Origin of the sequence: Enterobacter sp. 5-4 (genome assembly GCF_000612205.1) — a bacterium.
Classification (GTDB): domain Bacteria; phylum Pseudomonadota; class Gammaproteobacteria; order Enterobacterales; family Enterobacteriaceae; genus Enterobacter; species Enterobacter roggenkampii.
Genome location: NZ_JFHW01000019.1, coordinates 287,178 through 344,848 on the forward strand (window position 1 = coordinate 287,178; position 57,671 = coordinate 344,848).

50 protein-coding genes and 1 other RNA gene (2 of these 51 cut by a window edge) are annotated in these 57,671 nt (G+C 54.9%); 29 read left to right on the plus strand and 22 right to left on the minus strand.

Annotation, left to right across the window (positions count from 1 at the left end; all coding sequences use genetic code 11):
• From gcvT to AA74_RS0111815, 5 genes are all read right to left on the minus strand, one after another.
• Nucleotides 1-914, minus strand: partial view of a glycine cleavage system aminomethyltransferase GcvT gene (gene gcvT / locus AA74_RS0111795; protein ID WP_025912453.1) — the 5' portion only. 181 nt of this gene lie to the left of the window's left edge; 914 of the gene's 1,095 nt are visible here — the first part of the coding sequence; it begins with the start codon at nucleotides 912-914; its stop codon lies off the left edge, out of view.
• A gap of 397 nt (nucleotides 915-1,311) precedes the next feature.
• The gene (gene ubiI, locus AA74_RS0111800) at nucleotides 1,312-2,514 is read right to left on the minus strand and encodes an FAD-dependent 2-octaprenylphenol hydroxylase (RefSeq protein ID WP_025912454.1); all 1,203 of its coding nucleotides are present in this window, start codon (nucleotides 2,512-2,514) and stop codon (nucleotides 1,312-1,314) included.
• Between the two features lie 12 nt (nucleotides 2,515-2,526).
• The gene (gene ubiH / locus AA74_RS0111805; protein WP_025912455.1) at nucleotides 2,527-3,705 is read right to left on the minus strand and encodes a 2-octaprenyl-6-methoxyphenyl hydroxylase; all 1,179 of its coding nucleotides are present in this window, start codon (nucleotides 3,703-3,705) and stop codon (nucleotides 2,527-2,529) included.
• Entirely contained in the window at nucleotides 3,702-5,015 is a 1,314-nt protein-coding gene (gene pepP, locus AA74_RS0111810) for a Xaa-Pro aminopeptidase (protein WP_025912456.1), read from the minus strand. The genes ubiH and pepP overlap by 4 nt, the downstream gene beginning before the upstream one ends.
• A 31-nt stretch (nucleotides 5,016-5,046) precedes the next feature.
• Nucleotides 5,047-5,625, minus strand: a complete 579-nt coding sequence (locus AA74_RS0111815) for a YecA family protein (protein WP_025912457.1) — start codon at nucleotides 5,623-5,625, stop codon at nucleotides 5,047-5,049.
• 168 nt (nucleotides 5,626-5,793) lie between these two features.
• On the opposite strand from AA74_RS0111815, the gene zapA reads away from it, so the two are divergent.
• The 3 genes from zapA to AA74_RS0111825 all read left to right on the plus strand — a co-directional run bounded on the left by zapA (nucleotide 5,794) and on the right by AA74_RS0111825 (nucleotide 6,969).
• On the plus strand, nucleotides 5,794-6,123 hold the full coding sequence (gene zapA / locus AA74_RS0111820) for a cell division protein ZapA (protein WP_006811891.1): 330 nt from the start codon (nucleotides 5,794-5,796) through the stop codon (nucleotides 6,121-6,123).
• Nucleotides 6,124-6,164: 41 nt separating this feature from the next.
• Nucleotides 6,165-6,348: non-coding RNA, 6S RNA (gene ssrS / locus AA74_RS1000000122885), on the plus strand.
• A gap of 24 nt (nucleotides 6,349-6,372) precedes the next feature.
• Nucleotides 6,373-6,969, plus strand: coding sequence for a 5-formyltetrahydrofolate cyclo-ligase (locus tag AA74_RS0111825; protein ID WP_025912458.1), 597 nt, complete (start codon nucleotides 6,373-6,375; stop codon nucleotides 6,967-6,969).
• A gap of 102 nt (nucleotides 6,970-7,071) precedes the next feature.
• Here AA74_RS0111825 and serA read toward each other — a convergent pair whose 3' ends face one another.
• Nucleotides 7,072-8,304 (minus strand): phosphoglycerate dehydrogenase, encoded by a 1,233-nt coding sequence (gene serA, locus AA74_RS0111830; RefSeq protein ID WP_021242062.1) that lies wholly within the window; start codon nucleotides 8,302-8,304, stop codon nucleotides 7,072-7,074.
• Nucleotides 8,305-8,570: 266 nt separating this feature from the next.
• Complete coding sequence (gene rpiA / locus AA74_RS0111835) at nucleotides 8,571-9,230, minus strand: ribose-5-phosphate isomerase RpiA (RefSeq protein ID WP_003860091.1); 660 nt, start codon at nucleotides 9,228-9,230, stop codon at nucleotides 8,571-8,573.
• Between the two features lie 127 nt (nucleotides 9,231-9,357).
• Here rpiA and argP point away from each other — a divergent pair, with 127 nt between their 5' ends.
• Entirely contained in the window at nucleotides 9,358-10,251 is an 894-nt protein-coding gene (argP, locus tag AA74_RS0111840; RefSeq protein WP_008499727.1) for a DNA-binding transcriptional regulator ArgP, read from the plus strand.
• Nucleotides 10,252-10,294: 43 nt separating this feature from the next.
• Here argP and AA74_RS0111845 read toward each other — a convergent pair whose 3' ends face one another.
• The 7 genes from AA74_RS0111845 to tkt all read right to left on the minus strand — a co-directional run bounded on the left by AA74_RS0111845 (nucleotide 10,295) and on the right by tkt (nucleotide 18,667).
• On the minus strand, nucleotides 10,295-11,026 hold the full coding sequence (locus tag AA74_RS0111845) for an oxidative stress defense protein (RefSeq protein ID WP_008499728.1): 732 nt from the start codon (nucleotides 11,024-11,026) through the stop codon (nucleotides 10,295-10,297).
• A gap of 92 nt (nucleotides 11,027-11,118) precedes the next feature.
• Nucleotides 11,119-11,754 carry an arginine exporter ArgO gene (argO, locus tag AA74_RS0111850; protein ID WP_021242063.1) on the minus strand — a complete coding sequence of 212 codons (636 nt, stop codon included), beginning with the start codon at nucleotides 11,752-11,754 and terminating at the stop codon, nucleotides 11,119-11,121.
• A 149-nt stretch (nucleotides 11,755-11,903) separates the two neighbouring features.
• Entirely contained in the window at nucleotides 11,904-12,758 is an 855-nt protein-coding gene (gene mscS, locus AA74_RS0111855) for a small-conductance mechanosensitive channel MscS (protein WP_008499730.1), read from the minus strand.
• Nucleotides 12,759-12,944: 186 nt separating this feature from the next.
• The gene (gene fbaA / locus AA74_RS0111860; protein ID WP_008499731.1) at nucleotides 12,945-14,024 is read right to left on the minus strand and encodes a class II fructose-bisphosphate aldolase; all 1,080 of its coding nucleotides are present in this window, start codon (nucleotides 14,022-14,024) and stop codon (nucleotides 12,945-12,947) included.
• 92 nt (nucleotides 14,025-14,116) lie between these two features.
• Nucleotides 14,117-15,280: a phosphoglycerate kinase gene (pgk, locus tag AA74_RS0111865; RefSeq protein ID WP_008499732.1), complete on the minus strand. Its 1,164-nt coding sequence runs from the start codon at nucleotides 15,278-15,280 to the stop codon at nucleotides 14,117-14,119.
• 49 nt (nucleotides 15,281-15,329) lie between these two features.
• A complete protein-coding gene (epd, locus tag AA74_RS0111870) occupies nucleotides 15,330-16,349 on the minus strand; it encodes an erythrose-4-phosphate dehydrogenase (RefSeq protein ID WP_023326032.1) in 1,020 nt (339 codons plus the stop codon).
• A gap of 326 nt (nucleotides 16,350-16,675) precedes the next feature.
• A complete protein-coding gene (gene tkt, locus AA74_RS0111875) occupies nucleotides 16,676-18,667 on the minus strand; it encodes a transketolase (RefSeq protein ID WP_025912460.1) in 1,992 nt (663 codons plus the stop codon).
• Nucleotides 18,668-18,939: 272 nt separating this feature from the next.
• Here tkt and AA74_RS0111880 point away from each other — a divergent pair, with 272 nt between their 5' ends.
• Together AA74_RS0111880 and AA74_RS0111885 are read left to right on the plus strand one after the other, a co-directional pair.
• Nucleotides 18,940-19,698 carry a M48 family metallopeptidase gene (locus AA74_RS0111880; RefSeq protein ID WP_021242066.1) on the plus strand — a complete coding sequence of 253 codons (759 nt, stop codon included), beginning with the start codon at nucleotides 18,940-18,942 and terminating at the stop codon, nucleotides 19,696-19,698.
• Between the two features lie 210 nt (nucleotides 19,699-19,908).
• Nucleotides 19,909-21,177: an OprD family outer membrane porin gene (locus AA74_RS0111885; protein WP_025912461.1), complete on the plus strand. Its 1,269-nt coding sequence runs from the start codon at nucleotides 19,909-19,911 to the stop codon at nucleotides 21,175-21,177.
• Between the two features lie 51 nt (nucleotides 21,178-21,228).
• Here AA74_RS0111885 and speB read toward each other — a convergent pair whose 3' ends face one another.
• Nucleotides 21,229-22,149, minus strand: coding sequence for an agmatinase (speB, locus tag AA74_RS0111890; RefSeq protein WP_008499737.1), 921 nt, complete (start codon nucleotides 22,147-22,149; stop codon nucleotides 21,229-21,231).
• Nucleotides 22,150-22,596: 447 nt separating this feature from the next.
• On the opposite strand from speB, the gene AA74_RS0111895 reads away from it, so the two are divergent.
• The 6 genes from AA74_RS0111895 (at nucleotide 22,597) to AA74_RS0111920 (ending at nucleotide 37,587) form a co-directional block, all read left to right on the plus strand.
• Nucleotides 22,597-23,157, plus strand: coding sequence for a fimbrial protein (locus tag AA74_RS0111895; protein ID WP_008499738.1), 561 nt, complete (start codon nucleotides 22,597-22,599; stop codon nucleotides 23,155-23,157).
• Nucleotides 23,158-23,220: 63 nt separating this feature from the next.
• Complete coding sequence (locus tag AA74_RS0111900) at nucleotides 23,221-23,964, plus strand: molecular chaperone (protein ID WP_084832422.1); 744 nt, start codon at nucleotides 23,221-23,223, stop codon at nucleotides 23,962-23,964.
• Nucleotides 23,965-23,996: 32 nt separating this feature from the next.
• The gene (locus tag AA74_RS0111905; RefSeq protein WP_032667489.1) at nucleotides 23,997-26,579 is read left to right on the plus strand and encodes a fimbria/pilus outer membrane usher protein; all 2,583 of its coding nucleotides are present in this window, start codon (nucleotides 23,997-23,999) and stop codon (nucleotides 26,577-26,579) included.
• Between the two features lie 6 nt (nucleotides 26,580-26,585).
• Nucleotides 26,586-27,596, plus strand: a complete 1,011-nt coding sequence (locus AA74_RS0111910) for a fimbrial protein (protein WP_023294518.1) — start codon at nucleotides 26,586-26,588, stop codon at nucleotides 27,594-27,596.
• 17 nt (nucleotides 27,597-27,613) lie between these two features.
• Complete coding sequence (locus AA74_RS0111915; protein WP_023294519.1) at nucleotides 27,614-29,347, plus strand: ShlB/FhaC/HecB family hemolysin secretion/activation protein; 1,734 nt, start codon at nucleotides 27,614-27,616, stop codon at nucleotides 29,345-29,347.
• A gap of 14 nt (nucleotides 29,348-29,361) precedes the next feature.
• Nucleotides 29,362-37,587 carry a hemagglutinin repeat-containing protein gene (locus AA74_RS0111920; protein WP_025912464.1) on the plus strand — a complete coding sequence of 2,742 codons (8,226 nt, stop codon included), beginning with the start codon at nucleotides 29,362-29,364 and terminating at the stop codon, nucleotides 37,585-37,587.
• Nucleotides 37,588-37,640: 53 nt separating this feature from the next.
• Here AA74_RS0111920 and speA read toward each other — a convergent pair whose 3' ends face one another.
• From speA to AA74_RS1000000122465, 3 genes are all read right to left on the minus strand, one after another.
• Nucleotides 37,641-39,617 (minus strand): biosynthetic arginine decarboxylase, encoded by a 1,977-nt coding sequence (gene speA, locus AA74_RS0111925; RefSeq protein WP_008499744.1) that lies wholly within the window; start codon nucleotides 39,615-39,617, stop codon nucleotides 37,641-37,643.
• Between the two features lie 8 nt (nucleotides 39,618-39,625).
• The gene (gene yqgB / locus AA74_RS1000000122895; RefSeq protein WP_127312443.1) at nucleotides 39,626-39,757 is read right to left on the minus strand and encodes an acid stress response protein YqgB; all 132 of its coding nucleotides are present in this window, start codon (nucleotides 39,755-39,757) and stop codon (nucleotides 39,626-39,628) included.
• A gap of 354 nt (nucleotides 39,758-40,111) precedes the next feature.
• Complete coding sequence (locus AA74_RS1000000122465; RefSeq protein WP_045335271.1) at nucleotides 40,112-40,282, minus strand: hypothetical protein; 171 nt, start codon at nucleotides 40,280-40,282, stop codon at nucleotides 40,112-40,114.
• 138 nt (nucleotides 40,283-40,420) lie between these two features.
• Here AA74_RS1000000122465 and metK point away from each other — a divergent pair, with 138 nt between their 5' ends.
• The 8 genes from metK (at nucleotide 40,421) to ruvX (ending at nucleotide 47,581) form a co-directional block, all read left to right on the plus strand.
• Complete coding sequence (metK, locus tag AA74_RS0111930; protein WP_025912466.1) at nucleotides 40,421-41,575, plus strand: methionine adenosyltransferase; 1,155 nt, start codon at nucleotides 40,421-40,423, stop codon at nucleotides 41,573-41,575.
• Between the two features lie 441 nt (nucleotides 41,576-42,016).
• Entirely contained in the window at nucleotides 42,017-43,414 is a 1,398-nt protein-coding gene (gene galP, locus AA74_RS0111935; protein WP_008499747.1) for a galactose/proton symporter, read from the plus strand.
• A 58-nt stretch (nucleotides 43,415-43,472) separates the two neighbouring features.
• Complete coding sequence (locus tag AA74_RS0111940) at nucleotides 43,473-43,970, plus strand: SprT family zinc-dependent metalloprotease (RefSeq protein WP_021242073.1); 498 nt, start codon at nucleotides 43,473-43,475, stop codon at nucleotides 43,968-43,970.
• 94 nt (nucleotides 43,971-44,064) lie between these two features.
• Nucleotides 44,065-44,772, plus strand: a complete 708-nt coding sequence (gene endA / locus AA74_RS0111945) for a deoxyribonuclease I (RefSeq protein WP_021242074.1) — start codon at nucleotides 44,065-44,067, stop codon at nucleotides 44,770-44,772.
• 51 nt (nucleotides 44,773-44,823) lie between these two features.
• A complete protein-coding gene (rsmE, locus tag AA74_RS0111950; protein WP_021242075.1) occupies nucleotides 44,824-45,555 on the plus strand; it encodes a 16S rRNA (uracil(1498)-N(3))-methyltransferase in 732 nt (243 codons plus the stop codon).
• A 19-nt stretch (nucleotides 45,556-45,574) separates the two neighbouring features.
• Nucleotides 45,575-46,522 carry a glutathione synthase gene (gshB, locus tag AA74_RS0111955; protein WP_008499751.1) on the plus strand — a complete coding sequence of 316 codons (948 nt, stop codon included), beginning with the start codon at nucleotides 45,575-45,577 and terminating at the stop codon, nucleotides 46,520-46,522.
• Nucleotides 46,523-46,604: 82 nt separating this feature from the next.
• On the plus strand, nucleotides 46,605-47,165 hold the full coding sequence (locus tag AA74_RS0111960; protein ID WP_008499752.1) for a YqgE/AlgH family protein: 561 nt from the start codon (nucleotides 46,605-46,607) through the stop codon (nucleotides 47,163-47,165).
• Nucleotides 47,165-47,581, plus strand: a complete 417-nt coding sequence (ruvX, locus tag AA74_RS0111965; protein ID WP_021242076.1) for a Holliday junction resolvase RuvX — start codon at nucleotides 47,165-47,167, stop codon at nucleotides 47,579-47,581. The genes AA74_RS0111960 and ruvX overlap by 1 nt, the downstream gene beginning before the upstream one ends.
• Before the next feature lie 10 nt (nucleotides 47,582-47,591).
• On the opposite strand, the gene AA74_RS0111970 is transcribed toward ruvX, so the two are convergent.
• The gene (locus AA74_RS0111970) at nucleotides 47,592-48,572 is read right to left on the minus strand and encodes a type IV pilus twitching motility protein PilT (protein WP_025912467.1); all 981 of its coding nucleotides are present in this window, start codon (nucleotides 48,570-48,572) and stop codon (nucleotides 47,592-47,594) included.
• Nucleotides 48,573-48,589: 17 nt separating this feature from the next.
• Here AA74_RS0111970 and AA74_RS0111975 point away from each other — a divergent pair, with 17 nt between their 5' ends.
• Genes AA74_RS0111975 through hemW form a run of 5 tightly spaced genes read left to right on the plus strand, consistent with a single transcriptional unit; the run spans nucleotide 48,590 to nucleotide 51,910 of the window.
• Nucleotides 48,590-49,291: a YggS family pyridoxal phosphate-dependent enzyme gene (locus AA74_RS0111975; RefSeq protein WP_008499756.1), complete on the plus strand. Its 702-nt coding sequence runs from the start codon at nucleotides 48,590-48,592 to the stop codon at nucleotides 49,289-49,291.
• Nucleotides 49,292-49,312: 21 nt separating this feature from the next.
• A complete protein-coding gene (locus AA74_RS0111980) occupies nucleotides 49,313-49,879 on the plus strand; it encodes a YggT family protein (protein ID WP_008499757.1) in 567 nt (188 codons plus the stop codon).
• Complete coding sequence (gene yggU / locus AA74_RS0111985; RefSeq protein WP_008499758.1) at nucleotides 49,876-50,172, plus strand: DUF167 family protein YggU; 297 nt, start codon at nucleotides 49,876-49,878, stop codon at nucleotides 50,170-50,172. Before AA74_RS0111980 ends, yggU begins: the two co-directional genes overlap by 4 nt.
• A gap of 3 nt (nucleotides 50,173-50,175) precedes the next feature.
• The gene (locus tag AA74_RS0111990; RefSeq protein ID WP_025912468.1) at nucleotides 50,176-50,769 is read left to right on the plus strand and encodes an XTP/dITP diphosphatase; all 594 of its coding nucleotides are present in this window, start codon (nucleotides 50,176-50,178) and stop codon (nucleotides 50,767-50,769) included.
• On the plus strand, nucleotides 50,762-51,910 hold the full coding sequence (gene hemW, locus AA74_RS0111995; protein WP_025912469.1) for a radical SAM family heme chaperone HemW: 1,149 nt from the start codon (nucleotides 50,762-50,764) through the stop codon (nucleotides 51,908-51,910). Before AA74_RS0111990 ends, hemW begins: the two co-directional genes overlap by 8 nt.
• Nucleotides 51,911-52,077: 167 nt before the next feature.
• Here hemW and AA74_RS0112000 read toward each other — a convergent pair whose 3' ends face one another.
• From AA74_RS0112000 to trmB, 3 genes are read right to left on the minus strand one after another with little or no spacing between them, the layout of a single operon-like run.
• A complete protein-coding gene (locus AA74_RS0112000; protein WP_008499762.1) occupies nucleotides 52,078-52,794 on the minus strand; it encodes a DUF2884 domain-containing protein in 717 nt (238 codons plus the stop codon).
• Between the two features lie 56 nt (nucleotides 52,795-52,850).
• Nucleotides 52,851-53,177: a YggL family protein gene (locus tag AA74_RS0112005; protein ID WP_003862421.1), complete on the minus strand. Its 327-nt coding sequence runs from the start codon at nucleotides 53,175-53,177 to the stop codon at nucleotides 52,851-52,853.
• Nucleotides 53,177-53,896, minus strand: coding sequence for a tRNA (guanosine(46)-N7)-methyltransferase TrmB (gene trmB, locus AA74_RS0112010; RefSeq protein WP_025912470.1), 720 nt, complete (start codon nucleotides 53,894-53,896; stop codon nucleotides 53,177-53,179). Before trmB ends, AA74_RS0112005 begins: the two co-directional genes overlap by 1 nt.
• Before the next feature lie 144 nt (nucleotides 53,897-54,040).
• Between trmB and mutY the strand changes: the two genes are divergently transcribed.
• The 4 genes from mutY to AA74_RS0112030 form a co-directional block, all read left to right on the plus strand.
• Nucleotides 54,041-55,093 carry an A/G-specific adenine glycosylase gene (gene mutY / locus AA74_RS0112015; RefSeq protein ID WP_172644125.1) on the plus strand — a complete coding sequence of 351 codons (1,053 nt, stop codon included), beginning with the start codon at nucleotides 54,041-54,043 and terminating at the stop codon, nucleotides 55,091-55,093.
• A 26-nt stretch (nucleotides 55,094-55,119) separates the two neighbouring features.
• Nucleotides 55,120-55,392, plus strand: a complete 273-nt coding sequence (locus AA74_RS0112020; RefSeq protein ID WP_008499765.1) for an oxidative damage protection protein — start codon at nucleotides 55,120-55,122, stop codon at nucleotides 55,390-55,392.
• Between the two features lie 124 nt (nucleotides 55,393-55,516).
• Complete coding sequence (gene mltC, locus AA74_RS0112025) at nucleotides 55,517-56,593, plus strand: membrane-bound lytic murein transglycosylase MltC (protein WP_021242082.1); 1,077 nt, start codon at nucleotides 55,517-55,519, stop codon at nucleotides 56,591-56,593.
• Nucleotides 56,594-56,811: 218 nt separating this feature from the next.
• Nucleotides 56,812-57,671, plus strand: partial view of a nucleoside permease gene (locus tag AA74_RS0112030; protein WP_025912472.1) — the 5' portion only. 397 nt of this gene lie beyond the right edge of the window; the window shows 860 of its 1,257 coding nt (coding positions 1-860); it begins with the start codon at nucleotides 56,812-56,814; its stop codon lies beyond the right edge, outside the window.

Here is a 57,671-nt window from a genome sequence, read left to right on the forward strand (position 1 = left end):
CCGTCAGCATCGGTAAAACGTACAGGCAGCTCGCCGCGCAGCACGCCTTTTTCCTTCATCACCAGGCCAACCAGCTGTTCAGTGCCCTTCTCGCGCTGCATCTCCAGCGCTTCACGGCCAATAAAGTCACGGTCAGCCGGTTCCCACGCGATGGTCCAGCCCATATTGGCGGCCAGCGGAGAGACGCCTTCGTCCATCTCCTGACCGTAGAGGTTCATGCCCGCTTCCAGACGCAGCGTATCGCGCGCGCCCAGGCCCCCAGGTTTCACGCCCGCCTCCACCAGCGCACGCCAGAAATCAGCGGCCTTTTCGTTCGGCATCGCAATTTCGTAGCCCGCTTCACCGGTGTAGCCGGTGGTGGCGATAAACAGATCGCCCGCCTGCACGCCGAAGAACGGCTTCATGCCTTCGGTGGCTTTACGTTGCTCATCGTTGAACAGAGACGCGGCTTTCGCCTGCGCGTTAGGCCCCTGCACGGCGATCAGCGACAGGTCATCACGGACGGTGATGTCGATGGCATACGGTTCGGCGTGTTGGGTGATCCAGGAGAGGTCTTTTTCGCGGGTGGCGGAGTTTACAACGAGGCGGAAGAAATCTTCGGTGAAGTAGTAGACGATAAGGTCATCAATCACGCCGCCCGAGGCATTCAGCATGCCGGTATAGAGCGCTTTACCCGGCGTCTTCAGTTTGGCGACGTCGTTTGCCAGCAGATAACGCAAAAACTCCCGGGTGCGGCTACCGCGCAGATCGACAATCGTCATGTGGGACACGTCGAACATACCGGCATCGGTGCGCACCGCGTGGTGCTCATCAATCTGCGAGCCGTAGTGCAGCGGCATCATCCAGCCGTGGAAGTCCACCATGCGGGCGCCGCATAACACGTGTTGTTCGTACAAAGGAGTCTGTTGAGCCATCTTGTCCTCGTTGAAAAATTCACCGTGAAACCCGGTATCGGCCCCGCGTTCGGGCACCGACGCAAACGTTCTCTTTTACCTGAACTTACCACCGAAAACGGCGGTTAACCATAAGGCAAAACAGGTCATCACATTAGCTTATGACCAAAAAACGCTGAAAAGCCTACAGAGTTATCCACTGGAAAAATGCGATTAACCCCGCACAAAATTAACAATGATCTAACAGGATTTAGCACATGGTGATATTTCGTGCGGAAAAACGGGCCGAATTTCTGTAACGAGAAAAACACGACATTAGATTATCTAATGCGAAAAATGACGTGAAATTAGAATATTTCAAACGAGGGAATTTCCCCGGCGCAGAGGCCGGGAAAAGAAAGTGTGACAGGGGTCTACATTAACGCAGCCAGTCCGGGAGGTCGTTCAGACCCATCGCCTGACGGAGGAGTTGGGGTTTAACACCCGGAAGGGTGTCAGCAAGCTTAAGGCCGATGTCGCGCAGCAATTTCTTCGCCGGATTTGACCCGGCAAACAGCTCGCGGAAGCCCTGCATGCCCGCCAGCATCATTGCCGCGCTGTGCTTGCGGCTGCGCTCGTAGCGACGCAGGTAGAGATGCTGGCCGATATCTTTGCCTTCACGATGCAGGCGACGCAGCTCTTCTACCAGCTCCGCCGCGTCCATAAAGCCAAGGTTGACGCCCTGCCCGGCCAGCGGATGGATGGTATGCGCCGCATCGCCCACCAGCGCCAGACGGTGCGCCGCAAACTGGCGCGCGTAGCGGCCGGTTAACGGGAATACCTGACGCTCGCTTTCAAGCGTGCACAGGCCAAGGCGGTTATCAAAGGCCACGCACAGCGCCTGGTTAAAGGCCTCCGGCGTCGCCTCATGCATCTGCTGGGCTTTTTCCGGCACCAGGGACCAGACAATTGAGCACAGGTGCGGATCGGGAAGCGGCAGGAACGCCAGTATGCCATCGTTGTGGAAAATCTGGCGCGCGACGCCGCCGTGCGGCTCTTCGGTACGGATCGTCGCGACCAGAGCATGATGGCGGTAATCCCAGTACGTCAGCGGGATATCGGCTTTATTACGCAGCCAGGAGTTGGCACCGTCAGCACCGACCACCAGACGCGCGGTCAGCATGTCGCCACTCTGCAGGGTGATAAACGCCTCGTTTTCGCCCCACGCCACCTGCTGGATCTGCGCAGGCGCAATCAGCGTCACGTCGCTGCACTGCTGTGCTTTCTGCCACAGCGCGTGGTGGATCACCGCGTTTTCAACGATGTGCCCCAGATGGCTATAGCCCATGCTTTCATCATCAAAAGCAATATGACCAAAGCTGTCTTTATCCCACACTTCCATGCCGTGATAGCAGCTGGCGCGGTGCGCCACAATATCTGCCCAGACGCCAAGGTGCGTCAGCAGCTTTTCGCTGGCCGCATTGATCGCCGAGACGCGGAGTTCCGGCGGCGCATCCGGTGCAACGGGCTGAGGCTGCTTTTGCTCCAGCACCGCCACGCGCAGGCCGCTGCCCTGTAACCCGCAGGCCAATGCCAGTCCAACCATTCCGCCGCCAACGATGGCGACATCAACATTTTGCACGGTGATAACTCCTTAACGCGCGACCCAACCCAGGGTCCGCTGCGCCAGCACGTCACGTGCCGGAATGAATAGTTCCATCGCCATCAGCCCAAGGTTGCGACCCGCAACCAGCGGTGCCCAGCGATTGGCAAAAAGATGAACCAGACCATCGGTCACACCGATGGTGGCCTCTTTATCCGCCTGTCGGCGCTTCTGGTAATGACTCAGCACCGAATACGCCCCACAGTCTTTTTGCTCGCCCCACGCCTGCGCCAGAGATTCGGCCAGGCTCATGACGTCGCGTAAGCCAAGGTTGAAACCTTGCCCCGCGATAGGGTGCAGCGTCTGCGCGGCATTACCGACGAGCGCCAGACGATGGGAGATGGACTGAGACGCCGTAGTAAGCGAAAGCGGATAGACCGTCCGCTTGCCGGCATGGGTAATACGCCCCAGCCGCCAGCCAAAGGCTTTCTGCAGCTCGGTACAAAAACGTTCGTCGGACCAGGCCTTAACCTCTTCCGCCTTATCCTGCGGGTGACACCAGACCAGGGAACAGCGCCCGTCCGACATCGGCAGCATCGCCAGCGGGCCATGCTGCGTAAAGCGCTCAAAGGCCCTGCCGTTGTGGTCAGCTGCGGTAGCGACGTTCGCAATGACCGCCACCTGCCCGTAAGGCTGCTGGCGCCACTCCACGCCACACTGGGTGCCGAGCGACGAGCGCGAACCGTCTGCGGCGACCAGAAGTTGGCCATCCAGCACAGTGCCGTTTTCCAGCGTCACGCTAACCGACGCTTCACTGCGGCTTACGCTTGCCACGCGTGCCGGACAATGCAGCGTGACGCCCGGCGCGTCCTGGAGCAGGCGGAACAGACGTAATCCGACGTCGTGCAGCTCAACAACCTGACCCAGGGCATCAATCCGGTAATCCTGCGCGTCCAGCGTGACAAAGCCAGCATGGCCGCGATCGCTGACGTGAACGGTCCCGATCGCCGTAGCACGGTCGGCAATCGCCTGCCAGATCCCAATGCGGGAAAGCTGCTGGCAGGTGCCCTGCGCCAGCGCAATGGCGCGGGCATCAAAACCGGGGTGGTTCGACGCCTCTGGCGCAACGGCTTCTACCAGGTGCACCGGAAGCTGGCCCTGCGTCATATGCGAAATGGCCAGCGCCAGCGTGGCCCCGGTCATGCCGCCGCCCACGATAATCACGCTCATGCGCGTGCCGCTGCCATCAGCGCCTCGATATCGTCAGCGTTTTTCACGACGCTGACGGTCAGGTTTTCGTTACCGGTTTCGGTGATCACGATGTCGTCTTCAATACGAATGCCAATCCCGCGGTATTCTTCTGGCACGTCGGCATCCGGCGCGATGTAGAGACCCGGCTCCACGGTTAACACCATGCCCGGCTCCAGCACGCGCGAACGGTCGGCGCCGTATGCGCCAACGTCATGCACGTCCAGCCCCAGCCAGTGGCTCAGGCCGTGCATGAAATACGGTCGGTGCGCATTTTCAGCAATCAGGGTGTCGACATCCCCTTTAAGGATCCCGAGCCTGACCAGACCGGTAATCATGATGCGCACCACTTCGCCGGTCACTTCCTGCATGGAAGTCCCCGGACGATACAGTTTGAGCGCTGTCTCAAGGGATTCGAGAACAATGTCGTAAATCGCGCGCTGTGCCGGCGAGAATTTACCGTTCACCGGGAAGGTACGGGTGATGTCCCCCGCATAGCCCTGATATTCGCAACCGGCGTCAATCAGCACCAGATCGCCGTCGCGCAGCGCACTTTCGTTTTCGGTGTAGTGCAGAATGCAGCCGTTTTCGCCGCCGCCGACAATGGTGTTGTAGGAGGGATAGCGCGCGCCGTGGCGGTTAAATTCGTGGTGAATTTCGCCTTCCAGCTGGTATTCGAAGATCCCGGGACGGCATTTCTCCATGGCGCGGGTGTGTGCCAGCGCGCTGATTTCGCCCGCGCGGCGCATCACATTTAGCTCTTCCTCAGACTTGAACAGGCGCATCTCATGCACCACCGGACGCCAGTCCGTCAGCGTGGCCGGTGCGGACAGGTTCTGGCGCGAGCCTTTGCGCAGCTTATCCAGCGCGGTGAAGACAATCTCATCGGCGTAGGCATATTCGCCCTGCGCGTGATAGAGCACGTCGAGGCCGTTAAGCAGCTGGTAGAGTTGCTGGTTGATTTCGCTAAACGCCAGCGCGCGGTCAACGCCCAGCGTCGCCGGCGCGGCCTCCTGGCCCAGGCGGCGGCCAAACCAGATTTCGGCCGTCAGGTCGCGCACGCGGTTGAAAATCACGCTGTGGTTGTGGGTGTCATTGCTTTTAATCAGCACCAGTACCGCTTCCGGCTCGTTAAAGCCGGTGAAGTACCAGAAATCGCTGCTCTGGCGATAGGGATATTCGCTGTCAGCGCTGCGCGTCACTTCGGGCGCGGCAAAAATTAGCGCGGCGCTGCCCGGCTGCATTTTCGCCAGCAGCGCCTGACGGCGGCGCGAATACTCTTGACTCGAGATAACCATGACACCCTCCTGTGCGTTATTTTTCTTAATGTAAGGTTGGCTTACGAACTTCCGGTGCGGTCGGCTGTGAGCGCGTAAAGTTGTCGTGGCACAGCAGTGCCGCCACGCGCACGTACTCGATGATCTCTTCGAGAGACATTTCCAGCTCTTCCTGGTCTTCGTCTTCATCGTAGCCAAGCTGGGCAATGTTGCGCAGGTCGTCGATCGCCTCACCCGCTTCGCCGGTTACTTTATCCAGTTTAGGCTGCGTGACGCCCAGCCCCAGCAGATAGTGGTTTACCCAGCCGGCCAGCGCATCGGCGCGATCGAACACGCTGACGTCGTCGCCGTCAGGCAGATAAAGCTGAAAAAGGAAGCCATCGTCTTCCAGCGAATCGCTGATGGCGGCGTGCATTTTACGCAGCGCTTCCGCCAGCTCGTGACCAAACGCCAGCCCTTCATTCGTGAGGTCGTGGATCAGCGGCTGCCAGGAGCTGTCGCTGTTTCCGCCGCACAGCATGCCACTGATCAGACCGTGCATTTCGGCAGGGGTTAAACCGACTCCCTGCTGGTTCAGTAACTGGTTTAAATCCTTGTAACCAGGCATTTCGTTCTGTATAGACATGCGCATTCGTCATCATTGGGGGGAAGTTTCATGATATGCTACCACTTTGGACCCTGGTGATACCAGAAAAGGGCTTGTATCTTCACATCAGGGTAGCTATAGTGTCGCCCCTTCGCAGCCCCCGGGGCAGTAAGCGAAGGCAGCGCAGTCAATCAGCAGGAAGGTGGCATGTCTGCACAACCCGTCGATCTCCAGATTTTTGGCCGTTCACTGCGAGTGAATTGTCCGCCTGAACAAAGGGATGCTTTGAATCAGGCTGCGGACGATTTGAATCAGCGGTTGCAAGATCTAAAAGAACGCACTAGAGTCACAAATACTGAGCAGCTGGTTTTCATCGCCGCGTTGAACATCAGCTATGAACTGACTCAGGAAAAAGCGAAGACCCGCGACTACGCGGCAAGCATGGAGCAGCGCATAAAAATGCTCCAGCAGACCATAGAACAAGCATTGCTTGATCAAGGTCGCAATCCCGAAAGACCGGGACCCAAGTTTGAATAACACTTCTCAGTTGACTATGGTAGAGTAACTGTGAAGACAAAATTTCTCTGAGATGTTCGCAAGCGGGCCAGTCCCCTGAGCCGATATTTCATACCACAAGAATGTGGCGCTCCATGGTTGGTGAGCATGCTCGGTCCGTCCGAGAAGCCTTAAAACTATGACGACACATTCACCTTGAACCAAGGGTTCAAGGGTTACAGCCTGCGGCGGCATCTCGGAGATTCCCTCTTTCTTCTTCTACCGACTACCATGACTCAATTCCCTGAAGTTTCGGCTTCACGCCAGGACATCCGTCAGCTCATTCGCCAGCGCCGTCGTGCGTTAACTCCAGAACAGCAAGCGCATTTTGCCCAGCAGGCCGCCGCCCGTATGATGGCGTATCCCCCTGTCGTGATGGCGCGCACGGTTGCCCTGTTTCTGTCGTTTGACGGCGAACTGGACACCCAACCGCTGATAGAGCAGCTCTGGCGCGCCGGGAAGAAGGTATACCTGCCGGTGCTGCACCCGTTCAGCGAAGGCAATCTGCTTTTTTTGCACTATCACCCGCACAGCGAGCTGGTGGTGAATCGTCTGAAAATCACCGAGCCGAAACTCGACGTGCGCGACGTGCTCCCGCTGTCACAGCTGGACGTGCTGATTACGCCGCTGGTGGCGTTTGATGAGCAGGGACAGCGCCTGGGAATGGGCGGTGGTTTTTACGACAGAACGCTACAAAACTGGCAGCAGTATGGGTTGCAGCCGGTAGGCTACGCGCATGATTGCCAGGGCGTGGAGGCGTTGCCGGTGGAGAAATGGGATGTGCCGTTGCCGGCGGTGGTGACGCCCAGCAAAATATGGGTCTGGTAGGATAAAGCCGGGTGGCGGCTGCGCCTTACCCGGCCTACATAAATCCTCAAACATTGTAGGTCGGGTAAGCGTCAGCGCCCCCCGACACCACAGACCGCACCATCAGTAAAGCAGACGCGCGCGAATCGTCCCCGGAATGGCCTTCATGCTCAGCAGCGCTTTCTCGGCCACATCGTCATCCGCTTCGATATCAATGACCACATAGCCCATCTGCGAGTTGGTCTGCAGATACTGCGCGGCAATGTTGACGCCCTGCTCGGCAAAGATCTGGTTGATCGCGGTGAGCACGCCTGGACGGTTTTCGTGGATGTGCAGCAGACGACGACCGCCGTGCAGCGGCAGAGACACTTCCGGGAAGTTCACCGCAGAGAGCGTAGAACCGTTGTCGGAGTATTTGCTCAGCTTACCTGCCACTTCCAGACCGATATTCTCCTGCGCTTCCTGCGTAGACCCGCCGATGTGTGGCGTCAGGATCACGTTGTCGAACTCGCACAGCGGAGAGGTGAACGGATCGCTGTTGGTGGCGGGCTCCGTTGGGAAAACGTCGATGGCCGCCCCTGCCAGATGCTTACGCTTCAGCGCATCGCACAGCGCAGGGATATCGACCACCGTGCCGCGCGCGGCGTTAATCAGCAGTGAGCCCGGCTTCATCAGCGCCAGCTCTTCTGCGCCCATCATGTTTTTGGTGGAGGCATTTTCCGGCACGTGCAGGCTTACCACGTCACTCATGTTCAGCAGGTCAGACAGATGTTGAACCTGGGTGGCATTGCCTAAAGGCAGCTTGCTTTCGATATCGTAAAAATAGACATGCATACCGAGAGATTCCGCCAGAATCCCCAGCTGGGTACCGATGTGACCATAGCCGATGATACCCAGTTTTTTCCCACGGGCTTCGTAGGAGCCCGCAGCCAGTTTGTTCCAGACGCCGCGGTGTGCTTTAGCGTTAGCCTCCGGAATGCCGCGCAGGAGCAGCAGCAGTTCGCCAATCACCAGCTCCGCCACGGAACGGGTGTTGGAGAACGGGGCGTTGAAGACAGGAATACCGCGTTTTGCAGCAGCATTCAGGTCAACCTGGTTGGTACCGATGCAGAAGCAGCCGATAGCCACCAGCTTTTCCGCCGCGGCAATCACATCTTCAGTCAGGTGAGTACGGGATCGCAGGCCAATGAAATGGGCATCACGGATGGACGCTTTCAGCTCTTCGGTATCGAGCGCGCCTTTGTGAAATTCGATGTTGGTGTAACCTGCCGCACGAAGGCTATCGATTGCTTTTTGATGCACGCCCTCGACCAGCAGGAATTTAATCTTGTCTTTCTCCAGTGATACCTTTGCCATTTACCCGACCCTGTTTTTGTCTGAACTGATGTTGTGCTGGATATAAATCCGCTGTAGCCAACATATCAAAAAAAACTATTGCAGCAATATGAACGTTTGCGTCGGTACGCTGAAGGAAAGTCATACAGCGCAAAATGGCAGAGGAAAATGCTATGGAAATTTACAAACGCGGAAGGATCGGCAAAAGAGGCATAAAAACGTGACACAAGTCACCGAATTTAGCGTTTCAAAAATTTTTTAGCGGGGGGAGGACTCCCCCCGTCAGATCATTTTACGATGGTTTTCACGCCGTCAGCGGTGCCGATCAGCGCCACATCCGCGCCACGGTTGGCGAATAGCCCTACGGTCACTACGCCTGGAATGCCGTTGATGGCGTTTTCCAGCGCAATCGCGTCAAGAATTTCCAGACCGTGAACGTCGAGGATCACGTTGCCGTTGTCGGTCACTACGCCCTGACGATATTCCGGACGACCGCCCAGCTTGACCAGCTGACGGGCAACCGCGCTGCGGGCCATCGGGATCACTTCAACCGGCAGCGGGAAATTACCCAGAATGTCCACCTGCTTGGAGGCGTCGGCGATGCAGATAAACTTGTCCGCAACGGAGGCGATGATTTTTTCGCGCGTCAGCGCCGCGCCGCCGCCTTTGATCATCTGCATGTGGCCGTTGATTTCATCCGCGCCATCAACGTAAATCCCCAGACGATCCACTTCGTTAAGATCGAAAACGGTAATGCCGAGGCTTTTCAGCTTTTCCGTGGAAGCATCAGAGCTGGAAACCGCGCCCTCGATCTGCCCCTTCATCGTGCCCAGCGCATCGATAAAGTGTGCCGCGGTTGATCCTGTACCGACACCGACAATGGTACCCGGCTGTACGTACTGGAGAGCGGCCCATCCTACTGCTTTTTTCAGTTCATCCTGCGTCATGATCGTTTTGCCTGTGGTGTGAAAACTCAGGGCGCATTATAGAACACGTCGAATGGAATTCGTCTGCCACAAAGGGAAAATTGTGTCATAGTGCAGAATAAGCAAAATTAAGGAGCCAGCCAGAGCAATGAAACGTCCGGACTACAGAACACTACAGGCACTTGATGCAGTTATTCGTGAACGAGGCTTTGAGCGCGCGGCGCAAAAGCTTTGCATCACGCAGTCCGCCGTCTCTCAGCGTATCAAACAGCTTGAAAACATGTTCGGCCAGCCGCTGCTGGTGCGTACCGTGCCGCCACGTCCAACAGAGCAAGGGCAAAAGCTCCTCGCTCTGCTGCGTCAGGTTGAACTTCTGGAAGACGAGTGGCTGGGTGACGAACAAACGGGCTCTACGCCGCTGCTGCTCTCTCTGGCGGTCAACGCCGACAGTCTGGCAACCTGGCTGCTGCCGGCCCTGGCGCCGGTCCTCGCGGACTCCCCTATCCGCCTGAATTTGCAGGTTGAAGACGAAACCCGCACCCAGGAGCGCCTGCGTCGCGGTGAAGTGGTTGGAGCGGTCAGTATTCAGCCTCAGGCGCTGCCAAGCTGCCTTGTCGATCAGTTAGGCGCCCTGGACTACCTGTTTGTGGGTTCAAAAGCCTTTGCGGAACGCTACTTCCCCAACGGCGTCACCCGCGCGGCGCTGCTGAAAGCCCCTGCCGTGGCGTTCGACCATCTGGACGATATGCATCAGGCGTTTCTGCAGCAAAACTTCGACCTGCCGCCGGGCAGCGTGCCGTGCCATATCGTGAACTCGTCAGAAGCCTTCGTGCAGCTTGCACGCCAGGGCACGACCTGCTGCATGATCCCGCACCTGCAGATTGAGAAAGAGTTGAAAAGCGGTGAGCTGATTGACTTAACGCCGGGGCTGTATCAGCGTCGGATGCTCTACTGGCACCGTTTTGCGCCGGAAAGCCGCATGATGCGCAACGTCACTGACGCGCTGCTGGCGTACGGGCATAAGGTATTGAGACAGGATTAAAAAGAAAAGCCGGGTGGCGGCCACGCCTTACCCGGCCTACAGATTACTGAGCCGGTTTCGGCTGTGCTGCAACAGGTTCAAGCTGGAACACCACATCCACCTGATCGTCGAACTGGATTGTCGGCTGCTCGTAAGTTTCCTGAGCGGATACCGGCGCTGCGTCAGCCTTCATCATACGAACCATCGGGCTTGGCTGGTAGTTAGAGACGTGGTAACGCACGCTGTAAACCGGACCGAGCTTGCTCTTAAAGCCAGAAGCCAGCTGTTCCGCCTGGTGAATGGCATCATCAATCGCCGCTTTACGCGCTTCGTCTTTGTATTTCTCCGGTTGCGCAACGCCCAGCGACACGGAACGGATCTCGTTCAGGCCCGCCTTCAGCGCACCATCCAGCAGCGAGTTAAGCTTATCCAGCTGACGCACGGTCACTTCAACGGTACGCACCGCACGGTAGCCTTTCAGGATGCTTTTGCCATTCTGGTAGTCATAATCGGGTTGAGTACGCAGGTTCGCAGAGTTGATATCTTTTTTACCGACACCGTTCTGCTCCAGGAAAGAGAGGTATTGCGCAACGCGATCGTCAGCCTGCTTCTTGGCCGTCGCTGCATCTTTCGCCGCCACATTCACCTCAATTGCCAGGGTTGCAACATCGGGTACCGCGTCCACGCTTGCGGTGCCTGACGTGACGATGTGCGGGCCATCCGGCAATTCGCTTGCCTGCACCGACACCGCACCGAAACTCACTAATGCCGCCAGGGCCATCACTTTAAACTTCACTGTCATTCCTCCATGTTGCGAAGAGTGCCCCAATAACAGGGCGCATGCCAGCAAGCTTAGCGGGTCTTATTCAGTTGTCCATAAGACAAGGATTAGTTGAACAATTCCTGGACATGATGAATCCCCTCTTTCGCCAGCTGGAAAGCGATAAACCACATCACCAGGCCGACCAGGGTATTAATGATGCGCTGGGCTTTGGCCGTACGCAGGCGGGGCGCCAGCCATGCCGCCAGAATGGCGAGACCGAAGAACCACAGGAAAGAGGCGCTGACCGTACCGAGCGCAAACCAGCGTTTCGGCTCAACGTCCAGTTGACCGCCCAGGCTGCCCAGCACGACGAAGGTGTCGAGATACACATGCGGGTTAAGCCAGGTCACCGCCAGCATGGTGACGATAATCTTCCAGCGGCCCTGCTTCATAACCTCCGCGCTCGCCAGTTCGAGGTTGCTGCTCATTGCCGTTTTCAGCGCGCCGAATCCGTACCAGAGCAGAAACGCCACGCCGCCCCAGGTGACCAGCGCCAGCAGCCACGGAGACTGCATCAGCAGCGCGCTGCCGCCAAAAATCCCGGCACAGATCAGCAGCAAATCGCTTACCGCGCACAGCAGGGCAATCATCAGATGGTACTGGCGGCGGATGCCCTGATTCATCACGAACGCATTTTGCGGGCCGAGGGGAAGGATCATGGCTGCACCTAAGGCAAGCCCTTGAAAATAATAAGATAGCATGATGATTTTCTCGCAGTGTTGTTCTGGAAGCTGACTATACTGCGCGAACTACATTAGATGAAATGGATAATATTAATTGGGTATTAGCGGAGCTTATGAAGGTAAAGCCCGGTGGCGCTAGCGCTTACCGGGCCTACAACGTCGGGGGATTACTCGGCGGCTTTCTCGCGTTTAAGATTCACGTCCATCTGCGGATACGGGAAACTGATGCCGTTGGCGTCGAAGTCGCGCTTAATGCGTTCCAGCACGTCCCAGTATACGTTTTGCAGATCGCTGCTTTTGCTCCAGATACGCACCACAAAGTTAATGGAGGAAGCGCCGAGTTCATTCAGGCGAACCGTCTGCTCTTTGTCTTTCAGAATGCGATCGTCAGAAGCAATGATGTTGGTAATCAGCGACTTCACCTGATCGATGTCGGAGTCGTATGCCACGCTGATAATCAGTTCGTTACGACGCACCGGCTCACGGGAGAAGTTGATAATGTTGCCCGCGATAATTTTCCCGTTCGGCACGACCACGATGCGGCCATCGACGGTACGCATAGTCGTTGAGAAAATCTGCACCTGCAGCACGGTTCCGGCAATGCCGCCAAGGTCAACGTATTCGCCGGAGCGGAACGGACGGAAGGTCACCAGCAACACGCCTGCCGCCAGGTTTGAAAGCGAGCCCTGCAGTGCCAGACCAATGGCCAGACCGGCGGCACCGAGAACGGCAATGACGGAGGCGGTTTGCACCCCCACACGGCCCAGCGCGGCAATCAGCGTGAAGGCGATAATGCCGTAGCGCACCAGTGCGGAGAGGAAGTCTGCCACCGTGGCGTCAATGTGACGGGCCAGCATTACGCGGTTAACCGTATTCGAGACAATACGCGCCACGATCATCCCGACGATGATGATGGCAATCGCCGCGACGATGTTCACGGCATAGCTCAGCAGCAGGGCCTGGTTGCGCACCAGCCAGTTACCGGCGTTATTGATGCTGTCTACAACATCGAGTTGTTCCATTTATTCTTCCTTTTGTTAAACCAAAACACAAAATCCATCCCCCATGGAGACAGGCAGGTCAGTAAAGGGTAAACAAAAAGCACCGGCTTTGCCAAACAGATCACAAAAACAGGGCTGGCAGGGTATTGAAAAAGCATAAAAAAAGGCCCGCATTTGCGGGCCTTTTGATGCTGTTAGCAGCTCAAATTACAGAACGTCGATCGCGTTCAGTTCTTTGAAAGCCTGCTCCAGACGGGTCACCATGGACGTCTGCGCTGCGCGCAGCCATACGCGTGGATCGTAGTATTTCTTGTTCGGCTGGTCTTCGCCTTTCGGGTTGCCCAGCTGGCCCTGCAGGTAAGCTTCGTTCGCTTTGTAGTACTGCAGGATACCGTCCCAGGTTGCCCACTGGGTGTCGGTATCGATGTTCATTTTCACAACGCCGTAGCTTACGGAGTCTTTGATTTCCTGAGCAGAAGAACCGGAACCGCCGTGGAAGACGAAGTTCAGGCTGTTGTGCGGCAGGTTGTGTTTCTTGGAAACGTATTCCTGAGAATCACGCAGGATGGTTGGGGTCAGAACCACGTTACCTGGTTTGTAAACGCCGTGTACGTTACCGAAGGACGCTGCAATGGTGAAGCGTGGGCTGATTTTGCTCAGCTCGGTGTAAGCGTAATCAACGTCTTCTGGCTGGGTGTACAGTGCAGAAGCGTCCATGTGGCTGTTGTCCACGCCGTCTTCTTCACCGCCGGTGCAACCCAGTTCGATTTCCAGGGTCATGTCCATTTTGGCCATGCGCGCCAGGTACTTGGAGCAGATTTCGATGTTTTCGTGCAGTGACTCTTCAGACAGGTCGATCATGTGAGAAGAGAACAGTGGCTTACCGGTTGCCGCGAAGTGTTTTTCACCCGCGTCCAGCAGACCGTCGATCCACGGCAGCAGTTTCTTCGCGCAGTGGTCAGTGTGCAGGATAACTGGAACACCGTAGTGTTCAGCCATCTGGTGTACGTGGTGCGCACCAGAGATAGCACCCAGGATTGCAGCACCCTGAGGAATGTCAGTTTTCACGCCTTTACCTGCGATGAACGCAGCGCCGCCGTTAGAGAACTGAACGATAACTGGAGCTTTAACTTTAGCAGCAGTTTCCAGTACGGCGTTGATGGAGTCGGTACCCACGCAGTTAACTGCTGGCAGAGCGAAGTTGTTTTCTTTAGCTACCTGGAACACTTTCTGTACGTCATCACCAGTGATAACGCCAGGTTTTACGAAATCAAAAATTTTAGACATGTTGCTTAGTCCTGTATCTTCGGCCGTTAGAAAAGGTGCGAGCTCTTAAAAGCGCGCTGAAAATTGGGCAGGTTTCCCTGCCCTTGAATGGCTTACTTCTTAGCGCGCTCTTCGAGCATTGCTACTGCTGGCAGTACTTTGCCTTCCACGAATTCGAGGAATGCGCCGCCACCAGTGGAGATGTAGGAGATCTTGTCAGCGATACCGAACAGGTCGATTGCTGCCAGGGTGTCACCACCGCCTGCGATAGAGAACGCTTCGCTGTCTGCGATTGCGTTAGCCACGATTTCAGTCCCTTTGCGGAAGTTCGGGAATTCGAACACGCCAACAGGACCGTTCCACAGGATAGTTTTTGCGTTTTTGAGGATTTCAGCCAGTTTCTGTGCAGAAACGTCGCCCAGGTCCAGAATCTGCTCTTCGTCTTTGATGTCGTTTACAGATTTCAGGGTCGCGGTTGCGGTTTCGGAGAACTCAGTCGCGACGCGAACGTCAGTTGGAACCGGGATATCACAGGTACCCAGCAGGCGTTTGGCTTCGTCAACCAGGTCTGCTTCGTACAGGGATTTACCGACGTTGTGGCCCTGAGCGGCAACGAAGGTGTTCGCGATACCACCGCCAACGATCAGCTGGTCAGCGATTTTAGACAGAGAATCCAGAACGGTCAGTTTGGTAGAAACTTTAGAACCACCAACGATAGCGACCATCGGACGAGCAGGCTCTTTCAGTGCTTTACCCAGCGCTTCCAGTTCGTCAGCCAGCAGAGGACCGGCACACGCTACGTCTGCGAATTTACCGATACCATGGGTAGACGCCTGAGCACGGTGAGCCGTACCGAATGCATCCATCACGAATACGTCGCACAGTGCAGCGTATTTTTTGGACAGGGTTTCGTCGTCTTTCTTCTCGCCTTTGTTGAAGCGAACGTTTTCCAGCACAACCAGCTCACCGGCTGCAACGTCAACGCCGTCCAGGTAATCTTTCACCAGGCGAACCGGGTTGGACAGTTTGTCTTTCAGGTAATTAACCACTGGCAGCAGAGAGAACTCTTCGTTGTACTCGCCTTCAGTTGGACGACCCAGGTGGGAGGTGACCATCACTTTCGCGCCCTGCTTCAGAGCCAGCTCGATGGTTGGCAGAGATGCACGGATACGCGCGTCGCTGGTCACTTTGCCATCTTTAACCGGTACGTTCAGATCGGCACGGATGAAAACGCGTTTACCAGCCAGATCCAGATCGGTCATCTTAATTACAGACATGGTGAATCCTCTCGTTGATTCTTAAAGTTTTGCAGACGCACGATGCGCCTTACCTGAAACCTTGAGCAGCCATTGCTAACGTGGTGTCGAGCATTCGGTTAGCAAAGCCCCATTCGTTATCACACCAGACCAGCGTCTTGATAAGGTGTGCGCCACTGACCCTCGTTTGCGTGCCATCGACGATGGCGCTGTGCGGGTCGTGGTTAAAATCTACTGAGACCAACGGTAATTCCGTATAGTCAACTATACCATGAAATGCCCCCTGTGCCGCTTTTTGCAGCAACAGGTTGACTTCACACGCTTTTACCGGTTTTTTCACCGTCACGCTAAGGTCGATCGCGGTGACGTTGATCGTCGGGACGCGCACGGCAATCGCCTCAAAACGATCGTTGAACTGCGGAAAAATTCGGGTAATCCCAGCAGCCAGCTTTGTATCCACCGGAATGATTGACTGGCTCGCTGCACGCGTGCGCCGTAAATCCGGGTGGTAAGCGTCAATGACCTGTTGATCGTGCATGGCGGAGTGAATCGTGGTCACGGTGCCGGACTCAATGCCATACGCATCGTCTAACAGTTTGATGACCGGAATAATGCAGTTGGTGGTACAGGAGGCGTTGGAAACAATGCGGTGTTCGGCTTGCAGCTCATGCTGGTTGACGCCAAACACGACGGTCGCGTCGAGGTCGTTACTGCCGGGATGAGAAAACAGGACTTTTTTCGCACCAGCAGAGAGATGCGCTTCGCCATGTTCGCGATTGCCATACACACCGGTACAGTCAAGCACGACATCCACACCCAGTTCACGCCAGGGTAGCCCGGAGATGCTGTTCTCATGCAGCACACGAATAGCGTCATCACCCACAAAAAGCTGATCTCTTTCCTGGCGCACATCCCAGGCAAAGCGTCCGTGGCTGGTGTCATACTTCAACAAATGCGCCATGCCCGCAGCATCCGCCAGTTCATTGATTGCCACCACGGTCATTTCCGCCCGACGTCCGGATTCATACAAAGCACGAATCACATTACGCCCGATGCGACCGAAGCCGTTAATCGCTACGCGTACGGTCATAGATCTCCTGCAAAGCAATCCCTGAGTTTGAGGTGGCTGAAAGAGTAATCCAGCTACGCCCGAAGGGGAATCCTTGCTGTCACAAACTGCGATTGATTGGTCATTTGTCGAACATTTAATCGACTGAAACGCTTCAGCAAGAATAAGCGAATCGGGGAATAAAAGGAATGTCTGTCCAGATGAATAAGCGAGCTATATGACTTGCGTCACATTTTAGGTGGAATAATGCTTACAAAAAAGCCGGGTGGCGCGCTAGCGCTTACCCGGCCTACTTTCGAGCCATTTGTAGGCCCGGTAAGCATAAGCGCCACCGGGCAAAATGGTGATTACAGCAGTTCTTTCGCCTTCGCGACAACGTTCTCAACGGTGAAGCCGAACTCTTCGAACAGCAGTTCTGCCGGAGCAGATTCACCGAAGGTGCTCATACCGACGATAGCGCCGTTCAGGCCCACATATTTGAACCAGTAGTCAGCGATACCCGCTTCCACTGCCACACGCGCGGAAACCGCTTTAGGCAGTACGGATTCACGGTAAGCCGCATCCTGCTTGTCGAACGCGTCGGTAGACGGCATGGAAACCACGCGCGCCTTCACGCCTTCGGCAGTCAGTTTTTCCCATGCAGCAACGGCCAGCTCAACTTCAGAACCGGTAGCGATGAAGATCAGCTCTGGCTGGCCCGCGCAATCTTTCAGCACATAACCGCCGCGCGCGATGTTCGCCAGCTGCTCTGGGGTACGTTCCTGCTGCGCCAGGTTCTGACGGGAGAGGATCAGCGCGGTAGGACCGTCCTGACGCTCAACGCCGTATTTCCACGCCACCGCGGATTCAACCTGGTCACATGGACGCCATGTGCTCATGTTCGGGGTCACGCGCAGGGAAGCCACCTGCTCTACCGGCTGGTGAGTTGGACCGTCTTCGCCCAGACCGATGGAGTCGTGGGTATAGACCATCACCTGACGCTGTTTCATTAGCGCCGCCATACGCACGGCGTTACGCGCATATTCAACGAACATCAGGAAGGTAGAGGTGTACGGCAGGAAACCACCGTGCAGGGAGATACCGTTGGCAATCGCAGTCATACCGAATTCACGTACACCGTAATGGATGTAGTTACCGGCAGTGTCTTCGTTGATTGGCTTAGAACCGGACCACAGGGTCAGGTTAGATGGCGCCAGGTCAGCGGAGCCGCCGAGGAATTCAGGCAGCAGAGGACCGAACGCTTCAATGGCATTCTGAGACGCTTTACGGCTCGCGATTTTAGACGGGTTCGCCTGCAGCTTAGCGATGAATTCGTTCGCTTTCGCGTCGAAGTCAGACGGCATGTCACCTTTCATACGACGGGTGAATTCAGCCGCTTCCTGTGGGAAGGCTTTCGCGTAAGCAGCGAACTTCTCGTTCCATGCCGCTTCTTTCGCCTGGCCTACTTCTTTTGCATCCCACTGAGCATAGATCTCAGATGGGATTTCGAATGCAGGGTATTTCCAGCCCAGCGCTTCGCGGGTCAGTGCGATTTCCGCGTCGCCCAGCGGCGCGCCGTGGGAGTCGTGCGTACCCGCTTTGTTCGGAGAACCGAAGCCAATGATGGTTTTGCACATCAGCAGGGACGGTTTGTCCGTCACAGCGCGCGCTTCTTCTACTGCACGTTTAATCGAGTCAGCATCGTGGCCATCAACGCCACGCACAACGTGCCAGCCGTAGGCTTCGAAACGTGCAGCGGTGTCGTCAGTGAACCAGCCCTCAACGTGACCGTCGATGGAGATACCGTTGTCGTCATAGAACGCAACCAGTTTACCCAGCTTCAGGGTACCTGCCAGGGAGCACACTTCGTGAGAAATGCCTTCCATCATGCAGCCATCGCCCATGAACGCGTAGGTGAAGTGGTCAACGATGTCGTGGCCAGGACGGTTGAACTGCGCCGCCAGGGTCTTCTCAGCAATCGCCATACCCACAGCGTTTGCAATACCCTGACCCAGCGGGCCGGTGGTGGTTTCTACGCCAGCGGTGTAGCCCACTTCCGGGTGACCTGGAGTTTTGGAGTGCAGCTGACGGAAGTTTTTCAGCTCTTCGATAGGCAGATCGTAGCCGGTGAGGTGCAGCAGGCTATAGATCAGCATAGAGCCGTGGCCGTTGGACAGCACGAAGCGGTCGCGGTCAGCCCATGATGGGTTCTGCGGGTTGTGGTTCAGGAAATCGCGCCACAGAACTTCGGCGATATCAGCCATACCCATAGGGGCCCCTGGGTGGCCGGATTTGGCTTTCTGTACTGCGTCCATGCTCAGCGCACGAATAGCATTAGCAAGCTCTTTACGTGAGGACATTTTAACTCCAGATCGGACTGTTAAAGGCCATGCCCTTGACGACAGCGCGTTTTGGGCTACGCCGGAAAAAAGTGCCAACAATGTAACCCAAGCCGCAAGTCATGTACATGGAGCATTCTTTTGCTTGTTAAGAAATCTCTGGATCATGCTCGCATGTTGCGCAATCTGCTCGCCCGGCCCTGTAGATATTCCTTATACTTAGCCCGACACCGGCTTCGCTGACGGTGCACTTTTCGGATTTTATTCAGATTAACGAGTACGGAAGCAACCTCATGAAAATGCGTGCAATAGTGCTGGCCCTGGGTACAACGCTCCTGCTGAGCGGCTGTCAGAATATGGACTCTAACGGTCTGATGACGTCAGGCGCAGAGGCCTTTCAGGCCTATTCCCTGAGCGATGCGCAGGTAAAAGCGCTGAGCGACCAGGCCTGTAAAGATATGGACGGAAAAGCCACCCTTGCGCCGGCTAACAGTACCTACACGCAGCGTCTGAATAAGATTGCTTCCGCGCTGGGCGATAATATCAATGGCCAGCCGGTGAACTACAAGGTGTACATGGCGAAAGACGTCAACGCCTTCGCGATGGCAAACGGCTGTATCCGCGTTTACAGCGGGCTGATGGACATGATGACCGACAACGAAGTGGAAGCGGTCATCGGCCATGAAATGGGCCACGTTGCCCTGGGCCACGTGAAGAAAGGGATGCAGGTAGCCCTGGGCACCAATGCCATCCGCGCAGCGGCAGCATCTGCAGGCGGTATCGTTGGCAGCCTGTCGCAGTCACAGTTGGGCGACGTAGGTGAAAAGCTGGTGAACTCTCAGTTCTCCCAGCGTCAGGAGTCCGAAGCGGATGACTACTCCTACGATCTGTTGCGCAAACGCGGCATTAATCCATCCGGTTTAGCCACCAGCTTCGAAAAACTGGCCAAGCTGGAAGCGGGACGTCAAAGCTCCATGTTTGACGATCACCCTGCCTCAGAAGAGCGCGCACAGCATATTCGCGACCGTATGGCCGCAGACGGAATTAAATAATTTCAGAAGGAGGCAGTTTTGCCTCCTTTTTATTTCGCATGAATTGTTAACTTAACAGCACGTATCGATAACACCCCTGAAAGCCCCGCCAAACCTGCCCTGCCACATCGAAACGCCTGGTCACATAATTATTGCAAAGGTCATTTTTTCCGGTAATTATCCCCCCCTGCAGTTATTCAATTAATATATCCAGACAGAGACGTTCCCTCCGTGAAAAAAGAATTATCATTAATTGCTTTAAGTTTATTTGCCGCATTACCTGCCGCTGCAAGTCAGCAATCCGACAGCCAGGGTTTTATTGACGACAGCCATCTGGACCTGTTTTTACGCAATGCGTATATCAGCCGTGATTATCATCAGGGCCAGCAGGACAAAGCCGAATGGGGTCAGGGGATCATCGCCACGTTTGCATCCGGCTATACTGAAGGACCGGTTGGCTTTGGTGTGGACGGTATTGCTCAATACGGCGTGCGCCTGGACGGCGGCCGCGGCAAGAGCGGCGCGGGCGGCATCGACTTCTTTAAGCAGGAAAACGACGGCCGGGCAAAATCCGATCTGGCAAAGTTTGGCGCAACCGCCAAAATGCGCATCTCGAATACCGTACTGAGCTACGGGAATCAGCGATCAGAATTGCCTATCGTGAATGCCGACAGCTCCCGCCTGCTGTTTGAAAGCTATACCGGCACCATGCTGACCTCAAAAGAGATCGATGGTCTGGAAATCAACGCTGGTTATTTCACGGACGAGCAGCGTAAAAGTGACGACCGCCACGACAGCGGGCTGAAGAGCCTCTCCTTCGGCGGCGCGAGCTACCAGTTCAACGACCAGTTCAGCGGCGCGTTTTACGCCTCTCACAATGAAGAGGTGATGAACAAGCAATATCTGGGCCTGAACTTCAAACAGCCGTTCAGCACCGGGCAGCAGCTGGTGCTCGACTTCAACGGTTATAACTCCCGTCTGGACCAGAGTTATGCGGACAGCCTCGACACGGGCCGCAGCAACGCTATCTGGAGCCTGGCGGCGAGCTACATCTGGGATATTCACACGTTCAAAGTGGCGTACCAGCAGAGCAGCGGCAGCACCGGCTACAACTACGGCGGCTACCGCGACCAGGGCGGCGTGGGTGATGGCGGTAACACCATCTGGCTGGCAAACTCCTACTGGTCTGATTTTAACGGCGAAGATGAACGTTCCTGGCAGGCATCCTACGGTCTGGACTTTGGTGGCCTTGGCCTGCCGGGTCTGAGCTGGACCACCGCCTACGTGCGCGGGGACAACATCAAAACCGCAGAAACCAGCGACGGCAAAGAGCACGAGTGGTTTAATCAGATCCAGTACCAGGTGCAGGATGGCCCGGCGAAGGATCTGAAACTGAAACTGCGCTATTCCGTACTGCGCGTCTCCAGCAACGCCAGCGATTATAACGTGGGCGGGGACGAGATCCGCGCTTACGTGGAATACCCGTTTAACGTGTTTTAAAGGCAATAAAAAACCTCTCCAGGGAGAGGTTTTTTTTACGCCAGAAGAGGCTTATTCGCCTTTTTTGGCTGCCTGGATGTAAAGCATTTCCAGTGCCAGGGTCGCTGCGGCCAGCGCAGTGATCTCGGACTGGTCATACGCAGGCGCCACTTCCACCACGTCCATCCCGACAATGTTAAGATCCTTCAGGCCGCGCACCAGCTTGATGGCACGGTCTGAGGTCAGGCCGCCGATCACCGGCGTACCGGTACCCGGTGCAAATGCCGGATCCAGGCAGTCGATGTCGAAGGTCAGATACACAGGCATATCACCCACGATCTGCTTCACCTGCGCGAGGATGTCATCAACACCGCGATCGTTAACCTGACCCGCATCCAGCACGGTGAAGCCGTTGTCTTTGTCGAATTCAGTGCGAATACCGATCTGCACGGAGTGGTTCGGGTCGATCAGACCTTCATTCGGCGCGGTGAAGAACATGGTGCCGTGGTCAAACTCACAGCCGTTGGCGTAGGTGTCGGTGTGGGCATCGAAGTGCACCAGCGCCATTTTACCAAAGTGCTTCGCGTGGGCGCGCAGCAGCGGCAGGGTCACGAAGTGGTCGCCGCCGAAGGAGAGCATGCGCTTACCGGCAGCCAGCAGCTTCTCGGCGTGGGCCTGCAGCTTTTCGCTCATCTCACGCGCGTCGCCAAAGGCGTACACCAGGTCACCGCAGTCCACCACGTTCAGACGCTCGCGCATGTCGAAGTTCCACGGGAAGCGGTTGTGCTCCCAGGCCAGGTTAGTGGAAACCTGACGGATCGCCGCCGGGCCATGACGGCCACCCGCACGGCCTGACGTTGCCATGTCGAACGGCACGCCGGTGATCACCCAGTCCGCATCACTGTCGTACGGCTGGAAGTTCATCGGAAGGCGTAAAAAACCAAACGCGTTAGATACCAGAGAGTTATCGTACTGATGACCTAAAGTGCTCATGTCCTGTCCTCGTATCATAGATAGACGATCGTTGCAAAGGTGAAAAAAAATCCCTTCCGCGTCGTTAAGCCCGACGAGGAAGGGATCGTTTCATATCGTAATGCTGTATGGCGCTAAGAATAGCGCCTGAATCCATTAAATTCAAGCGACTCATAAATACAACATATATAGACAACCCATCCTATTCACCAAATAAAATCATAGCCATAAAAATATTATAATCTTTACAATTCACATATTTTCCAAGTGAATATTCATTTCATCCCACCATCTATTTCGCCCTTGTAATTCAAAGAAAAAAACACCTCATACCATATTCATACATACATAAACAGCATGAGACAGTCTCAATTCGGAATTTATTTAGTTTCATCCTGTGGTTTTCTCTTTTTTTACTCCCTACAATCCCGCCGCTTTATTAAAATTTATGTCTAAATGGAATTATCTATGAACAAATATTTAAAAATTGGTCTTTTTACCATTCTGGCGGGAGCGGGTTCTGCAGCAGCGGCAGAAGATGGCACAATTACCTTTGACGGAACGATCAGTGACGCCACCTGTATTATTACAGGCGGTGACGCACAGGGTGAATCCACCTCTCCTGATTTCACCGTGCATCTGCCAAGCGTCAGCACCACCGCGCTGGCCACTGCGGGTCAGCGCGCGGGAGACACGCCATTCTTCATTAAACTGAGCGGCTCAAATTGCACCAACAACAAAGTCGCCAGCGTCTTCTTCGAACTGGCACAGAGCACCAATATCAACACCGCGACCGGTAACCTGAAAAACACCGTTACCACGGGTGGTGCAGATAAAGTTGAAATCGGTCTGTTAGATTCCAGCAAAGCTGTTTTGGATTTGAATACCGCAAACAATAACCCGAAAACAGCGGTCATTTCGGGTAATACCGCTCGCTTCGACTACTGGGCGCAGTACGTTGCCACTGGCGGTGCGGCAACGGCCGGTAAAGTCACCACTGACGTCATTTATTCCATTAAGTATCAGTAAGACCTTTGAGCAGTGGGAGTGATCCCACTGCTTTCCCTGCCACATTTAGGAACGTTGAGCCTGATGGTCAGTAATATTCTCAAAGTAATGTTAATGGTGACATTGACGTGGTTCCCCTGCGCCAACGCCACTATACAAATTTTAACAACTCGTGTGGCATTCAATGCAAACGAGAGTGAACAAACCGTTCGCGTAAATAACCTCAGTAAAAACCCGGAGCTGGTGCAGGTCTGGCTTTCCAGCACCGACAAAACCGATGGGACGGAGAAGGAGAATCTTCCGTTCTTTATCAACCCTCCCGCTGCGCGCGTTAACGGTCAGAAAGGGAAAGTTTTCCGTATATTCCAGACAGAGGAAGCCGCAGGAAAATACCCGAAAGATCGCGAAACCCTGCTCTGGCTAAACGTACTGGATATTCCACCTGAACTGCCGGAAGAGGCGGAAGAGGCGGATCGGAATCAGATAAAAATGGCGTTCCGCACGATGATCAAATTTTTCTATCGCCCTGCGGGCCTGAAAGGCAATCCCATGCAGGCGGGCGACGATCTGAAGTGGGAACTGCGTAAAGTGGCAAAGGGCTACGACGTGGTGGGAACCAATAATTCGCCTTTCCACGTGAGCATGACGAGCGTGTGGCTAACGAATGCCGACAATAAAGACATTGAGATCCCCGGTGACATGATTGTCCCTTATGGAACGCTGGTTTATCACTTTCCGCAGGTGAGCGCAGTGAGTGGACGCGGCATATTTAAATACAATTATATCACTGATTTAGGCGCATATATTAAGCGCACCTATAACTTTTAACTTTTTATACGTTCTACCTTTCGGAAGGTCAAATGTCCGCACGCCATAATAAATACAGGCTTCTCAAAAAAGCGAAAAGTACCCTTGGCCAGATAATGATTCTGGCATTGTGCATTTCAGGCCAGGTTAACGCAGAAACAGAAAAAAAAGCGGTAAACTTTTCTCGCGGCTTTATGAATTTCTATGACAGTGGATTAGACCTTAGCCAGTTCGACGGGGTAGATAAAATCCAGCCAGGTGATTACAAACTGGAAGTATTTAGCAACTTGCGGAAATTAGGAACCTGGCCCATTTCATTTATTCCGGCAAACAATACGCAGGGCGTAAATGCCTGCATGACGCCGGAAATGATTATCCGCTTTGATGTCGATACCAGCAAACTGCCGGAAAACTGGAAGACGGGCCGCTGCCTGATCCTCGAAACGCTTATCCCCGGCGCCACCGTCACCTACAACCAGGATGATGAGCGCCTGGATGTCACCGTTCCGCAGGCGATGCTGCTCAATACACCAGAGGGTTATATCAGCCCTGAACTATGGGATGACGGTGAACCTACCCTCATGGCCTCCTACGCGCTGAGTGGTTCAAGCACGCGCAACCGTGAGTTAGGTGAAACCAGCAACTATCTCTTTGGTAACCTGCAAACCGCTATGACGCTCGGTGCGTGGCGTTTTGTAACCTATGACACCCTGAACCTCGGCAATGATATTGAGGATGAAGGGGTCGATCATCTGCAGGCATTTGCCAGCCGGGGAATTGCGGCCTGGCAATCTGAAGTGGTGCTGGGCGATCTCAACACCAGCGGGGAGATGTTTGATACAACGGCTATTCGCGGCGTCAGACTCGCCACCGACGATCGCATGCTGCCGGATTCCGTGCGCAGCTATGCGCCTGTCGTTCGTGGTTTTGCCAACAGCAACGCGACGGTCACCATCAAGCAGTCTGGCAGTACCCTCTATGAAAAAGTGGTTCCCCCAGGCGAGTTTGCCATCAGCGATCTCTATGCAACGGGCTACAACGGCGATCTGGAAGTCACCGTCAAAGAGACCGATGGCACCATCAATACCTTTACCGTCCCCTACTCCAGCGTTCCGCAGCTGCTGCGCGAAGGCTATTTTCGCTATTCGGTCTCCTCGGGTGAAATCCGCAACACATTTCTTGCCGATGATCCGTGGATGACGGAAGGCACGCTTCAGTACGGTTTGCTTAATAATCTGACCGGTTACGTAGGCGCTCAAACCGCGTTTGATGGCGATTACAACGCCCTGCTGGGTGGTGTGGCTATCAATACCCCGCTGGGGGCATTAGGCCTGGACGTTACCCGCTCTTATACGAACTTTAACTCCAGCACCGGGAGCGATGACTGCGGCTCACTGTGTGACATGTCCCTGCGTATCAGCCTTGCTAAAAATCTTTCCGAAACCGGGACAAATTTCAGCCTGGTGGGTTACCGCTACTCCAGTAAAAATTACTACTCGCTGTCGGATGCCGTCAGCGTGAAGCAGGCGCTGGAGCATGGTAACGACCGATATTTACCCGAACGCTATCGTGAACGCCTGGAAGCAAACATCAACCAGATGCTGCCTGCGGGTTGGGGAAGTTTCTACGTCAGTGGTTTCATCGGCAACATCTGGAACGATGAACTGGGCCGCACGGAAAAATCCAACTACGCGCTGGGATACAACAACCGGTTTGGCTCGTCGACCTGGGGCATTTCGCTTGGCCGAACCAACAATGAAGACGGTGGTCACGACGATACGATCTACCTGAGCGTATCTATGCCGCTCGGCCATCGTTATGAAAAACAGGCTCGCCTGGGAGCAAACTTTAGCTACAACAGTGATGAGGCCACCATCCGCACCTCGCTCAGCGGCTCGGCCGGCGAGCGATCGCAGTATGGCTTTAGCGGCTATTTCAGCGAGTCCAGCAGGCCGGAAACCAACTTCGGTACCAACCTGTCTTATGTGGGCGATAGCGCTTCCGGCGGCGTCGCGTTCAGCCAGTCCCTCCATAGCTTCATGGGCGGTTTGAACATGAACGGTGGCGTGGTTGTGCACCGTGGCGGTATCAATTTGACCCCAACGTTAGGCGACACCATTGGCGTGATAGAGGCCAAAGGCGCTGAAGGGGCAAGAGTTTACCCTGATTCAAATGCGGTCATTAAAGATAACGGCTACGGGATTGTCGGCTATCTGACGCCTTACAGATTCAACGATGTCTTCATTGATCCAAAAGGTACATCAATGAGTGTCGATGTAGAGGATACGCGTGAGAGCATTGTGCCAACCGCCGGTGCCGCCGTGCATATCAAAATGGAAACACAGCAGAAGCAACAGACCTTTGTGCGCTTCACACATGCCTCCGGGCAAAAGATCCCCTTCGGCGCATCCATTACCGATGGTAGCAATACCACGCTCGGTATGGTCGGACAGGGTGGCCTGGCAATGCTGACCTTACCTGAACCTGGCAAGCCGATCGTTATTAAATGGAATAGTAATAAGGTGATGAACGCGTGCTCAGCAGAAGTCAATCACCTTTCTGATAACAGAAACACCCGCAACATGAATAAAGCCGCCTCCTTTAATGCGATAGATATTCTCTGCAAAGGCCTTTAACAGAAAATGAATAAATACATTACTACTCTGCTTTATCTCGTTTTATTATCCGTTTTATGGATGTTTACCCTTGAAGCAAAAGCCTCAGCGTGCAGACTCGAAGGCGTGGAAAAGGTTTTAAATATTACAGACGACATTACGTTAAACCCTGCGGATAAAGGCTCCACTGGAACGGTCTTATGGTCGAAAACGTATACTGCACCTAACATCAAATATATCTGTGATGAATCAACGCAAACGCAGTGGCACACCGCTTACAGCCGAAATTATCTCTCTTCCTCGGTAGATAAAGTCTATACAACCGAAATTCCGGGTATCGGTATTCGGATGAAATGGCCAGCCAACGCAGGGAACACCTGGGTGCCGGGTAACTCCGGCTCTCCGGTGACCTGCAGCCCGAGCTGTTCTATCGACAACAGCACCGTATTGGTAGAATTCGTGCAGACAGGTAATATTAATCAGGGAGAATCCGAGATCCCTGCCGGCGAAATGGTTAACGTAAAAGTCAAACCTTTGCTCACGCCAGAGGATGCGCTTCGTATTCTTACTATCAATTTCTCAGCGCCAATTAAAGTAAATACGCGTTCATGTTCCATTTATCCCTCGTCGACCAACGTCGATTTGGGGACCTACAGTATTGCCTCATTCCAGAACACGCTAAATTATCAAGGTGATAAAAAGGACTTTTCTATTACCATCACATGCCCGGAACAGGCACAAGTTGGCTTGACTTTCTCTTCCCTGATCAATACCAAATTCGCATCAATGAACGGTCTTTTGGGCGTCGAGACCGGCGAAGGCTACGCGAAAAATTTCGCTATAATGGTTTACGAAAAATCCAGCCCTTATGTCTCATCGGCCCTTGTTCTTGGAAAAGAATACCCTTTCCAGGTTTCATCCCGCTTAACTAAAAACTATCAGGCCCAGATATTCGTTCCTGCCGAGGTTAATCGCGAAAACTCATTAAGTGCTGGCAGGGTGGTCGGCGCAATTCAATACACCATGGCTTTAAGATAATTATCAAGGAGAGATTCGTGCTTCAGCGTTTTTCAAAATATGCACTTTTATTAGTGCCGTTCATTCCTGTGGCTCACGCTACGGCGGCACTCCCTGGTCAGCAAAATAAACAGGAACTGGATCGTCTTGAAAGACAAACCAGCCAGGCATTAATAGAAGAAGCCAAGCGGACCGAGCAGTTAATCCAGCAACAAAAAAAAATGCGCGAAGCCGGAGATGAAACCCTGGCCAGCAGCGACTCGAACTGGAAATTTCAGGTCAATCATATTGTCATCCTTGATGATACGCAGTTTGACAACTCACCGCAGCGTCAGGCGATTATCGATCGCTATGAGGGCAAAATGCTCGGTCGAACAGAAATATTTGAACTGGCCAAAGAACTGACCGATTTTTATATTTCTCGTGGTTATGCCACGACGCTGATTGGTGTTGAGCCCGGTAATATCAAAACGGGCACACTCTCTCTGCGGGTGATGTGGGGAAAAATACACGATCTTAAGGTTAACGGGCAAGCGCCGTCCTTCCGTGAACGCACGCGCATGTTCACTGCCTATCCTTTTGCGAAAGACAAGATTCTGAACATGCAGGATGTCGATCAAATGGTCGAAAACCTGCTGCGCGTTTACCCTAACGACAATATTGAAATTCAACCGTCTGTTATAAACAGCTATTCCGATCTTAATCTGCTGCACGTGCCTGCATTCCCTCTTTCGGTCACCGCGGGTCTTAACAACTCTGGCTTTAAGGCTGACGGCTGGCAGCAGTATTATGGCAGCGTAACCGCTAAAAACATTGCCGGCATCAATGATATTTTCAACGTTTATTATTCATGGAATAACCTGAAGAATAACCAGGATAATCAGGATTCGTGGTCAACGAGTTACAGCATCCCACTGGGTTATTGGTCGTTTGACGCGCTTTATTACAAATCCAGCTACGACAAAACGCTTGCCGGCAATAACGCCAGCTACGCTTCTGACGGAGATTCTGACCGTGCTTCTCTGCGTGTCAGCCGCATGCTCGGCCGTAACGCCACGGGTAAAACCAGCTGGTGGGCAAAAGTTGAAAGACGTAATAGCAACAACAGCATTGAAAACCAGCGTATAGACGTCAGCTCTAAAACCTATACCTCGATTTCGTCGGGCGCTACCTGGGTCGGCGCTCTGATGAACGGCTGGTTCTATGGCGATGTGGGCGTGACGGCAGCGGTTCCCTGGTTTGGTTCCGCCTGGAAAAACGATGCCGACCTTAAAGGGTTTGACCTTGATTACGTCAAGTACAACGGCATTGCCAGCTGGACGCGTCCGCTTTTTCAGTCTGGCCGTTTAGGTGGCGTGTATGAACTCAACGCAGGGTTCCAGTACACCCCGAACGTACTGGTTAGCGATGCAAAATTAACGCTGGGCGATGAATTCACCGTACGCGGCTTCAAGGACGATAGCCTGCTGGTTGATAGCGGCGGCTGGATCGCCAATACCCTGCAGTTTCCATTCGATGTTGGCGTCGGCGGTATCTATCAGCTTATTCCCTATGTAGGTTATGACCTGGGCTTTGCCAAAGATAATTGCCCGAAAGGCGTCAACGTATGTGATAGCCAATTCATGATGGGTGGCTCTGTCGGGATTAAAGCTACCGGTAGCCATTTTTCAACGTATGTCCTCGCGGGCTGGCCTATAAAAAAACCAGATTCACTGGAAGAGAATACCGTCGATAACACGGTCGTTTATTACAAGATGGAAGTAACGTTCTAATTTAAGGAATTTTTATGAGCAATAATAAAACCTCAAAAACGAAGCTAACCGCAGGGAATTTGCATAAACACCTTTGCCCACTTTTTATTTCAATAGCGGGTATTCTCGCAGCTAATGCCGAAGCCGCAACGGTGCCGGATGCCAGCCAGAGTAAAGGGCCAACAATGGGTCAGGCGGCTAACGGCACGCCAGTCGTGAATATCACCGATCCGAATGCGAAAGGCGTCTCGCATAATAAATTCGACCAGTTTAACGTTGATAAAAATGGCCTTATTTTTAACAACAGCATGCAGGATGGTGTGTCTAAGATCGGGGGTTACACGGTTAAAAACGCCCAGCTTGAGCATGAAGCAAAAGCAATTATCAGTGAAGTGACGGGAGCCCAGGCGTCCTATATTAACGGGACGATGGAAGTCTTCGGCAGAAAAGCGGACGTGATCGTTGCTAACCAAAACGGTATTAGCGTTAACGGCGCCACCACCATTAATGCCAACAGCCTGACGCTGAGTACCGGTAAGGTGCAGATGAAAGAGGACGGCAACTATAAACTAGCTGTTGAAAAAGGCAGCGTGTCTCTCACAGGGCAAGGCATTTCTACCGAAGGGCTAAGCTACTTCGACATTGTCAGCCGAAGTGCAAAACTGGAAGGTGAAATTGCCGGCCAGGCGGACGTTAAGGTAGTTGCCGGGCAGAACGATTACGATCTCTCCAGCCGCCAGCACACGACTCGCGCCACGGGTGACGGCCATACGCCGGATGTCGCGATTGACGGTCGGGCGATGGGGTCAATGTACGGTGGTAAAATTCAGCTTATCAGCACCGAATCCGGCGCAGGCGTCCGTCATGAGGGCAGTATTATTGCCACGGGTGACATTGAGATCAGTGCGAACGGCGACGTGACGCTGACAGGTTTACGCAGCGATAAAAATGTCACTGTCAGCGGCAACAATATTGCCCTGAACAAAAACAGCAGCGGCACCGGAAGTACAGAAGCGCAAAATAATATTATCCTGCATGCGCTCTCTGGCATGACGGTGAATAACGACGTTATCTCCCGTAACGGCACGATCCGAATTGATGCCTCAACCCTGCTGCAAAATACGGCTGCTATCATTGCGCAAAACAGTGCCACAACAGCGGTACCCGCCATTCAGATTAATGTTGCCGGGCAGTACACCCTTTCCGGAAAACTAAAAGCGCTGGATGCTAACGGCGCTGTCATTTCCGGTGGCGTCGTGACGTTAAAAAATGGCGATTTTGTCGTCATCCAGAATGGCCAGCAGGTGCCCTTCAGCACCCTCGTCTCCGATGCGGAGATCGTCAGCAACAGTGGTAATGTCAACATCACCGCGGGCAGCATGACTAACAATGAAGGCGTTATTCTCGCGAAGAAAGGGACGCTGCAGTTCAACCTGACCGGTGCGTTTGAAAACAAGGGTTCCGTCAGCGCCACAGGGGATATCTGGATTGCATCAGGTTCAATGAAGAACAATGGCATCCTGTATGCCAGCAACGCCCAGACGCTGTCTGTCGGCCATCTCGACAACGCAGGCCGCCTCTACGCGGATAAAAACCTGGTTATGACCGCCAGCGCCCTGAACAACAGTGGTCATATTGGCGCTAATAGCGGTGAGATGCGCATTAAGGTCAACGGTGAGGTTTCAAACAGCGGCACCCTGAGCGGTAACGATGCGCTGATCTTCATTGATGCCGACGGTAACATCGTCAACGACGGCACCATTGCCAGCAACAAGCATGACGTGACGCTGGCATCCGGCGGCGACACGCTCAGCAATACCGGACGTATTGCAGGACGTAATGTCTCCACCCAGACCCGTAAAGCCAGTGCAACCGTCAGTAACAGCGGCACCATCAGTGCCAGCGAGAAACTGACCATCGCAACCGCGAATCTGAAAAACCAGGCCGGCACGCTGAGTGCGACCACTGACATGCAGCTTGATGTCAAAAAAGAGCTACAGAATAGTCAAAAAGGCAGCATTATTGCCGGGAAGAACCTCACCATAAAGGGTGACGGCGCGCTGGCAGTACACAATGACGATGGGCTGATCCAGGGCGATAATATCAATGCCAGCGGAATTACCACCCTCTCTAACACCCATGACGCGCTGATCGCGGCAAGAGAAACCCTCTCCGTTACAGCGACATCGTTGCTTAACGACGCCTCAACCATTCAGGCCGGTAGCCTGACGCTCGATCGCGTCAGCACCGTCGATAACCTTAACGCCGCCACGCTGTATGCCAGCAAGACGCTGCAACTTACCCATCTCAACACGCTGAATAACACCGGCAGTTTTGTGATTTCTGATGGCACGCTGTCACTGTCCGATGTGAACACCCTCAATAACACTGAAGGTGCAACGCTATTCGGTGCTGGAAATACCACGCTGAGAAACGTAGGTACCCTTAATAACAGCGGCGCATCGATGATTAAATCGGATAATGCGCTCTCGATCGCGACGACCACGACGCTTAATAACAGCAGCGATGCAGTGATTGCCTCTGAGGGCAATCTGAATATCAGCGGCGTGAAGACGTTAAACAACCGCTCGGTGATCATCGGCAATGGCAATATCGCGATCGATGCCGTTGAGGAGCTGAAAAACGACGGTGTGGTTCAGGCAGGTCTGGATCTGATTATTCGCAACGTCAAAAACCTGGCCAACACAGGTGAAGGGCATGTTTTAGCTGCACTGCGTAACCTGACGATTGAAGACGTTGAGTCGCTCATCAACAGCGACGGCGCGGTCATCTCCGCCAATATGCAGACGGTGCTGAACGCCATCGGCGTTCTGACCAACCGCACGGCCGGTGTCATTCAGGCTGTAAACGGCCCGCTGGAGATTGTCGCCAACACGTTGAGCAACATTGGCAGCCTCACCGCAGAGGACGGGCAGCAGTCGGTGTCCACTCTCGTGGCGGGCGGCGACATTACGATCAATGCGCAAAACATGCTTAACACCGAACAGGCGGTGATTGTGTCGACGCAGAGCGATCTGTCAGTTAATGTCGCTAATAATCTGATCAACGCCAATGCAGCGGTACTATCGGCTGCCAACAATACGAACCTCAACGTAGCGGGCGGGACGATTAGCAACGAAAAAAATGCCCTGATCGCCGGTAATAACATCACGATTAATGCCTCGCAGCTGAATAATCATGATTCCGGCACGACCTCTGCCAGAAACGACCTCAACATCCATACCGGTTCATTCAATAACATCAATGGCATCCTCGAAGCGGGTCATGATTTATTGCTCAAGGTAAAAGACTCCATCGCGCTGAATGACAATAACCGCAGTATTCGTGCAGGTCATGATATGACGCTCAGCACGGAAGGTACGCTGTACAACAACACCATGATGGAAGCCATCGGCAACCTGACGCTCCAGGCAGACGGTAAGGTGATCAACAGCAAGTCTGTGGTCACGGGGGGTGATTTACACATCAACGCTAATGAGGTAATGAACAACAGCAACAGCCTGCTCTGGTCGTTAGGGAAGATGGATATTAATGCCCACGACGGTGCCTTTGTTAATGACTATAACGGTAACGTGCTGAGCATGGGTGACATGTCGCTCATCGCGAAAACGATTATCAACTCCGCCGGGATCATTCGCTCCGAACAGAACATCAATATTGATGCGGCCTCTCTGGAAAACCAGAGCACCTATACGGGTGGCACCATTTCGCAAACCCAAACGCAGGATGCCGTGGGTCAATGGGCCGGTATTGATAATGTGATGACGCAGGTCAGGATTACCACGGTTCTGCACATCCCGGTTCTGGCGTCAGATATCGCTATGAGTAAGCTCGGCGAAATCAGCGCCGGGAAAGATATTAATATTAACCAGCGCGGCATTTTCGACGAAAAAGAGGTTAAAAATAACGGCGGCCTGATCCAGGCGGGACGTGATATCACCATCACGGGTAATCTGCTGAACTCGCCAACCTATACCTCCGAATCCATGTATGACTATCTGAATCTCATCCTTGAGCAACCGATAGTACTGACCGACTACTGGAAGGTGGCAGCAGAGCACTACACGACGCTGACCTTCAACTCGCTCTATCAATACCTTGATTTCATCTTTGGTGACGGCGCACCTGCAACCAAAAGCGGTACCCAGGATCCAAACAGAGAGCGTAGCTATAAATCGCTTCTCGACGCCGCGAATGACTCAACCCAGCTCAACTATGTCATGAGCAAAGTGTTTGGTGAAACGTGGAATTCGCAAGATTACGCGACCCTGAACACGGCATGGCATAACCTGGTAAGCAATGACACCAGCATTACCCCTCTGAAGACGAATATGATCTACTTCGTGCCTTCAGAAAAAGGTGAAATCACGGCGGGTCGTAACTTTACGCACAATGGCGGCACGCTGGATAACGGCCTGGCTAACGCTGGCACAATCAAAGAAAACGCCAAAATTGAGAATATCGACGTGGGTGACTACACCATCGACACCGCCGTCGCGGGCTATGATGTTGCCATCAATACCAAAAAGCTGAATGAACTGGCCATGGGGATCAGCCCACTGCCGACCATCAAGGATTTGGTCTCTCTGCCGGGCATGTTTGAAGTCACTGACGAATTCAAAAAAGCCTCTGAGGCGGCGAAAAACGGTACCGAATACAGCGGCCCGGCCAACCACATCATTCCGATTTTCGAAACGCGCCCGGAAATGATCGATCAGAGCAAGTACAGCGGCTCTGACTACTATTTCGACAAGGTGGATTACACTACCACCGAAACCGTTAACGTCATTGGCGATAACTACTTTATCTCCGAACTGATTCGTCGAGAGATCAGCCGCTCCGTAGGCAGCATGTTTGCGATACGAGACGGTCTTGAAGGCGATGCGCTGGTACAAAACCTGATGGATAACGCCGGTATTGCGGCGAAAAACAGCGATCTAAATCTGGTGGTGGGGCAGCCTCTGAGCGAAGAGCAGCGCAATGGGCTAACCCAGGATATCGTCTGGTTCGTGAGCCAGAACATCAAAGGGACGGAAGTGCTGGTGCCGGTGGTCTACCTTTGCCCTGAAACCCTTAGCCAGCTGGCTAACGGTGATATCAGTAAAGGCACAGCGTCCATTGCAGCCGGAAATAGCCTTTCAGTTGATGCCACCGCCATTAACAACGTGAACGGTACCCTCTCCTCTAAGGGTGACGTCACGCTGAAATCCAAAGGGGATATTAACAACATCAGCAATGCGACAGATGCTGGCATCTCGGCGGGCGGTAACGTCTCAATGACGTCGGAAAATGGCAGCATTGCCTCAAACGGCGCGGCAGTGAACGCCGGTGGCGACATTGACATGAAGGCTGAAAAGGGCGACATCACCCTGACCGCATCTGTCGGACACGGCGAAGACGGCAAGCAGAAGATTCATGCGCACGATGATGGCGTCACCGCAGGCGGCAGTATCAACATGCAGGCGAAAACCATCACTTCCAACGCGGCTGATATTACGGCAGGCCAGGACGTGAATATGAAGGCGAGCGAAGGTGACGTCACCTTCAACGACCTGCATCAGATTGATTCTAACCGTACCATCAATACCGAGATCAACGGTCTGTCCAGCTATACCACCACCGACACCAAAACGGTGAACGGCGAAGCTATCGGCGCAACCGTCAAGGCTGGCGGCAATGTGCAGATTGATGCCAGCAAGAATGTGGTCATCGAAGGCGGCAGCATTGACGCGAAAAGCGGCTCCATCAACGCGGCAGAAAACGTTGAGATAAAGACGTCTGAAAACGTGTCCGCTGAGGAACACACCACACAGTCTCGCCAGTTTGTTGCTGAGGCCGGCATCAGCGGCGCCGGTAAATCCGCCTCGGCTTCCTACGGCAAAAACGACGGCACCACAAAAAATACCACCTCTGGCGACTACACCAGCGCAGGCGGTAATTCTGAAACCTCCGCGATTGGTGCCAAACCGGGCCGCGCACCGATCACCGATACTGCCGGTTTCAAGGTGGGTATGGAAGACACAACCGATAGCGTGTCGACCCAGAGCAAGCAGAACACCAACGCGTCCATTAATTTTACCGATTCCGGTTCCGTAAATGCAGGAAAAACGGCGGATATTGGCGGCGCTGACCTCTCCGCCGGAGATAAGCTCAGCATTAACGCGAAGGATGTCGCAAGCACCAAATACGAGGATGAAACCAAAACCACCGTCACACATAAAGACCGCTTTGTCGGTGTTTCAGGTGAGGCCCACAGTGCGGTAGTTGATGCGATCGACAAAACCGGGAATCTCATTGATAAATCGCAGCAAGGCCAGTCGATTAACAGCGGAACCACGACGGCGGAAGTGCTGGGCGATGTGTCCAACATCATGCTAAACGATCTTGCTGGCGGCTCCGTCACTTTCGGCGGGAACACGACAAAAACGAAAGAAACGCGCACCGCAACGGCGGAGAATACCACCAATATTAATGCTAAAAACGTCAGCATTAATTCGACCAACGATACCACGCTCAACGGCGTGAACGTGAACTCGCAGAATACGGAGATCAATGCGGGTGGTAATGTGGACATTAACGCAGCGAAATCAACAACCTCTTACACCAATGAAACCGAAAAACACAAAGGCGGTCTTACCGCAGGCGTGGGAGTGGATATAACTGGCGCAAGCGGCGGTATTTCAGTCGATTACAACGGCAGTACGGAACACGGCTCGGGTAACTCTACGTCGTATAAGAACAGTACTATCAACGGCAACACGGTGACAGTGAACGCTGGCGGTGATATGAACATGAAGGGCGCTAACATCGATGCAGAAAAAGCGGATGTTAACGTTGCAGGCGATATGAATATCACCTCCGTGCAGAATACCGAGCACACCGAAAGCAGCCGCGGTAACTGGGGCGCTTCTGTGGGTATCTCCGTCTCGGCAGCGGGCATCATCCCGAACGCGTCCGTCAACGGGGGCGGCGGCTCTGAAAGTTACGATTCGTCTAAAACAGCGAAGCAATCCGGTATCAATACCAGCGGCGAGCTGAATGTGAAAACCGGAGGCGACCTCAATATGACCGGGGCTAATCTGGTATCTCAGGATGGCACCGGATCGGTGAACGTTGCGGGTGATATCAATGCGAAAACGCTGGAAGACCACGTTGAGCAGGATGGTCTGTACGGCGGTGGCGGCATTGGCCTGAGCAATGGCGTAGTGCCTTCCGGTAACATCTACGTCGACACCGTGGATGAAATTCACTACAACGAAACGCAGAAATCCACTATCGCCGTGGGTGACACCACCAGTGCGGCAGTGAATGGCGATCTCAATACCAATAAAGATGAAATGTCGGTTGTCACGCGTGATGAGAAAGAAGCAGGAAATAACATTTCCTACACGCTTGCCGATCCGGGGATTCGTAAGAAGAAGAAAAGCGGCGCTGACGCAGACAGCGATACTCCAGCGAAGCCGGATGACGGCCATACGGACGATGGCGGCTGCCCTCAGAAGTGTACGCCGACTAAGCCAGGCTCAACGCAGCAGCAGACGACAACCACGACGCGTACAACGTCTGATTCTCAGCATATGACGATTGAGAAAACGACGGCGACAACGACCTCCACGTCCGCCTCTTCGGTGGTCCATAAGGAGGCCGTCGCGTCTGAAACCGCACGCAGTGAAGCCGTGCCAAACGTTGCGCCGTCAACGTCCCAGCCGCTGACGCCAAAAGCGAAACCAGAAGCCACAACGGTTACGCCAGTGAAGAAATGGGCCGTACCGGAAACTAACTATCCTGTGCTCTCTCCGGGCTCTGCAACGGGTAAAACCGGTAAAGACATGCCGAAAACACCGGACCACAGGAAGTGGAATGGCGACATGACCAACGGCGTTGCGCCATCCAGCAACACCAAAGGCGATGACGTCAAGCTCTCGCCGGGTTCGTCCACCGGTCAGACCGGGATGGATATGCCGAAAACGCCGGAACACAAGCAGTGGAATGGCGACATGACCAACGGCGTTGCGCCATCCAGCAACACCAAAGGGAATGACGTTAAGCTTTCTCCGGGGTCGTCCACCGGTCAGACCGGGATGGACATGCCGAAAACGCCGGAACACAAGAAGTGGAATGGCGACATGAGCAAAGGTGCGATGAACGCGCGTCCGCAGTGGAAGGCGTTGCAAATCGATCGACCGATTGATATCTATGCTCCGGTAACCATTACCTTCACCGACGAGCAGTACAGCTAAAACAAAAGGGTCTGACTTTCGTCAGACCCTTTTTTTAACGCCCCTTTCGAACGTTATTCGTCTTCCAGATACGTATATCCGTACAGACCCGCTTCAAACTCTTCCAGGAACTGCTGCTGCAGCGCATCGTCCAGCCCAGTGTTTTTCACCTGGTCGCGGAACTGCGTGAGCAGGGTTTTCGGATCCAGCTGAACGTATTCCAGCATGTCCGCCACGGTATCCCCTTCGTCAGACAGCTCAACTTCCACGCTGCCGTCAGGGAAGACAAACACGTCAACCGCCTCGGTATCGCCGAACAGGTTGTGCATGTTGCCGAGGATCTCCTGATACGCGCCGACCATAAAGAAGCCCAGCATTGGCGGGTTCTCCGGGTCGTATTCCGGCATTGGCATCGTCGTGGCGATACCGTCGCCGTCCACGTAGTGGTCGATAGCGCCGTCAGAGTCGCAGGTGATGTCCAGCAGCACCGCGCGACGTTCCGGGGCGTGATTCAATCCTTCCAGCGGCAGAACCGGGAACAGCTGATCGATACCCCAGGCATCCGGCATCGACTGGAACAGCGAGAAGTTGACGTAAATCTTGTCCGCCATTCGCTCCTGCAGCTCGTCGATTATCGGACGGTGGGCGCGGTTGCTCGGGTCGAGCTGCTTCTGCACTTCATGGCACATATTCAGATAGAGCTGCTCTGCCCACGCGCGCTCCTGCAGGCTGAAGGTGCCTGAAGAGTAGCCGACGTGAATATCGTGCAGATCCATCTGGCTGTCGTGAAGCCATTCGCGCAGGGAACGACGCGTGCCGGGCTCGTGCATCTCCTGCCAGGTTTCCCACATGCTTTGCAGGGAACGCGGGGCATCGTCTGCCGGCGGCGTCGCTTCGGTGGTTTCGCTGCGCTCAACGCCGATAATGTTAGAGACCAGCACCGTATGGTGCGCGGTCACCGCGCGACCGGATTCGGTAATCACCGTCGGGTGCGGCAGGCCGTTCTCTTCACAGGCGTCGCCGATCGCCCAGATGATGTTGTTCGCGTATTCGTTCAGGCCGTAGTTCACGGAACAATCAGATTGTGAGCGGGTCCCTTCATAGTCCACGCCCAGGCCGCCGCCCACGTCGAAGCACTGAATATTCACGCCAAGCTTGTGCAGTTCAACGTAGAAACGCGCCGACTCTCGCACGCCGGTGGCGATATCACGAATGTTGGCCATCTGCGAGCCGAGGTGGAAGTGCAGCAGCTGAATGCTGTCCAGACGACCACGCTCGCGCAGAATTTCTACCAGCTGCAGCACCTGGTTGGCCGCCAGGCCGAACTTGGATTTTTCACCGCCGGAGGACTGCCATTTTCCGGAACCCTGCGACGCCAGACGCGCACGCACGCCAAGGCGCGGCACCACGTTCAGACGCTCGGCTTCTTCCAGCACGATGGCGATTTCAGTCATCTTCTCGATAACCAGATAGACCTTGTGGCCCATCTTCTCGCCAATCAGCGCCAGACGAATGTATTCACGGTCTTTATAGCCGTTACAGACGATCACTGAACGGGTCATCCCCGCATGCGCCAGCACGGCCATCAGTTCCGCTTTGGAACCTGCCTCCAGCCCCAGCGGCTCGCCGGAGTGGATCAGCGATTCAATCACGCGGCGGTGCTGGTTTACCTTGATCGGGTAAACCAGGAAGTAGTCGCCTTTATAGCCGTAGGATTCACGCGCGCGTTTGAACGCGGCGTTAATCGAACGCAGGCGATGTTGCAGGATCTGCGGGAAGCAGAACAGTGCAGGCAAACGCTGGCCCTGAGCCTCACGGGCTTTCACCAGTTTGGCGAGATCCACGCGCGCTTCTGGGACGTCCGGATCCGGGCAGACGCTGATGTGGCCCAGTTCGTTGACGTCGTAGTAGTTATTGCCCCACCAGGCAATATTGTAAGTGCGCAGCATCTTGCTGGCTTCCTCGGAGCTCATCGCAACCTCCTGCATAGAACGTAGTACACCCTGTTCGCCCGCTGACGAAGGCGAAAAAGAAGACATGTCGTCAGACATAGCGAACCTCAACTCTTTGTATTAAGTGTAAAACAGTTGACTACTATCGCAGCGTTATACGGCGATAACAACCCATAAACGGCTCCGTTTCCCAGCAGAGTATGCTGAAATCCAGACCGTGCGACCGGTTTCTTATTCATATCATTGTAAAACACGTATCCGAACTCTGTATGACAAGGTTCGGCGAAACCACGAGAAAACTCTTGTATTAACAAGAGCGCCCTTGTTCAGTTTTCACAAAGCGTGACCGGCCCTGGAATCCTGAGAAGCGCCGAGATGGGTATAACATCGGCAGGTTTGCAGACTAGAAATGCGGGTTGCGGGAATCAAATGCGCGCCAGAACGGCTGCGCTGAATTAGCGGAAAACGATGGTTCATTATCTCGTATCACCTCCACGGCCGCCTCTGCTGAAACGGACCCCAAGCCAAAGCTAAAAGTTCACTGCTTTACCCGGCTGGAAGTGGCGACACGATGAGTTCATCGAGCGCTTATTTTATATGAGCCGCGCGCCGCGTTTTATACCGAGAAGGGGGCTAAAAAGCAAAACAAAAATGCGCGTGTTGCCAGCACCGTCAGGAATTTTTGCCAGCAGCAATTTCAACTGAGTGAGAGATGAGTCAAAAAAAACTGGAAATCGGGTGAAGAAGTGACCTAAAATAGCCATCCAGATGTTAATCCATCTATACTGATTAACACTCATACTGCCAGTGTCAAAAACCTGCAGGCCTTGGTAGAATTATCTCCTTTGGCTATTCCACACAGCAGCTTGAGCTAACCAAATTCCTCTTAGGTGAAATAAAACATGGCAAAACACCTGTTTACGTCCGAGTCCGTATCAGAAGGACATCCTGATAAAATTGCTGACCAAATCTCCGATGCGGTGCTGGATGCGATCCTCGCGCAGGATCCAAAAGCACGCGTCGCGTGTGAAACCTATGTCAAAACCGGCATGGTTCTGGTTGGCGGTGAGATCACCACCAGCGCATGGGTTGATATCGAAGAGATCACCCGTAACACGGTGCGTGAGATCGGTTATGTGCATTCTGATATGGGCTTTGATGCCAACTCCTGCGCGGTACTGAGCGCAATTGGCAAACAGTCTCCAGACATCAACCAGGGCGTTGACCGTGCCGATCCGCTGGAACAGGGCGCGGGCGACCAGGGCCTGATGTTCGGCTATGCAACCAACGAAACCGACGTGCTGATGCCAGCGCCGGTCACCTACGCACACCGTCTGGTGCAGCGTCAGGCTGAAGTGCGTAAAAACGGCACCCTGCCGTGGCTGCGCCCGGATGCGAAGAGCCAGGTCACCTTCCAGTACGACGACGGTAAAATTGTCGGTATTGACGCGGTGGTTCTGTCTACCCAGCATGCCGAAGATATCGATCAGAAATCCCTGCAGGAAGCGGTGACGGAAGAGATCATCAAGCCGGTTCTGCCAACCGAATGGCTGAGCAGCGCCACCAAATTCTTCATCAACCCGACCGGACGCTTTGTTATCGGCGGCCCAATGGGTGACTGCGGCCTGACCGGTCGTAAAATCATCGTTGATACCTACGGCGGCATGGCGCGTCACGGTGGCGGTGCATTCTCCGGTAAAGATCCATCAAAAGTGGACCGTTCTGCAGCGTACGCGGCACGTTATGTGGCGAAAAACATCGTGGCTGCCGGCCTGGCTGACCGCTGTGAGATTCAGGTTTCCTATGCTATCGGCGTGGCTGAGCCCACCTCCATCATGGTGGAAACCTTTGGTACCGAGAAAGTGCCTTCAGAACAGCTGACCCTGCTGGTGCGCGAGTTCTTCGACCTGCGTCCATACGGCCTGATTCAGATGCTGGATCTGCTGCACCCAATCTACAAAGAAACCGCTGCATACGGTCACTTTGGTCGTGAACATTTCCCATGGGAAAAAACCGACAAAGCCGCCCTGCTGCGTGAAGCTGCCGGTCTGAAGTAATCGACTGACATCGCTTTTAAAAGGCCAGCCTTCGGGCTGGCCTTTTGCATTTGTGCGATCATCCTTGCCCGGCGGCGCTTCGCTTGCACGGGCCTACGAGTTTTGGGCATTTGTAGGCCGGGTAAAGCGCAGCCGCCACCCGGCTGAAAGGCGCACTATTTGGAACCGATTACACCGCACCGGCAGCTCTCCGCTTTCAGAATATTCTCTTTGCATGATCGCCATTCTTCTGCTGTTACATTCCCTTTCAGTTAAGTCTGAAATATCTCCTTTCGCGATGCGCCTCACTTCATTTACCTCTATATTTTCAAAGCTTTAATTTTATTTACGGTTGCACACGAGTGTAACCGATTACACCTATGTGATTAATCTCACATATTTTTACGGGTCGCTCACCTACCCTTACCATCAATAAAACTGATAACCCAACTGGAGGGCATAATGCCTGACAATAAAAAACAGGGGCGTACGTCCAACAAGGCGATGACATTCTTCGTCTGTTTCCTCGCCGCCCTGGCAGGATTACTTTTTGGCCTGGATATCGGCGTGATTGCCGGTGCATTACCTTTCATCACTGACGAGTTCCAGATTAGCGCTCACACCCAGGAATGGGTGGTCAGCTCCATGATGTTCGGTGCGGCCGTTGGGGCCGTCGGCAGCGGCTGGCTCTCCTTCAAACTCGGACGTAAAAAGAGCCTGATGATTGGCGCGATCCTGTTCGTGGCCGGCTCACTCTTCTCTGCCGCAGCGCCTAACGTTGAGGTTCTGCTGGTTTCCCGCGTGCTGCTCGGTCTGGCCGTGGGCGTGGCGTCCTATACCGCCCCACTGTATCTGTCGGAAATCGCCCCGGAGAAAATCCGCGGCAGTATGATTTCGATGTACCAGCTCATGATCACCATCGGTATTCTCGGTGCATATCTTTCCGATACCGCGTTTAGCTACAGCGGCGCATGGCGCTGGATGCTCGGCGTGATCATCATCCCTGCGGTTCTGCTGCTGATTGGCGTCTTCTTCCTGCCGGACAGCCCGCGCTGGTTTGCTGCAAAACGTCGCTTCCACGATGCCGAACGCGTGCTGATGCGCCTGCGCGATACCAGCGCGGAAGCGAAAAACGAGCTGGAAGAGATCCGCGAAAGCCTGAAGGTCAAACAGTCCGGCTGGGCGCTGTTTAAAGAGAACAGCAACTTCCGCCGGGCGGTGTTCCTCGGCGTGCTGCTCCAGGTGATGCAGCAGTTCACCGGGATGAACGTCATCATGTACTACGCGCCCAAAATCTTTGAGCTGGCGGGTTACACCAACACCACCGAGCAGATGTGGGGGACCGTCATCGTGGGTCTGACCAACGTGCTGGCGACCTTTATCGCCATCGGTCTGGTGGACCGCTGGGGACGTAAGCCAACCCTGACGCTGGGCTTCCTGGTGATGGCGGCCGGTATGGGCGTCCTCGGTACCATGATGCATGTGGGCATTCACTCCCCAACCGCCCAGTACTTTGCGGTAGGCATGCTGCTGATGTTTATCGTCGGGTTTGCGATGAGCGCCGGTCCGCTGATCTGGGTGCTGTGCTCTGAGATCCAGCCGCTGAAGGGGCGTGATTTTGGTATCACCTGCTCTACCGCAACGAACTGGATTGCCAACATGATCGTCGGCGCAACGTTCCTGACCATGCTCAACACTCTGGGTAATGCCAATACCTTCTGGGTCTACGCCGGTCTGAACATCTTCTTCATTGTGCTGACTATCTGGCTGGTTCCGGAAACCAAACACGTTTCGCTGGAACATATTGAACGTAACCTGATGAAAGGTCGTCCTCTGCGCGAAATTGGCGCCCACGACTGATCCTCTTGCGGGAGGCGCCTCTTGCGCCTCCCCGCTTCCCGCTTTATGCTCTGCCCCTATGAAAGCTCCCCGTCTCCCCATCGCCATTCAGCAAGCCGTTATGCGCAGCCTGCGGGAAAAACTCGCCCAGGCGAACCTGAAGCTTGGTCGCAATTACCCTGAACCCAAACTCGTCTACCAGCAGCGTGGCACCTCGGCCGGTACCGCCTGGCTGGAATCCTATGAGATCCGCCTGAACCCGGTGCTGATGATGGAAAACCAGCAGGCGTTTATTGATGAGGTGGTGCCGCACGAGCTGGCGCACCTGCTGGTGTGGAAACACTTCGGACGCGTCGCCCCCCACGGCAAGGAGTGGAAGTGGATGATGGAAGCGGTGCTCGGCGTTCCGGCGCGCAGAACCCATCAGTTCGAGCTGGAATCGGTGCGCCGCAATACCTTCCCCTACCGCTGTCAGTGCCAGCAGCACCAGCTTACCGTCCGCCGCCATAATCGCGTGGTGCGCGGCGAGGCAACCTACCGCTGCGTGAAATGCGGCGAGCCGCTGGTGGCGGAATAATTATCTGAACGTTCAGGAACTTTCCTGATCTGACTGATTGCATACAGGAACAACATTCGTTACGTTGCGGGCTCGTTTTGACACGGAGTGTAAGATGTCCCGTAATTTTTCTCTCGCGGTCGCCTTTCTGACGACGGCGCTCTCAGGCCACGCCCTGGCCGACGGTATCAACAGTTTCTCTCAGGCCAAAGCGGCCGGTGTAAAGGTCAACGCTGACGTACCGGGCGATTTCTACTGCGGCTGTAAAATTAACTGGCAGGGTAAAAAAGGGGTCGTTGACCTTGAGTCCTGCGGCTACAAGGTGCGTAAAAACGAAAACCGCGCCAGCCGTATTGAATGGGAACATGTCGTTCCGGCATGGCAGTTTGGCCACCAGCGCCAGTGCTGGCAGGATGGTGGACGTAAAAACTGCGCCAAAGATCCGGTTTACCGCCAGATGGAAAGCGACATGCATAACCTACAGCCCGCGGTGGGCGAAGTGAACGGCGATCGCGGCAACTTCATGTACAGCCAGTGGAACGGTGGCGAAGGTCAGTACGGCCAGTGCGGTATGAAGATTGATTTTAAAGAGAAAGTCGCCGAGCCCCCTGCCCGCGCGCGCGGCAGCATTGCCCGCACCTATTTCTATATGCGTGACCGTTACGATCTCAACCTCTCCCGCCAGCAGACCCAGTTGTTCAACGCCTGGGACAAGCAGTACCCGGTGACGGAGTGGGAATGCCAGCGCGACGAGCGTATCGCCAGAGTCCAGGGGAATCACAACCCTTACGTCCAGCGGGCTTGCCAGGCGCAAAAGAGCTAACCTACACTACGGCAATTCGCTTATATCGCATGACACATGGAATTTCTGACTATGCGCATTCCCCGCATTTACCATCCTGAACTGATTACCGCAGGCCGCGAAATCGCCCTGTCTGATGACGCCGCTAACCACGTTGGCCGCGTGCTGCGCATGGGCGCCGGCCAGGCAATACAATTGTTCGACGGCTCTAACCAGGTTTTCGACGCGGAAATCACGCGGGCGGATAAAAAAAGCGTACACGTGAACGTCCTGCGTGGTGAAGTGGATGACCGGGAATCACCGCTGCATATCCATCTGGGCCAGGTGATGTCGCGCGGCGAGAAAATGGAGTTTACGATTCAGAAATCCATTGAACTGGGTGTAAGCCTCATTACGCCACTTTTTTCTGAGCGCTGTGGCGTTAAACTGGATGCGGAACGTCTGAACAAAAAGATCCAGCAGTGGCAGAAAATTGCCATCGCGGCTTGCGAACAGAGTGGCCGCAACCGTATTCCGGAGATCCGCCCGGCGATGGATCTGGAGGAGTGGTGTGCAGAAGAGGACAGTGGGCTGAAGCTCAATCTTCATCCGCGCGCCAGCGCCAGCATCAATACGCTGCCGCTGCCCGTTGAGCGCGTTCGCCTGCTGATTGGCCCTGAAGGCGGCCTGTCGGCGGACGAAATTGCGATGACGGCACGTTACCAGTTTACTGATATTCTGTTGGGACCTCGCGTTCTGCGCACTGAGACAACGGCACTCACGGCCATTACCGCGCTACAGGTACGGTTTGGCGATCTGGGTTGACGCATTATTGGAGAGAAAGATGATCAAGCTCGGCATCGTGATGGACCCCATCGCAAACATCAACATCAAGAAAGATTCCAGCTTCGCCATGCTGCTGGAAGCGCAGCGTCGCGGCTATGAACTCCACTATATGGAGATGAACGATCTTTACCTGATCAACGGTGAAGCCCGCGCGCGCACCCGCATCGTTAACGTCGAGCAGAACTACGACAAATGGTATGAATTTGGCACAGAGCAGGACATTGCCCTGGCCGATCTCAACGTCATTCTGATGCGTAAAGATCCGCCGTTCGACACCGAGTATATCTACTGCACCTATATCCTTGAACGTGCAGAAGAGAAAGGCACGCTGATCGTCAACAAACCGCAGAGCCTGCGCGACTGTAACGAGAAGCTCTATACCGCCTGGTTCTCTGACCTGACCCCGGAAACCCTGGTGACCCGCAGCAAAGCGCAGTTGAAGGCATTCTGGCAGAAGCACGGCGACATCATCATGAAGCCGCTGGACGGGATGGGCGGCGCGTCGATTTTCCGCGTGAAGGAAGGCGACCCGAACATTGGCGTGATTGCCGAAACCCTGACCGAACTGGGCACCCGTTACTGCATGGCACAGAACTATATTCCGGCGATCAAGGACGGCGACAAACGCGTGCTGGTGGTGGATGGCGAACCGGTCCCTTACTGCCTGGCGCGTATCCCGCAGGGTGGCGAAACCCGTGGTAACCTGGCGGCCGGCGGTCGCGGTGAGCCGCGCCCGTTGACCGAAAGCGACTGGGAAATTGCCCGCCGCGTCGGCCCAACGCTGAAAGCCAAAGGCCTGATCTTCGTTGGCCTGGATATCATCGGCGATCGTCTGACCGAAGTGAACGTCACCAGCCCGACCTGCATTCGTGAAATTGAAGCGGAATTCCCGGTCTCGATCACCGGAATGCTGATGGACGCCATCGAAAAACGCCTGCAGAAATAACCCACCAATGAGTGACAGCGCCCGGGTTTCTCCGCATACTGGTCGCTGTCGCTTTTTAAACCAGGAAACAGTACCTCTGACAATGAATTTACAGCATCACTTTCTTATTGCCATGCCTGCTCTCCAGGACCCGATTTTTCGCCGCGCCGTGGTTTATATTTGTGAATACAATGAAGACGGCGCGATGGGTATTATCATTAATAAACCGCTGGAAAATCTTCAGGTTGAAGGGATTCTGGACAAGCTGAAAATCCCGGCTGAAGCGCGACTGCCGGAGATCCGGCTTGATAAGCCCGTGATGCTGGGTGGACCTCTTGCAGAAGATCGCGGCTTTATCCTGCATACGCCGCCGGTGTTCTCTTCCAGTATTCGAATTTCGGATAACACCGTCATCACCACCTCACGTGACGTGCTCGAAACGCTGGGCACCGCAGAGCAGCCTTCTGAAGTGCTGGTGGCGCTGGGCTATTCGTCGTGGGAGAAAGGCCAGCTTGAGCAGGAGATCCTCGATAACGCCTGGCTCACCGCGCCTGCGGACATGAATATCCTGTTTAAAACGCCGATAGCCGATCGCTGGCGCGACGCGGCGAAGCTGATTGGTATTGATATTCTGACCATGCCTGGCGTAGCGGGGCACGCCTGATGAGCGGAACGCTTCTGGCCTTCGATTTTGGTACCAAAAGCATCGGCGTCGCCGTGGGGCAGCGCATCACCGGTACCGCGCGTCCGCTTACCGCCCTGAAGGCCAACGACGGTACGCCGGACTGGAACCTCATTGAGCGTCTGCTCAAAGAGTGGCAGCCGGATGACGTGATTGTCGGATTACCGCTCAACATGGACGGTACCGAACAGCCGCTGACTGCCCGGGCGCGTAAGTTCGCCAATAAAATCCATGGTCGCTTTGGTGTCTCCGTGAAGCTGCACGACGAGCGTCTCAGCACCGTCGAAGCGCGTGCGGGTCTGTTTGAGCACGGTGGCTTCCGGGCGCTCAATAAAGGCAGCGTGGACTCCGCTTCTGCCGTCATCATCCTCGAAAGCTATTTCGAGCAGGGCTTTTAAGCACAGGGGCCTACAGCCGCCCCTGCGCCCGTCTCTCCGCCAGGCTTTGGTCAAAATTCTGCATGCCTGCCTGCTGTCCGGTTTGAATAATGCCGGGCAGCTGCCACGTTTTTCCTTCTCGTATCAGATTTGCCGCCGCCGCGGTATTCACCAGCAGCTCATACAGCGCGACGCGCCCGTCCTGTAAGTCAGGAACCAGCTTCTGCGCCAGCACCGCCCGCAGGCTGCCGGCCAGCTGGTTACGCACCGGATCTTTCTCCTGCGCCGGGAACGTATCGACCAGCCGCTCAATCGCCTGCGATGCCCCGCGCGTGTGCAGCGTCGCCAGCACCAGGTGCCCGGTCTCCGCTGCCGTTAGCGCCAGGCGGATCGTTTCGCTGTCGCGCAGCTCTCCCAGCAAAATCACGTCCGGATCCTGGCGTAAGGCACTGCGCAGCGCATCGGCAAATGACGGGCTGTGCTGGCCGATCTCCCGCTGCTGGATCAGGCAACGCTCGCTCTGATAGATAAACTCCACCGGATCTTCGAGCGTGAGAATATGGCCGTCAGTATGGTGGTTGAGAAAATCGACCATCGCCGCCAGCGTCGTGGATTTGCCGCTGCCGGTCGCCCCCGTCACCAGAATCAACCCGGACGCATTGGTTAACAGTTCCGGGATTGCCCTCGGCGCGCCCAGCGAAGCGAGCTGCGGACAGGTACGCGGCAACAGCCGCAGCGTCACAGAGACTCCGCGCATCTGCTTAAAGGCACTGCCGCGCAGGCGCTGGCCTCCCGCCACCGTAGCGGCAAAATCCACCTGCCCGCTGGCCCACCATATCCCCTGCTGCTCATCGTTGAGCCACGCTTTTAACAACGCCCCGAGGTCCGGAGAAGGAAACGGTGCCGGTTCAAGGCGGCCCGTTCTGCGCCAGCGAGGTGGCGAATCACTGCACAGGTGTAGATCGGAGACGTTATGCTTTACACTAAGGGCCACAATTTCTTCCACATCCATAGACTACTCCTCGGAAAATGAACGACATTGCGCATAACCTGGCACAGGTCCGGGACAAAATCTCAGCCGCCGCAACGCGTTGCGGCCGGGCTTCAGAAGAAATTACGCTGCTTGCAGTCAGCAAAACCAAGCCTGCGAGCGCCATCGCAGAAGCCATTGACGCAGGCCAGCGGGCGTTTGGTGAAAACTACGTCCAGGAAGGCGTGGATAAAATTCGCTACTTCCAGGAACAGGGGAAGACGGATCTGCAGTGGCACTTTATCGGCCCACTGCAGTCGAACAAAAGCCGTCTGGTGGCGGAGCACTTCGACTGGTGCCATACCGTTGACCGTCTGCGCATTGCGACACGCCTGAACGACCAGCGTCCGGCAGAGATGCCAGCGCTTAACGTGCTGATTCAAATCAACATCAGCGATGAAAACAGCAAGTCCGGTATTGCGCTGAGCGAGCTGGATGCGCTGGCAGCCGAGGTGGCCGAACTGCCGCGCTTAAGCCTGCGTGGTTTGATGGCAATCCCGGCGCCTGAGTCAAGTTATGAAAGGCAGTTTGCCGTGGCACAGCAAATGGCTGTAGCATTTGAGGCGCTTAAAGCGCGCTATAACACGGTAGACACGCTTTCTCTGGGCATGTCGGATGATATGGAAGCCGCCATTGCGGCAGGCAGCACGATGGTGCGCATCGGCACGGCAATTTTCGGTGCGCGCGACTACTCAAAATAATAAGGAAACCTGAGGAACGCCATGAAGACGTTGACTTTCCTGCTCTCAACGGTCATTGAGCTGTATACGATGGCGCTTTTGCTGCGCGTCTGGATGCAGTGGGCCCGCTGTGATTTTTACAATCCGTTCTCGCAGTTTGTCGTGAAAATCACGCAGCCTGTTGTCGGACCGCTGCGCCGTATTATCCCGGCCATGGGGCCCATCGACAGTTCGTCTCTGCTGGTGGCGTTTATTCTGAGCGTTATCAAAGCGATTGTGCTGTTTATGGTCTTCACCTTCCAGCCGATCATCTGGATTGTCGCCGTCCTGATTTTGATCAAAACCATCGGTCTGCTGATCTTCTGGGTGCTGCTGGTCATGGCGATCATGAGCTGGGTGAGCCAGGGCCGTAGCCCGGTGGAGTACGCCTTGATTCAGCTGACCGAGCCGCTGCTGCGCCCGATCCGTAACCTGCTTCCGTCTATGGGCGGCATCGATTTTTCGCCGATGATCCTGGTTCTGCTGCTCTATGTGATCAACATGGGGGTCGCTGAACTGCTGCAGTCCACGGGCGATATGCTGCTGCCGGGGCTGTGGATGGCGCTATGAGTGCCGTAAGCACCTGCGCTGACGGGCTGGTTTTACGGCTGTATATTCAGCCGAAAGCCAGCCGTGACGGTATTGTTGGACTGCATGGCGACGAGTTAAAAGTCGCCATCACTGCCCCGCCCGTTGACGGCCAGGCGAACGCGCATCTGACCAAATATCTGGCAAAACAGTTTCGCGTCGCCAAAAGCCAGGTCATCATTGAAAAAGGCGAACTGGGGCGACATAAACAAGTAAAAATCCTTAATCCGCAATCTATCCCGACGGAAGTCGCGGCTCTGACAGAACAGGACTAAACCATGCAGAAAGTTGTTCTCGCGACCGGCAACGCCGGTAAAGTGCGCGAGCTGGCCTCGCTATTAAATGATTTTGGTCTGGACGTGGTCGCCCAGACCGATCTTGGCGTGGATTCCGCCGAAGAGACGGGGCTGACGTTTATCGAAAACGCGATCCTCAAAGCACGCCATGCCGCGCAGATTACGGGCCTGCCCGCGATTGCCGACGACTCCGGCCTGGCCGTAGACGCCCTCGGCGGCGCGCCGGGGATCTACTCTGCGCGCTATTCCGGCGTTGACGCTACCGACCAGCAGAATCTGGAAAAGCTGCTTGTCGCCCTGAAAGACGTCCCGGACGAGCAGCGCACCGCGCAGTTCCACTGCGTGCTGGTCTATCTGCGTCACGCGGAAGACCCTACGCCGATCGTCTGCCACGGCAGCTGGCCGGGCGTGATTACCCGTGAAGCGGCTGGCAACGGCGGCTTTGGTTACGACCCGATTTTCTTTGTCCCTTCCGAGGGCAAAACCGCTGCGGAACTGACCCGCGAAGAAAAAAGCGCGATATCCCACCGCGGACGCGCGCTGAAACTGTTACTGGAAGCACTGCGTAATGGCTAATTTGCCACCTCTGAGTCTTTATATTCACATCCCGTGGTGCGTGCAAAAATGCCCGTACTGTGATTTCAACTCGCACGCGCTGAAGGGCGAAGTGCCGCACGATGACTACGTTGCGCATCTGCTGGCCGACCTGGATGCCGATGTACCTTACGCACAGGGACGTGAAGTTAAGACCATTTTCATTGGTGGCGGTACGCCGAGCCTGCTGTCAGGCCCGGCGATGCAAACGCTGCTGGACGGCGTGCGCGCGCGCCTGAACCTGGCAGCGGATGCTGAAATTACGATGGAAGCCAACCCCGGCACCGTTGAGGCCGACCGTTTTGTCGACTATCAGCGCGCGGGCGTGAACCGCATCTCCATCGGCGTGCAGAGCTTTAGCGAGCCGAAGCTGAAGCGCCTGGGGCGTATTCACGGCCCGGAAGAGGCGAAGCGCGCGGCAAACCTGGCGACCGGCCTGGGCCTGCGCAGCTTTAACCTGGATCTGATGCACGGCCTGCCGGATCAGTCGCTGGACGAGGCGCTGGACGATTTGCGCCAGGCCATTGCGCTGAATCCCCCTCATCTGTCGTGGTACCAGCTCACCATCGAGCCCAACACCCTGTTTGGCTCGCGTCCGCCGGTGCTGCCGGATGACGACGCGCTGTGGGATATCTTCGAGCAGGGTCACCAGCTGTTAACCGCTGCGGGCTATCAGCAGTACGAAACGTCGGCCTATGCGAAGCCGGGCTATCAGTGTCAGCACAACCTGAACTACTGGCGCTTTGGCGACTATCTGGGCATTGGCTGCGGCGCGCACGGCAAGGTGACCTTCCCGGACGGGCGTATTCTGCGTACTGCCAAAACCCGCCACCCGCGCGGGTATATGGAAGGCCGCTACCTGGAGCGTCAGCACGACGTCGAGGCGGCGGATAAGCCGTTTGAGTTCTTTATGAACCGCTTCCGTCTGCTGGAAGCCGCGCCGCGCGCTGAGTTTGCGCTGTACACCGGGCTGCCGGAGTCGGTGATTCGCCCGCAGATCGACGAAGCGCTGGCGCAGGGGTATCTCACGGAATGTGAGGAATACTGGCAGATCACCGAGCACGGCAAACTGTTCCTCAATTCCCTTCTTGAGCTGTTCCTCGCCGAAGAAGCTGAAGGCTGATTCAGGATTTTGCATCCCGTTCTGCCGGCTGAGGGAAAGGCTGGCAGAGTGTGGAGATGATCGACCTGAAGAAACAGTCGATCACCATGGGTAAAGGATGTTAAAAAGCGTTCACCATGTCCCCGGACCGTACACCCTAAAAGGGAGAGGGTTAGGGTTAGGGGACCTTACTTCAGCGTCCCCACCAGCGCCTTCCGGCTATCTTCCAGCGACACCACGCGCTTACACACGTCTTTGCCGAACTGCTGGAAATCATCTTCCTGGTTTTTCCACTCGTTCTGAATGGAGGTTTGCAGGCCGCCCAGACTGCCCAGCACGCCCTGCAGCGGGTTACCGCCGCCTTTCAGCACCGCTTTGGCGCCCATCTCGTTGATGCTGTCCTGCAGGATGCCGCCCATCGCCTGGTTCACCAGCTGCTGCCCGTCAGCACGGACCTGATCGATCGCCTTGTAGTGGAACGTCAGGCCGTCGGAGCGCGTCTCGATAATGCGGTTCATCTGTTCTTTAAGCTGCTTGTCCAGCTTCGTCAGGCGGGTGCGCATGTTACTGCTCTCACCCACCTCTTTGGTGATGATCTTATCCAGCGCCACGCGGCTCTTTTCGACGCGCGTCAGGGCACCTTCATTAATCCACGGCAGCGCGGTACGCAATTCGGACTGGTAGTCTTTCGCCTGCTCGCGCTGTGCGGCAGTCAGGTTGTACTGTTTGCCGTTATAGGTGACGTTCCCTTCTGGCGTAATCACCAGATTGCCGTTCTCGCCTTTGACCTGCACGGTTTGCGGGCTTAACACCACGTCATCACGCGGGGTGACGCTACATTGATAATCCGCATGGGCGGTGAATCCGGTTGCCATCAAAGCAACTGCCAGCAACGTTTTGCGCATCTTAAACACTCCCTCAGACAAAACGGGCCAGCTAATGCTGGCCCTTGACTGCTTTATTAGTCCCACCAAACGTCGAAAAGTTCGCTGACGCGGACATCTTCGAGCTTGTGGTCTTCAAGCCATTTACGGACCAGAGCCTGATGTTCTTCGGTGCATTTACCCACTTCCTGGGTGCAGATCAGACCTTCCCAGGCCAGATAGCCGCTACCGTCGAAGGCCAGTTTGTTTGGCTCGATCACCTCGTTGATGAACGCATCCACGTCCTGATCGATCTGCTCAACGCTGGTGCCTTCCGGGAAACGCCACGCAACGGAGAAGCCCACTTCCTGGAATTCTTCGATGTGCATCTTTTTACGCAGACGACGGCTACGATTCTTTGCCATTATTTCACCCTCTCGAACATTAAGTCCCATACACCGTGACCAAGACGATGGCCACGCTGTTCAAATTTCGTTACCGGACGCGATTCCGGACGCGGTACATAGTCGTTGCTCGCAGACTGGTTTTTGTAACCGTCGAGCGACGACATCACTTCCAGCATATGTTCCGCATACGGTTCCCAGTCGGTCGCCATATGGAAGACACCGCCCAGCTTCAGCTTGCTTTTAACCAGCTCGGCAAACGGCGCCTGAACGATACGGCGTTTATTATGACGCGCTTTGTGCCACGGGTCAGGGAAAAAGAGCTGAACCATGGTTAAAGAATTGTCAGGAATCATTTTGTGCAGCACTTCCACCGCGTCGTGACACATCACGCGCAGGTTCTCAACGCCCTCTTCATGGGCCGTTGCCAGACACGCACCGACGCCCGGGGAGTGGACTTCGATACCGAGGAAGTTCTGCTCCGGGCGCGCTTTCGCCATGGTCACCAGCGAGGCGCCCATACCGAAGCCAATTTCCAGCGTGACCGGCGCGTCGCGGCCAAACAGCTCGGCAAAATCCAGAGGCTGCTCGCTGAACTCAACGCCCATCACCGGCCAGTAGTTGTCCAGCGCGTGTTGCTGACCTTTTGTCAGGCGGCCCTGACGACGGACAAAGCTGCGAATACGGCGCAGCGGGCGACCGTTTTCATCAAATTCCGGTGAAATGACGTCGTTTTTCATAAAAGAGTTGTCTGCTTGTGAGAATGTTCGGGAAACGGGCATTATCCAAAGTTAAGGCTTCTATGCAAGCATGGGAAAGATCCGGTTTACAGCAGATTGACGCTGTGCTGCAATCTGCGTCCCTGATTATGCGAATCGATGACCATGCAAGCCTCTCAATTTTCAGCCCAGGTGCTGGACTGGTACGACAAATACGGGCGTAAAACCCTGCCCTGGCAAATTGAAAAAACGCCTTACAAAGTATGGCTCTCCGAGGTGATGTTGCAACAAACGCAGGTCGCCACGGTAATCCCTTACTTCGAGCGTTTTATGGCGCGCTTCCCGACGGTCACCGATCTGGCCAACGCCCCGCTGGACGAGGTGCTGCACCTGTGGACCGGTCTTGGCTATTACGCGCGCGCGCGTAACCTTCACAAGGCCGCACAGCAGGTCGCCACGCGCCACAACGGGAAATTCCCGGAAACCTTCGACGAGGTGGCCGATCTCCCCGGCGTCGGACGCTCAACCGCAGGCGCTATTCTCTCCCTGTCTTTAGGCAAGCATTTCCCGATCCTCGACGGCAACGTAAAGCGCGTGCTGGCACGCTGCTATGCCGTTGACGGCTGGCCGGGGAAGAAGGACGTTGAAAAACGCCTGTGGGAAATCAGTGAAGCGGTCACTCCGGCGAAAGGGGTGGAGCGTTTTAACCAGGCGATGATGGATCTTGGCGCGATGGTCTGCACGCGCTCAAAACCCAAATGCGAGCTCTGCCCGGTGAATAATCTCTGCGTGGCGTATGCCAACCATTCCTGGGCGCAGTATCCGGGTAAGAAACCCAAACAGACGCTGCCGGAGCGCACCGGCTATATGCTGCTGATGCAACACGGCGATGAGGTCTTCCTGGCCCAGCGTCCGCCGAGCGGTCTTTGGGGTGGTCTATACTGCTTCCCACAGTTTGAAGATGAAGACTTGCTGCGTGAATGGCTTAAACAGCGTGGGATTGCTGCCGATAACCTGACACAGCTGACCGCGTTTCGCCACACCTTCAGCCATTTCCATCTGGATATTGTGCCGATGTGGCTTCCCGTGTCCTCCTTCGCCTCGTGCATGGATGAAGGCACCGCTCTCTGGTATAACTTAGCGCAACCGCCATCAGTCGGGCTGGCGGCTCCCGTGGAGCGCCTGTTACAGCAATTACGTGCCGGTGCAATGGTTTAGCATCGACAAGAAAAAGAGGAATGAGTATGGCCAGAACGATTTTTTGTACTTTCCTGCAGCGTGATGCTGAGGGCCAGGATTTCCAGCTTTATCCGGGCGAGCTGGGTAAACGCATCTACAATGAAATCTCCAAAGAAGCCTGGGGACAGTGGCAGAAAAAGCAGACAATGCTGATTAACGAGAAGAAACTCAGCATGATGAACCCGGAACACCGCAAGCTGCTGGAGCAGGAGATGGTGAGCTTCCTGTTCGAAGGTAAAGACGTGCACATCGAAGGCTATACGCCACCGGAAAAATAACATCGAGCGGCTGTTGCCCGGCGGCGCTTCGCTTGCACGGGCCTACGGTTTTGTAGGCCGGGTAAGCGCAGCGCCACCCGGCGAAAGCAACGACTAAGCAAACACAACACGCACTCCCGGAATGATGAAAAAACTTTTAGCGCTAGCCCTTGTTGCGCCGTTGCTCGTCTCGTGTTCGTCAAAAAAAGGCGATGATTACAACGAAGCCTGGATCAAGGACACCAACGGTTTTGACATTTTGATGGGGCAGTTTGCCCACAACATCGAGAACATATGGGGATTTAACGAAGTTCTTATTGCCGGACCTAAGGACTACGTTAAGTACACCGACGCCTATCTGACCCGTAGCCACATCAACTTTGATGAGGGGACGATCACGATTGAGACCATCGCAGGCACAGACCCTGCGGCTCGACTCCGTCAGGCCATTATCAAAACCCTGCTGATGGGTGACGATCCGGGCTCTATCGATCTCTACTCCGATGCCGACGATATCACCATCTCGAAAGAGCCGTTCCTGTACGGTCAGGTCGTCGATCAGACCGGCCAGCCGATCCGCTGGGAAGGTCGCGCCACGAAATTTGCCGACTACCTGCTGCAAACGCGCCTGAAGAGCCGCTCTAACGGTCTGAAGATTATCTACAGCGTCACCATCAACCTCGTCCCGAACCACCTCGACAAGCGTGCGCATAAGTATCTGGGCATGGTGCGTCAGGCCTCGCGTAAATACGGCGTGGATGAGTCGCTGATCCTGGCGATTATGCAGACCGAATCCTCGTTTAACCCGTATGCGGTAAGCCGTTCCGACGCCCTGGGGCTGATGCAGGTGGTGCAGCACAGCGCCGGTAAAGACGTGTTCCGCGCGCAGGGCAAATCCGGCACGCCGAGCCGCAGCTATCTGTTCGACCCGCAGAGCAACATTGATACCGGCACGGCCTATCTGGCGATGCTGAACAATGTCTACCTCGGCGGCATCGACAACCCGACGTCGCGTCGCTATGCGGTGATCACCGCCTATAACGGCGGCGCGGGCAGCGTGCTGCGCGTCTTCTCAAATGACAAAGTGCAGGCCGCAAACATCATCAACAGCATGGCGCCAGGGGATGTCTACGCCACCCTGACCACCCGCCACCCGTCCGCGGAATCCCGTCGTTATCTGTATAAGGTGAATACGGCGCAGAAGAACTACCGTCGCCGGTGATCCGCACACCTTCTCCTGCAAGGAGAAGGTGTTCTGCTTCTCCCCACCCATACGAAAATGTTATTTGCATCACAATCCAAACTGCAAATTAATGTGGATTGCATTTTTTTGCGGGAGGTAACAAAACATATCGTTGCCAACTGATAGAATTGCATCAAATAACAACCCTGAATGTTTCTATAACAACATATCTCCCGCTCACTTGTGAGGAAAGTAACATGAACCTTAAGCTGCAGCTTAAAATATTGTCGTTTCTGCAGTTCTGCCTGTGGGGTAGCTGGCTGACTACACTCGGCTCCTATATGTTTGTGACGCTCAAGTTCGATGGTGCGTCAATCGGTGCCGTCTACAGCTCGCTCGGTATTGCGGCTGTCTTCATGCCAACGCTGCTGGGGATCGTGGCGGATAAATGGTTAAGCGCCAAATGGCTGTACATGCTTTGCCACCTGGTGGGCGCGGGGACGCTGTTTATGGCAGCCCAGGTGACCACGCCGGGGGCGATGTTCATGGTGATTCTGCTCAACTCGCTGGCCTATATGCCAACGCTTGGGCTGATCAACACCATCTCCTACTACCGCCTGAAGTCCGCGGATATGGATATCGTGACCGATTTCCCGCCAATCCGTATCTGGGGCACCATCGGCTTTATCATGGCAATGTGGGGCGTAAGCTTCGCGGGCTTCGAACTGAGCCATATGCAGCTGTATATCGGTGCGGCGCTCTCCGTATTGCTGGCGATCTTCACCCTGACGCTGCCAACCATTCCGGTGTCTAACCAGCAGAAAAACCAGAGCTGGACCACCATGCTCGGCCTGGATGCCTTCGCGCTGTTCAAAAACAAACGCATGGCGATCTTCTTCATCTTCTCCATGCTGCTGGGCGCGGAGCTGCAGATCACCAACATGTTCGGCAACACCTTCCTGCACAGCTTCGATAACAACCCGCTGTTCTCCGGCAGCTTTATCGTTGAGCATGCGTCGGTGATGATGTCCATCTCTCAGATCTCTGAGACGCTGTTCATCCTGACCATCCCGTTCTTCCTGAGCCGCTACGGCATCAAGAACGTCATGCTGATCAG

Bases quoted from the DNA above. Each gene is read 5' to 3' on its own strand.
- ubiH (WP_025912455.1), bottom strand. From the start codon at position 3,705: ATGAGCGTGATTATCGTGGGCGGCGGCATGACCGGGGCCACGCTGGCG.
- AA74_RS0111815 (WP_025912457.1), bottom strand. From the start codon at position 5,625: ATGTCTATACAGAACGAAATGCCTGGTTACAAGGATTTAAACCAGTTA.
- zapA (WP_006811891.1), top strand. From the start codon at position 5,794: ATGTCTGCACAACCCGTCGATCTCCAGATTTTTGGCCGTTCACTGCGA.
- AA74_RS0111825 (WP_025912458.1), top strand. From the start codon at position 6,373: ATGACTCAATTCCCTGAAGTTTCGGCTTCACGCCAGGACATCCGTCAG.
- serA (WP_021242062.1), bottom strand. From the start codon at position 8,304: ATGGCAAAGGTATCACTGGAGAAAGACAAGATTAAATTCCTGCTGGTC.
- rpiA (WP_003860091.1), bottom strand. From the start codon at position 9,230: ATGACGCAGGATGAACTGAAAAAAGCAGTAGGATGGGCCGCTCTCCAG.
- argP (WP_008499727.1), top strand. From the start codon at position 9,358: ATGAAACGTCCGGACTACAGAACACTACAGGCACTTGATGCAGTTATT.
- argO (WP_021242063.1), bottom strand. From the start codon at position 11,754: ATGCTATCTTATTATTTTCAAGGGCTTGCCTTAGGTGCAGCCATGATC.
- mscS (WP_008499730.1), bottom strand. From the start codon at position 12,758: ATGGAACAACTCGATGTTGTAGACAGCATCAATAACGCCGGTAACTGG.
- fbaA (WP_008499731.1), bottom strand. From the start codon at position 14,024: ATGTCTAAAATTTTTGATTTCGTAAAACCTGGCGTTATCACTGGTGAT.
- pgk (WP_008499732.1), bottom strand. From the start codon at position 15,280: ATGTCTGTAATTAAGATGACCGATCTGGATCTGGCTGGTAAACGCGTT.
- epd (WP_023326032.1), bottom strand. From the start codon at position 16,349: ATGACCGTACGCGTAGCGATTAACGGCTTCGGTCGCATCGGGCGTAAT.
- tkt (WP_025912460.1), bottom strand. From the start codon at position 18,667: ATGTCCTCACGTAAAGAGCTTGCTAATGCTATTCGTGCGCTGAGCATG.
- AA74_RS0111880 (WP_021242066.1), top strand. From the start codon at position 18,940: ATGAAAATGCGTGCAATAGTGCTGGCCCTGGGTACAACGCTCCTGCTG.
- speB (WP_008499737.1), bottom strand. From the start codon at position 22,149: ATGAGCACTTTAGGTCATCAGTACGATAACTCTCTGGTATCTAACGCG.
- AA74_RS0111895 (WP_008499738.1), top strand. From the start codon at position 22,597: ATGAACAAATATTTAAAAATTGGTCTTTTTACCATTCTGGCGGGAGCG.
- AA74_RS0111900 (WP_084832422.1), top strand. From the start codon at position 23,221: ATGGTCAGTAATATTCTCAAAGTAATGTTAATGGTGACATTGACGTGG.
- AA74_RS0111905 (WP_032667489.1), top strand. From the start codon at position 23,997: ATGTCCGCACGCCATAATAAATACAGGCTTCTCAAAAAAGCGAAAAGT.
- AA74_RS0111910 (WP_023294518.1), top strand. From the start codon at position 26,586: ATGAATAAATACATTACTACTCTGCTTTATCTCGTTTTATTATCCGTT.
- AA74_RS0111920 (WP_025912464.1), top strand. From the start codon at position 29,362: ATGAGCAATAATAAAACCTCAAAAACGAAGCTAACCGCAGGGAATTTG.
- speA (WP_008499744.1), bottom strand. From the start codon at position 39,617: ATGTCTGACGACATGTCTTCTTTTTCGCCTTCGTCAGCGGGCGAACAG.
- yqgB (WP_127312443.1), bottom strand. From the start codon at position 39,757: ATGAATAAGAAACCGGTCGCACGGTCTGGATTTCAGCATACTCTGCTG.
- AA74_RS1000000122465 (WP_045335271.1), bottom strand. From the start codon at position 40,282: ATGGCTATTTTAGGTCACTTCTTCACCCGATTTCCAGTTTTTTTTGAC.
- metK (WP_025912466.1), top strand. From the start codon at position 40,421: ATGGCAAAACACCTGTTTACGTCCGAGTCCGTATCAGAAGGACATCCT.
- galP (WP_008499747.1), top strand. From the start codon at position 42,017: ATGCCTGACAATAAAAAACAGGGGCGTACGTCCAACAAGGCGATGACA.
- AA74_RS0111940 (WP_021242073.1), top strand. From the start codon at position 43,473: ATGAAAGCTCCCCGTCTCCCCATCGCCATTCAGCAAGCCGTTATGCGC.
- endA (WP_021242074.1), top strand. From the start codon at position 44,065: ATGTCCCGTAATTTTTCTCTCGCGGTCGCCTTTCTGACGACGGCGCTC.
- rsmE (WP_021242075.1), top strand. From the start codon at position 44,824: ATGCGCATTCCCCGCATTTACCATCCTGAACTGATTACCGCAGGCCGC.
- gshB (WP_008499751.1), top strand. From the start codon at position 45,575: ATGATCAAGCTCGGCATCGTGATGGACCCCATCGCAAACATCAACATC.
- AA74_RS0111960 (WP_008499752.1), top strand. From the start codon at position 46,605: ATGAATTTACAGCATCACTTTCTTATTGCCATGCCTGCTCTCCAGGAC.
- ruvX (WP_021242076.1), top strand. From the start codon at position 47,165: ATGAGCGGAACGCTTCTGGCCTTCGATTTTGGTACCAAAAGCATCGGC.
- AA74_RS0111970 (WP_025912467.1), bottom strand. From the start codon at position 48,572: ATGGATGTGGAAGAAATTGTGGCCCTTAGTGTAAAGCATAACGTCTCC.
- AA74_RS0111975 (WP_008499756.1), top strand. From the start codon at position 48,590: ATGAACGACATTGCGCATAACCTGGCACAGGTCCGGGACAAAATCTCA.
- AA74_RS0111980 (WP_008499757.1), top strand. From the start codon at position 49,313: ATGAAGACGTTGACTTTCCTGCTCTCAACGGTCATTGAGCTGTATACG.
- yggU (WP_008499758.1), top strand. From the start codon at position 49,876: ATGAGTGCCGTAAGCACCTGCGCTGACGGGCTGGTTTTACGGCTGTAT.
- AA74_RS0111990 (WP_025912468.1), top strand. From the start codon at position 50,176: ATGCAGAAAGTTGTTCTCGCGACCGGCAACGCCGGTAAAGTGCGCGAG.
- hemW (WP_025912469.1), top strand. From the start codon at position 50,762: ATGGCTAATTTGCCACCTCTGAGTCTTTATATTCACATCCCGTGGTGC.
- AA74_RS0112000 (WP_008499762.1), bottom strand. From the start codon at position 52,794: ATGCGCAAAACGTTGCTGGCAGTTGCTTTGATGGCAACCGGATTCACC.
- AA74_RS0112005 (WP_003862421.1), bottom strand. From the start codon at position 53,177: ATGGCAAAGAATCGTAGCCGTCGTCTGCGTAAAAAGATGCACATCGAA.
- trmB (WP_025912470.1), bottom strand. From the start codon at position 53,896: ATGAAAAACGACGTCATTTCACCGGAATTTGATGAAAACGGTCGCCCG.
- mutY (WP_172644125.1), top strand. From the start codon at position 54,041: ATGCAAGCCTCTCAATTTTCAGCCCAGGTGCTGGACTGGTACGACAAA.
- AA74_RS0112020 (WP_008499765.1), top strand. From the start codon at position 55,120: ATGGCCAGAACGATTTTTTGTACTTTCCTGCAGCGTGATGCTGAGGGC.
- mltC (WP_021242082.1), top strand. From the start codon at position 55,517: ATGAAAAAACTTTTAGCGCTAGCCCTTGTTGCGCCGTTGCTCGTCTCG.